This window comes from Eubacterium sp. ER2 (genome assembly GCF_000765215.1).
Classification (GTDB): domain Bacteria; phylum Bacillota; class Clostridia; order Lachnospirales; family Lachnospiraceae; genus Claveliimonas; species Claveliimonas intestinigallinarum.
On sequence record NZ_JPJE01000019.1, the window covers coordinates 1 to 56898 of the forward strand.

Consider the following 56898-nt stretch of genomic DNA (forward strand, 5'->3'; position numbering starts at 1 on the left):
TTTATAAGAAAATATGGGAGTTGGCATTTTGGCAAAAAGAGTGGTGCTGGAGCTAGGGCTCCAGCACCACCTTTGTCTACAGTCTGAAAAGAGTTCCAGTGGAACTCTTTTTTTATGCTGCAGCTGCCCTGCTCAGTTCTGTCCAGATCAGAGGGGGCAATGGGGAATATAAATTGTTATAGTTGTGTCAAAGTTCGTGAAAAGAGCTAATTATTTACAGTTAATTTATTGTTAAATAATATACTTTTTGAAATAGTAGTTACAAATCAGATAAAATATGATAGAATACACTCACTGAAACGAAGAGCGAACGATAAAGGAGGGCAGTGGAAAAAAGAAGCAAAGTCATTGAAAAAACAGAGAGAGAAATATTTGTTAAAAAAATATCAAAAAGTTATTGACAAATATTTAACGAACCTGTATACTAAACCCAGGTTGAAGAAAAACAACGAAAAACTATTTACGGAGGAAACCAAAATGGCTAAAAAGAAAGAAGAAGCGGTGGTACCAACATTTATCGACAGCGTGGAAGCTCTCGAAGCAAAGATGAAAGCAATGAGAGAAGCCCAGAAGGTATTTGCCACCTACACACAGGAGCAGGTAGACAAGATTTTCTTTGAGGCAGCTATGGCGGCCAACAAGATGCGTATCCCCCTTGCAAAGATGGCAGTGGAGGAGACAGGACGTGGTCTTGTAGAGGACAAGGTCATCAAGAACCACTATGCGGCTGAGTATACATACAATGCATACAAGCACACAAAAACCTGCGGCGTGTTCGAGGAGGACAAGGCCTACGGCATCAAAAAGATCGCTGAGCCTGTGGGACTGGTAGCCGCTGTTATTCCGACTACAAACCCGACTTCTACAGCAATCTTCAAGACACTGATCTGTCTGAAGACAAGAAATGCGATCATCATCAGCCCCCATCCGGCTGCAAAGAAATGTACGATCGAGGCTGCTAAGGTTGTTCTGGATGCCGCTGTAAAGGCAGGAGCACCTGAGGGAATTATCGGATGGATCGATGCTCCGTCACTGGAGCTGACAACAACTGTTATGAAGGACTCTGACCTGATCCTTGCGACAGGCGGTCCTGGAATGGTGAAGTCAGCATACTCTTCCGGAAAACCGGCAGTGGGCGTTGGACCTGGAAATACACCGGTCATCATCGACGAGACAGCTGACATCAAGAACGCAGTAAACTCCATCATCCACTCCAAGACATTTGACAATGGTATGATCTGTGCTTCCGAGCAGTCTGTGACCGTTCTGGAGAGCATTTACGAGGAAGTAAAGAAAGAGTTCGCTTACCGCGGATGCTACTTCCTGAAGCCCGGCGATGAGCTGAACAAGGTCCGCAAGACCATCATCATCGACGGCAAGCTGAACAACAAGATCCCCGGAATGTCAGCCGTGAAGATTGCGGAGATGGCAGGGGTGAAGGTTCCGGCTAATACAAAGATCCTCATCGGCGAGGTTGAGTCCGTGGACATCTCCGAGGAGTTCGCTCACGAGAAGCTGTCTCCTGTACTTGCCATGTACAAGGCAAAGACATTTGACGAGGCTCTCGAGAAGGCAGAGAAGCTGGTAGAGGACGGCGGATACGGCCATACATCAGCGCTGTACATCGATCCCTCCGAGACAGAGAAGATCGCAAAGCACTCTGCTGCAATGAAGACCTGCCGTATTCTGATCAACACACCTTCCTCTCAGGGCGGTATCGGTGATCTGTACAACTTCAAGCTTGCGCCATCCCTTACTCTTGGATGCGGTTCCTGGGGCGGAAACTCCGTATCAGAGAACGTTGGAGTAAAACATCTCATCAATATCAAGACAGTGGCCGAGAGGAGAGAGAATATGCTGTGGTTCAGAACACCAGAAAAGATCTACTTTAAGAAAGGCTGCATGCCGGTTGCCCTGGACGAGCTGGGAACCATCATGCACAAGAAGAAAGCATTTATCGTAACAGATACTTTCCTGTATCAGAACGGCTACGTGAAACCGATCGAGGAAAAACTGGACCAGATGGGTATTCAGCATACATGCTTCTACGAGGTAGCTCCGGACCCGACACTGCAGTGCGCACAGAAGGGCGTGGAGCAGATGAAGGCCTTCGAGCCCGACACCATCATCGCTCTGGGCGGTGGATCCGCAATGGACGCCGGCAAGATCATGTGGGTAATGTACGAGCATCCGGAAGCAGACTTCGCTGACATGGCCATGGACTTCATGGATATCCGCAAGAGGGTATTCACATTCCCGAAGATGGGCGAGAAGGCTTACTTTGTAGCCATCCCCACATCCTCCGGTACAGGTTCCGAGGTGACACCTTTCGCCATCATCACAGACGCGACAACAGGCGTAAAATGGCCTATCGCTGACTACGAGCTCCTGCCTGACATGGCAATCGTGGACGTGGACAACATGATGACACAGCCCAAGGGACTGACATGTGCATCCGGTATCGATGTTATGACACATGCCATCGAGTCCTACGTATCCATCATGGCTACAGACTTTACAAAGGGTCTCTCCATGAAGGCTGTCAAGATGGTATTTGACAACCTGCCGTCCGCATACGAGAACGGTGCGAAGGATCCGAAGGCCCGCGAGGCAATGGCCAACGCTTCCTGCATGGCTGGTATGGCGTTCGCAAACGCGTTCCTTGGCCTGAACCACTCCATGGCTCACAAGCTGGGCGCTTTCCATCACCTGCCGCACGGTATCGCAAACGCTGTGATCCTGACAGAGGTTATGAAATACAACGCAGAGGAAGTTCCGACAAGAATGGGAACATTCTCACAGTATCAGTATCCACATGCACTGGCAGACTACGCAGAGCTTGGACGCTACGCAGGCTGCAAGGGCAACACAGATAAAGAGGTATTCGACGACTTCATCGCAAGACTGGAGGATCTGAAGGAGAAGATCGGCATCAAGAAGTCCATCAAGGAGTATGGCATTGACGAGAAGTACTTCCTTGACACTCTGGATGAGATGACAGAGCAGGCCTTCAACGACCAGTGTACAGGTGCAAACCCGAGATATCCGCTGATGAAGGAAATGAAAGAAATCTATCTCAAATGCTATTACGGCAAATAGTTTTTCTCATAAGTTTTTCTCACAAAGAGAAGGCGCTCCGAAAGGGGCGCCTTCTGTCTATTGACTGCTCTTTTTAGTTTGCCAGATACACCTCCGCGTAATAGACGCCGCATGCCAGTGCCGTGGAGTGGTCGTTTACAAAAATGTCGATCACATTTCCCTTGATGGCGCCGCCGGTGTCCTCAGCGGTGTACACATGTCCGTTTATAATAACCTGTGAGCCAAGAGGAATAACGCTCGGATCCACTGCAATGGTCCGTCCCGCTGTGGGAACTGTGCCGCTTGCCGTGTGGCTGCCGCCCCAGCTGCCTGTGCAGTAGAAGCAGGGGCAGTAATGGGTGATGCGGAAACGGCCAAGGCTCTGCTTGCCGTCTGTGGAAACGCTGCCGCCTCCTGTCTGGCCGCTGCCTGAGCTTCCTGACGCCGCCTGCTGTGCCTGCTGCTGGGCTGCCGCCTGTGCCGCTGCCCTCTGCTGAGCAAGCAGCGCTTCCGCCTCCTTTGCCTTCTCTATCTGACTGCTGTACTCTGAGATCTGATCGGATTTGTCGGAAATCTGCTGCTCAAGCTCTGCCTGCTTTGTGTTCAGCTCCTCCTCCATATCTGCCAGGGATGTCTGCTGCTCCTTGAGGGCATCTCCCTGCTTTTTGATCTCGTTCTGGGTATTCTCCAGCTCCTTGAGCATCTCCCGGTCGTATTCGCTTACGTTCTGAACAAAGTCTGTCTTGTTCAGGAAATCTGCCATGTCTTCCGCTGAGCAGAGAAGCTCAAGGAATGTGGTGTCCCCCGCCTCGTACATATATTTGATGCGGAGCTTCATGGCTTCGTACTGTTCCTCGCCTTTCTTCTGTGCTTCATCCATCTGTTTCTGGGTTTCTTCCATAGCAGCCTGGGTCTCTTCCATCTTGGCGGAGAGCTCCTCTATATCGCTGCTGAGACTATTCAGTTCCTCGTTCAGGCTGTCCACCTCGTCCTCGAGGGCGCCCTTTTGCTGTTCCAGTTCTTCCGTAGAAGGTTCTGCGTATACCAGAGTGCCGGTACACCCCATGGCTGCGACACATCCGGCCACAACGCCGGCCCGCAGCATGCGCTTGAATTTCGTACTCATCATATATACATTTCCTTTCTCTCGGCGAGTTCCGCACGTCCGCTTACAAATTTTTGTATATCCGAACGTCTAACTATTATACAACAAATTGCTTTATTTCGCAAATTTTGTTATGATGATTTAAGAATAATTTTATAGAATAGAACAGATCCGGGAGGGAGCGGTGTTTATGAAAAAATACGAAGAAGAAAAATACAGAATGGAAAATATAGAGGACAAGATTTATCCCTGGGTGAAGGAGGAGCTGCGTGACAGCCATGCCCTGAACGGGAAAAATATTTCCGAGAAGGACACGCCTCTGATTTCTTTTGTTGGAAATCTCACGGTGCTTCTGGTCATACAGAGGGGGGAGGACGCATATGAGATCATAAAGGACAATATGCTGCCGCCGGACTGCGATATAGAGAAGCTCTACTACAGGGCGTGTGAGAACCTGGCCCGGGACGTGGAATTTGTCTTTGGCCATACCTGGTACGGGGGATACGCCGTCCTGGCGGACGGACACCACGAGGCCAGCTCCCTGTGCCTGCGGCATATATGGGATGTGTGCGTGCAGAAGCTGGACGATGACCTGGTGATCATGGCGCCTTCAAAGGACATGGTGCTCTTTGTGCCGGCAGGGGACGAGGAGAAGCTTGCCAGGATGATCGAATTTGGCAGGGAGGCCTACGAGAGGAGCCAGGACAGGGTGAGCAGAAGCCTGATGGTCTTTACGAAAGAAGGAAAGGAATTACTGGCATATGACGAAGTGCAGCACTAAGGGATACAGGATAAAAATGGTCGGGCTGGATATGGACGGCACCCTCCTCACAACGGAGAAAGAACTGACAGAGCACACAAAGGAGGTTCTGCTGGAAGCTATTGACAGAGGGGTCACAGTGCTCCCGGCCACGGGCAGGCCGCTGACAGGCATCCCGGAGGAGGTGCTTAAGCTTCCGGGGGTGCGCTACGCGGTGGCCTCCAACGGAGCACGGATCGTGGATCTGAAGGAGGACAGGGTGATCTACGAAGGCCTTGTCTCCTACGAGACAGGGAGCAGGGTGCTGGAGATATGCAGCCGCTATGACGCTCTGATGGAGATTTACTATGACGGCGTGGGCTATGCAGATGAGGAGAAGCTGAAGCGCATCGATGAGTACGTGCCCAAAGCGCCCATGGCCCGTTATATAGCAGGTTCCAGATGCCCGGTGGAGGATGTGATGGCCCTGTTTGAGGAGCGCAAAGCATCCACCGACAAGGTCCATGCTCTGTTCCGCACAAAGGAGGAGCGTGAAAAGGCCTGGCAGGAGGTAGAAAAAGAGGTCCCGGATATTGAAATAACAGGCGCTTTGAGCAATAATATAGAAGTAAACGCAAAGGGCGTGAACAAGGGCCGAGGTCTTCTGATCCTGGGAGAGCTCCTGGGCATACGCCGGGAGGAGATCATGGCAGTGGGGGACGGCTCCAACGACATTGCCATGCTCAGAGAAGCGGGCCTTGGCGTGGCCATGGAAAACGCCACAGATGAGGTGAAGGCAGCGGCGGATGCGATCACCCTCTCCAACGACCGGGAGGGAGCCGCGGCGGCCATTGAAAAGTACGTTCTGCGGGATCTGCGGCAGAATGAGGAGCATGATAAAATTTAAAAGGAGATAGCATATGTTAGATATTATCAAAGTCATAATCCTGGGCATTGTGGAGGGAATTACCGAGTGGCTTCCGGTCAGCAGCACCGGTCATCTGATCCTTGTGGGAGATCTCCTGCAGCCGAACTTAAGCGATGCCTTTATGGAGATGTTTAACGTGGTCATCCAGCTGGGCGCCATCATGGCGGTGGTGGTGCTCTACTTCCACAAGCTGAACCCCTTCTCGCCGAAGAAGACGAAGAAGCAGAAGCTGCTGACCTGGCAGATGTGGATCAAGGTGCTGATCGCCTCTGTTCCGGCGGCAGTGGTGGGACTTCTGTTCAACGATTACCTGGACGCCATCTTCTACAAGCCGCTTCCTGTGGCGGTGATGCTGATCGTATACGGTGTCCTCTTTATCATAGTGGAAAACAGGAACAAGCATGTCCGCCCGAAGGTGACAAAGATATCGGAGCTGTCCGTCCAGATGCTGATCTGGATCGGTGTGTTCCAGATGCTGGCCCTCATTCCCGGTACGTCCAGATCCGGGGCTACCATCGTGGGCGCGCTGATGATCGGCATTTCCAGGGGCGTGGCTGCGGAGTTTACCTTCTTTCTCGCCATACCGGTCATGTTTGGAGCCAGCTTCCTGAAGCTGATCGGCTTTGGACTCTCCTTCACAGCGAAGGAGGCGGGGCTGCTGCTTCTCGGATGCGTAGTATCCTTTGGCGTGTCCATAGTGGCGATCAAGTTCCTGATGGGCTATATCAAGAAGCATGATTTCAAGGTTTTCGGCTATTACAGGATCGCTCTCGGCGCGGTCATCATTATCGCGGCTATCGTTCAGATGATCATTGCATAAAAAACTGGTGGTTTTTTCTATAGATTATATAGAAAAAGCCACTTGTTTTTTATTCTGGACATGTTAGAATATTTACTGACGTGTATCTTTATGCATTAATAATGAAAAAATATATTCTGGAGGGAAAGAATTATGAAGATGAAAAAAGTTTTAAGCATGCTGCTTGTCGCTGTGTGCACAATGGGACTGGCTGCCTGCGGAGGAAGCTCTGAGGGCGGATCAGAGGACAGCGGTGACGACACACTTGTCATGGCCACAAACGCGGAGTTCCCGCCCTACGAGTACCACGAGGGAGACGAGGTTGTGGGCATTGACGTGGACATTGCGTCAGCCATTGCCGAGGAGCTTGGCATGGAGCTGAAGGTAGAGGATATGGCATTTGACTCTATCATTCCGGCTGTCACAAGCGGAAAGGCAGACATCGGAGCTGCCGGCATGACCGTTACACCGGACCGTGAGGAGAGCGTGGCATTTACAGATACATATGCTCACGCTACACAGGTGATTATCGTAAAAGAGGACAGCGACATCACCGGACCGGACGATCTGGTTGGAAAGACCATCGGCGTACAGCTTGGAACGACAGGTGACCTCTACGCCACAGATATCGAGGATGCCACAGTAGAGCAGTACAACAAGGGATTTGAGGCTGTGCAGGCCCTGACGCAGGACAAGATTGACGCGGTTATCATCGACGGCGAGCCGGCCAAGGAGTTCGTGGCAGAGTCCGAGGGGCTGAAGATCCTGGACGAGGCATTTACCGAGGAGGACTACGCTATCGCGGTTGCCAAGGACAACACAGAGCTGGTAGACAAGATCAACGATGCGCTGGCTACTCTGAAGGAGTCCGGCAAGCTGGATGAGATCATCGCAAAATATATCTCCGCGGACAGCGAAGCTGGCGCTGAATAGGGAAGAAAAGGTGTAAGAGATGTTGCAGGATTTGCAGTCAAAATTTGTAAATAATTTTATAACGGACAATCGGTGGCAGTATCTGACAGACGGCCTGATCGTGACCTTGCAGATCACGCTGTGCGCCGTCATCCTGGGCATTGTCCTTGGATTTCTGGTGGCCATTGTGCGCTCCACCCACGACCGAACGGGAAAGCTGAAGATACTGAACGCCCTGTGCAATCTCTATCTGACCGTGATCCGGGGAACCCCGGTAGTGGTACAGCTTTTGATCATCTATTTTGTCATCTTCGGGAGTACGGATATCAGCAAGGTCATGGTCGCGGTTATGGCCTTCGGTATCAACTCCGGAGCCTACGTGGCGGAGATCTTCCGATCCGGCATCATGTCCATTGACAACGGGCAGTTTGAGGCGGGCAGGAGCCTTGGATTCAATTACCGCCAGACCATGTTCTATATAGTCATGCCCCAGGCGTTTAAGAACGTGCTGCCGGCGCTGGGAAATGAGTTTATCTCCCTTCTGAAGGAGACCTCTGTATCCGGCTATATCGCCCTGCAGGATCTCACAAAGGGAGGCGACATCATCCGGAGCAGGACCTATGACGCGTTCATGCCTCTCATCGCAGTGGCGCTGGTCTATCTCGTCATGGTGCTGATATTCAGCAGGCTGGTAAGTCTGCTTGAAAGGAGGCTGAGAAACAGTGATCACTAACGGAGAAGTGCTCATAAGAGTCGAAGATGTACATAAGGTGTTCGGAGGCGCTCTCCACGCGCTGAACGGCGTCACCACCGAGATCCGCAAGGGGGAAGTGGTGGTCATCGTGGGGCCCTCCGGCTCCGGAAAGTCCACCTTTCTGCGATCCCTGAACCTTCTGGAGGTTCCCACCAGCGGACATATCTATTTTGAAGGTGTGGATATCACGGACAAGAAGGTGGATATAGACAAGCACCGCCAGAAGATGGGCATGGTGTTCCAGCACTTTAATCTGTTCCCCCACAAGACCATTCTGGAGAACATCACGCTGGCCCCCATCAAGGTGCTGAAGAAGAGCAGGGAGGAGGCCGAGAAGCAGGCCATGGAGCTCCTGCAGCTGGTTGGCCTTGAGGAGAAGGCCCATTCCTATCCGTCCCAGCTCTCGGGAGGACAGAAGCAGAGGATCGCCATCGTGCGCTCTCTGGCTATGGAGCCGGATGTGATGCTCTTTGACGAGCCCACCTCCGCCCTGGACCCGGAGATGGTGGGAGAGGTTCTGGATCTGATGAAGCAGCTCGCGAGAGACGGCATGACCATGGTGGTGGTCACCCACGAGATGGGCTTTGCCCGGGAGGTGGGAACCAGAGTGATCTTCATGGACGCCGGACAGATCCGGGAAGAGGCAGAGCCGGAGGAGTTCTTTACAAATCCGAAAGAGCCAAGACTCCGGGAATTCCTGTCAAAGGTGCTTTAAAAGGTTTCCTGAATAGAAAAAATGCAGCGGATATACATTTTTCGGAGTGTATATCCGCTTTCTCGTAGACAAACCATTTGACATTGCGCGGGAAAACGTGGACAATAGAATAGATTTTATGGAAGGGAGGGCAGATAGTATGATAAGAGCAGTCCTGTTTGATATGGATGGCACGCTGATCGACACGGAGAAATACCTGACCCGGTTCTGGCGGCAGGCCGCCCGGGAGCACGGGGTGGAGATGACGGTGGAGGACTCCTGCATGCTGCGCAGCTTTGCCAGCCGTTATGCCAGCCGGTGGTTTGCGGAGCGCTTTGGGGAGGAGGCGGACTACTGGGGGATCAGAAAGCGGCGCAAAGAGCTGATGAGCCGGCATCTGAAGGAGCACGGGGTGGAGAAGAAGCCCTTTGTGGACGAGACCCTGAAGGCCCTGAAGGAGGCCGGATACCTGCTGGCCGTGGTGACCGCCACGGACGAGGAGAGGACCCGGCAGTATCTGATGGAGACGGGGATCATAGAGTGGTTTGACAGGCTCGTGTGCGCCACTATGGTGGAGAGGGGCAAGCCCTATCCGGACGTGTACGAGTACGCCTGCCGGCAGGTGGGCTGTAAGCCCCAGGAGTGTCTGGCCGTGGAGGACGCCCCCAACGGCCTTCGTTCAGCTCTGGGGGCCGGCTGCCATGTGGTCATGGTGCCGGACCTGACGGGAGCGGGCGAGGAGCTGGAAGAAAAGATAGACGGGGAGCTGAAGAATCTCCGGGACCTGCCCGGATTTCTTGAGAGGATGGCGTGACAGAGTATGAGATACGAGAGAATACAGGAAGGAACATTCCTTGAGCGGCCCAACCGGTTCATCGCCTATGTGGAGATAGAGGGCGTAAAAGAGACGGTTCATGTGAAGAACACAGGCAGATGCGCGGAGCTTCTTGTGCCTGGCGCCAGGGTCTGTGTGCAGAAGTCGGATAACCCTCAGAGGAAGACACAGTGGGATCTGATCGCCGTGTGGAAGGGAGAGCGGCTCATCAACATGGACTCCCAGATACCCAACGCCCTTGTGAGGGAGTGGCTGGAGGAGACAGAGGAGGGCCGCGCCTTTCTGCCCGGGATCACCTATCTGAAGCCGGAGTACACCTTTGGAAATTCCAGGATCGATCTGTACGCCGAGGCGGGAGAGCGGAAGATCCTCATCGAGGTGAAGGGAGTCACTCTGGAGGAGGACGGCGTGGTGCGCTTCCCGGACGCACCCAGCGAGCGGGCGGTGAAGCACATGGAGGAGCTGTCCGCCGCAGTCAAGGAGGGCTGGGAGGCTGTCGTCTTTTTTGTAGTGCAGATGGAGGGGGTGGACTATTTTACGCCCAACATGGACACCCACCCCGCCTTCGGGGAGGCTCTTAAGAAAGCGGCGGCAGGGGTGCGGGTGACAGCCTGGGACTGCCATGTGGAGCAAGAGAGCATCTCCATCCGGAGGGAAGTGCCTGTGGTGCTGGGGGAGAGGATCCTCTATGAAATCCGGAAGCCTCTGGTGGACTGGTACCGGAAAAATAAAAGGGAGCTCCCCTGGCGGGAGCACCCGGACGCTTATCGGGTGTGGGTGTCTGAGATCATGCTGCAGCAGACCCGGGTGGAGGCGGTGAAGCCCTACTACGAGCGGTTCCTGGCGGCACTGCCGGACGTGAAGGCGCTGGCGGAGGCGCCGGAGGACGTGCTGCTGAAGCTGTGGGAGGGCCTGGGCTACTATAACCGGGTGCGGAACATGCAGAAGGCGGCCCGTCAGATCATGGAGGAGTACGGGGGTGTGTTCCCGGACAGGTATGAGGATATCCTTTCCCTGTCGGGGATCGGGAGCTATACGGCGGGGGCTGTCAGCGCCTTTGCCTACGGGCTTCCCCGGCCTGCGGTGGACGGGAACGTGCTGCGGGTGGTCTCCCGGCTTCTGGGCAGCAGGGAGGACATCATGAAGGCCTCTGTGAAGCGGAAGACGGAGGAGGAGCTGCAGGAGGTGATCCCCGCCGACGCGGCCAGCGACTTCAACCAGGGGCTCATCGAGCTTGGGGCGCTGGTGTGTCTCCCGGGCGGAGAGCCAAAGTGCGTCCAGTGCCCCCTGGCCCACCTGTGCCGGGCAAAGAGAGAGGGGATCCAGAGTGAGCTGCCGGTGCGGACAAAGGCAAAGAAACGCCGGGTGGAGAAGAGGACTGTCTTTATCTTCCGGGACGGGGACACGGCAGCCATCCGAAAGCGCCCGTCAAAGGGACTTCTGGCAGGGCTCTATGAGCTCCCCAACGTGGAGGGGCACCTGACCATGGAGGAGGCGGTGGCCTACAGCAAGGACATCGGCCTTGTCCCTGTCCGGGTGAAGAAGCTGGGTGAAGCCCGGCATATCTTCAGCCATGTGGAGTGGGACATGGTGGGCTACCTGGTGCAGGTGGATGAGCTGGAGAAGTCCTGTCGGGAGGAGATGATCTTTATCCATCCAAGGACCGCCCAGGAGGAGTACGCCATCCCCTCCGCCTTTGAGAAGTACGCCGGGTATCTGAAGATCCGGCTGGGAAATGAGAGATACAGGGAATGAGACAGGATGATACGGGAAATATAAAAGCTTTCGCAGAGGTGTCTGCGAAAGCTTTTAGTTTAGAACAACATTTACTTGATACGATTTGACACATGGCAGGGGGCTACTGGATGTGCAGCGTGTAGCCGCCGTCCTCTGTGACCGGAGCCAGAAGGGTCTCGATCACGGTCTGGGCCTGCTTCTTGGCCTGGGCCAGGATGTCGGTCTGCGTGGCCTTGGCCTGGGCGTCCTCCATGGCATAGTCCATGGCCTTTACCGTGTCCTCCCTGTCGGTCCAGTTGAAGAGAGCAAACTGCTCATCGTAGAACTCCAGGGAGTCCGGGTCGATGGTGATGTCCTGGACGGCAGGCTCCGGGAGGGTAATGCTGATATCACGGCCGCTGATCTCCACCTGGGCGTTCTCAAGGTCGATGCCCGCACTGATCTGGGCGTCGTAGATCATGGAAAAAGCCTTTTTATTGATGAGGGGGATGTCACCCTCCTCGTATTTGACAAGCCCTCTGTATTCCAGGCGGGCGGTGGTGAGGGAGCTGCAGCGGGTCAGCCGTTCCTCGATGGAAGTAGCGCTGACAGTCACCTCCGGGCCGCTCTCCAGAAGTCGAGAGGCCAGAAAGCCCACGGCAATGAGGGCGATGGCCGCCACCAGAACAAGAAGGCCCTGTATCTTTTTCATCGGTAAGACTCCCCTTTGCGGTTTACAGGCGTTCGTTGTTCTCACGCATGAATTTGTACTCAGCTACAGAACGGTCAAATCCCTGGATGTGTACATAGAGCCACTCGATTACCTTCTCCTGCACCTTGGCAACGAAAGCCGGTGAGGGGCCTTCCTCCTCCTGCAGCATGTCCTGCAGGTCAGCGATGGTCTGCTTGAAGATGTCGTGCTGCTCCTTGTGCTTCTGGAAGCCGGGGTAATCAATTTCTCTCTGAAGCTGCTCCTCAGCGGAGAAGTGATAGTTTGTGTAGTCCTCCAGATAGTCCAGCGTCTTGACAGCAACAGCCTTGTCATTACTCTGCTCGCAGCTCTCCATCACCGCGTTGATCTTCTCGATGAGCTCCTTGTGCTGGGAGTCGATCATCTCATTTCCTGTTACAAGGTTATCTGTAAATTCTGCGTACATAATTATTCCTCCTTAAAGTAAGCATTATTATAATAAATTATAGCAAAGGCATCCCTTTACCGCAAGGGATGCCTGCGTTTATGTTGGCTGATGGGAGAGGCTTGGAGCCTTTTTCCCGGCAGGCACATACACGAAAGAGTAGATTACGCCTGCCATAACCATGGCTGCAAATACATCTGTCACAGAATGCTGCTTCAGGAACAAGGTGGACAGGATGATGAGTCCTGCCAGCACGTAAGCCGCAGGCTGTACCCACTGTTTTTTCCGAAGAGCGTGGCTGTGCCCGATGGCGAAGGCCGCGCCCAGGGAGTTGAAGACGTGGATGCTTGGCAGCACGTTGGTGGGGGTGTCTGTCTGGTACAGCCATCTCACCGCGTCCGTGAATATATTGTCCCGCGGGAAGGTCTCCGGCCGGAGAGCCAGACCGTTGGGAAAGATGGTGCAAATGATAAGAAATATGGTCATGCCTGAAAACATGAACGTACACATCCTGTAAAAACCCCGTCTGTCCGTCAGGAAAAAGTAGGCCCCTGTGACTGCGATAAACACAAACCAGAGAAAATACGGAATAATGAAATATTCCACAAAGGGTATATAGTCATCCAGCGGAGAGTGGATCAGGTAATAGCCGCGGCGCACATGCTTCTCCAGCCAGAGGAACCAGGGCATGTAGATGAAGCCGTACAGCAGTACCCAGGCATGACGGTACTTTTTAATGAAGTTTTTTGCCTTTTCAAACATATTGATACGTCCTTCCGATCTGATGCATGATCTCCATATAAAAGTTATATTTCCAGTTCAATCGGATTATAACACGAAAAAAATTATTCAACAAGGCGCTTCACTGTTTCTTAATAAAATTCAGCTTCTTTTTCAAAAATCTGCATTTCATACCCGGAAATACCTCTTCTCATGGCGTTTTCAGAGTTCAGCGTCCACACTGCGACAGGCGTCCGGAAGAGGACCCGGCACAGCCAGACGCCTGGCTCCGGCAGATCCTTCAGCTTATAGGAGATGAAGTCCGGCCTGCCCAGGAAATTGGACAGCATGTGCTTCACAAGGAACCGCAGGATGTAGGGCGCCGTGTCGTCGTCCGCCGTCAGGTTGGAGGACAGCTGGCCTCTCAGGATGTGGGGCGCGTGGAGTCGGAACCAGCGAAGCCCCAGCGTGTTGAAGGACTGGATCAGGCAGGGGCCTTTGTAGCCTTGCAGGAGCTCGCAGGTCTTCTCGCAGAGCTTCATGGATCTGCCGGGCAGCTTTAGCTCGATGAGGAGGGGAACCCGCCCGTCTACACAGGAGAGCACGTCGGCAAGAAGAGGGATCCGCTCGGCCGTGTGCTGGAGAAACAGCTGCTTTAACTCGCTGTAGGTGTGGGACTCCACGGAGCCGGGAACCCCGCAGACCCTCTCAAGCGTGTCGTCGTGGAAGACGGCCACCTGGCCGTCTTTTGTCAGGTGCACGTCCAGCTCGATGCCGTAGTGGCAGTCCAGGGCGGCTCTGAAGGCGGCCAGGGAGTTCTCCGGGATTTTCCTGGCCGCACAGTGGTAGCCCCGGTGGGCAAATTTGGTCTTCATGAACCTGCGCATCTCCTGCAGCCGGGACCGGCGGGGGGAGATGGAGAAGAGATACAGGGCCGCCCCGGCCGCCAGCAGGGCGATGAAGATTAGAAGATAGATGGACATGGTATTTCAGGCTTCCTTTCTTTTGGTGCGTTGTCTTCAGTTTCAGGAGCGGGAGGACGCTCTTCCGGGCACGATGACCCGCAGGCGCTCCGGCAGCAGGGAGATATCCATCTGCCGCTGAAGGAACACAGGCTCTCCGTCGGTGTGGACGGGGAGGGCCGTGTCGCTCTCGATGTGGATCTGCCTGCAGGAGCGGATGCAGATGCCGGAGGCTTTCGTGTGGGCGGCCTTCTGCGCCAGGAGCAAAAGGAACACCGCCTTAAGGCGGGATATGCCGGACACCGCAATGACGTCCAGCCTGTCATCGCAGGGGTTCGCGTCCGGGCAGAATTTAAAGCCTCCGCCCTCGTAGGGGTGGTTCATGGCCGCCACAAAAAGCGTGTCCGAAAAGGTGCGGGCAGACCCGTCATCCAGTGTGACAGTGACCCTGGCAGGCCGCAGGAAGTGGAGCCTGTCCAGCGCGATCAGCGCGTAGGTCAGCTTGCCCAGGTGCAGTCTGTTCAGGACCGGCTTCAGCCGGGAGATCACCGCCTGGTGGCAGACTGCCGCGTCAAAGCCGAGTCCGGCGCTGACCGCAAAGCGCTTGCTGTGCCCGCTGTATACAATATTTCCTATATTCATATCCGCGTACGCCGGGGGATCCAGTACGAGGGACAGAGCCTCCCCTGGATCGGAGGGGAAGCGGAAAAATCTGGCGAAATCATTTCCAGAGCCGACGGGGATATAGCCCAGCGTGGTGGCGGAAAGGTTCTGTATGCCGCCTATGACTTCGTTTACTGTGCCATCTCCCCCAAGGACCACGATGGTATGGATCTTCCCGTCCGCCGTGAGTTCCCGGGCCAGACGGGTAGCGTGGCGCTGACAGCGGGTCAGATACGCCCTGTAGGGAACGCCCCGCTCCCTGAGGATCGGCTCCAGGCTCTCCCAGACCTGCCGGCCCAGGCCGGAGCGGGAGGCAGGGTTTATGATGAAGGTATACATGGTTTTCTCCTTTGTGTGGGAGCATTTCTTTAAAGGGATGCTCCGCCATTCAAGATTATACCGCGAAAAATGGCAGCAGGCAAGGCGTATGGTTTCTTGACATACCTCTTCCGGGGTGCTATATTAAAGAAAATTGTATACATAATAGGAAGGGCGGCAGAGCGTGCTCTGCCAGAGGGGAAAAGGTTATGTTCAGAAAAAGGATACGTCCGGCCCAGGAGGAAATGAGAGGAACCGCTTTTACCATTATTTTCGTACTGGTCTGGTATGCGGGCCTGATGCGGGGCATCGCGGGCGGCGGATTTCAGAGCGCTTATCTTCTGTTTCTGGTGGCCGGGCTTCTTCCTGTGTTCACCGCGGTGCAGGGCGTCAGGAGGGCTCTGTTTTACCGCAGGCAGGGACGGGAGATCAGGGAGTTCGGCAATGCAGCCAGAGGCCGGATCGTGAATGTCATCATGAAGAGCGCACCCTATGAGGACAGCCATCACAGGACCAGGTACCGGAGGTACTATGTGCTGGAGGCGGAGGTGCCGGACCCGGTGACAGGGGTTGTAAACCGGATCGAGAGCCCTGCCTACAGCCGCCCCATCCACCGCTATCTGGCGTCCCCGGAGGTGACGGTATACACGGACAGAACCGGCTGGAAGCACTATATGGATGATTTCCAGTGGAAGGAGAGAAAGAGCGATCCTGGGATTTTCGAGGAAAACAGGGTGTTTGACGAGTATGGCAGGGGGGCTGTGTTCGGCAAGGCTCTTGTCATCCTGATCATGCTCCTGATGCTCTACAATATAATTTTTCACTAGAATCTGACGGAACAACAGAAACAGCAGAACAGAAGAAAGAAGAGGATTATTTTATTATGGAAAAAAGACATTTAAGGCCCTGGATGGCCGTCCTGTTTGTACTTGCATTTGCGCTGGATATCTTTGTGGTGAGCGGATTTTTGGGCCTGTGGTTCGGGGTGTGGGGCACCCTGCTCCACGAGCTTTTGCTGGCTCTTTTGGCAGTCCTTCTGGCGGCCCTGTTCCGGGCGGACCTGCGGAGAGTCTTTCCCTTTAAATGGCCCCGGGCCTCCAAGGTGGCGGGCACGCTGATCCTGTGGCTTGGCACCTTCCTCGCGGCTATGGCTGTGACCATGCTTGTGTCCTACTTCTTTCCCCAGGAGGTGCTGGGGGCCGGCCAGGGTGTGCAGGATATTGTGGTGAGCGTCCCTGTGTTGCTGGCCTTGTTCCTGGTGGCCCTGACGCCTGCCGTTTGCGAGGAGATGGCCTTTCGGGGAGGCTTTCTTGGCTGTCTGCGGGGCATGAAGAGCAAGTGGGCCGGCATCCTCATCGTGGCTGTGGTGTTCGGCGCTTTCCACGGCAGTGTGTGGAGAATGATCCCCACCGCTATCCTGGGCGTGGCCCTGGGGTATCTTCTGGTGGAGACGGACAACCTGTTTTACAGTATGCTCTTCCACTTTGTCAATAACGCGGTGCCGGTGCTGCTTCTGGGGCTTTTGTCCCTCATGCCGGTGCAGGAGAGCACAGGGGACATAGAGGCGGTGCAGACAGCTATGTCGAGCCATCTGCCCCTTTTTACCGTGGCGGTCTATATGCTGTACGCCTGCGGAGCGCCCTTCCTCATCTATATTGGCCGTTATCTGATCCACAGGGGGCAGCCCGGATATGACCGGGGACTGTTCCCCAGGGAAAAAAGAAAGACGCTGCTCGCCCTTCTGGGGATCAGCGCCTATATTCTTGTGATCGGTGTGGTCATGTTCATAGGTGGTTGCTGGTCTGTAATCAAATATGCTATGCCACTCTATTAAGACTAATATATAACAGAGATGCCTTTTGATTTAAGCAGATGTTCTGCTTTAGGATCAAAAGAAGAGTCGCAGATTAAAGTGTGGATTGGATCCCAGTCATCTACTTGAAAAACGCCGGTCATATTGAATTTTGTATGATCGGCAAGAAGGTAATTGTGTGAAGAATTCTGTAGCATAACTCTTTTTACTTCAATTCCGGTTGTGGCGGTTTCAAAGAATCCCTCGTGTGTAAAGCCGCTACATGAAATAAAAGCGGAGTCTACATAAATTTGCCGCGCTATATTTAAAGTGATTTCAGAATCAAGTGAGACACCGTCTGTTTTTGAAAGATAACCACCCAGCACAAAAAGATGTACATTAGGATAATCTTGAAGATAGTGAAAAATTGCCGAATTGGAAGTATATATCGTTAAAGTTTGAGATTTAGGAAGTAGTTTCAGGGCTTCCAAAGTCGTTGTGCTGGCATCCACAAATATGGAAGATACCGACTTCAAATAAGGCTGCGTAAGTCTGGCAATCCGATGTTTATATTCCTGATTGCGCAGAGAACGTGATTGAAAAGAAAGTTCTTCCTTGCTAAAGTCAGAAACAATTGCTTTCCCGTATTTGCGACATATCAGCCCGTTTTTTTCCAGTTTGTCCAGATATCTCCTTACAGTAGCAGGAGAAATATTAAAGTATTTAGCTATGTGGTTGACAGATACCTCTTTGTGTTTCTTAATATAGTCGTACATAAGTGATTGTCTGGTTGAAGATTTCATTGAGAGCCTGTCCTTTCGTCAAGTCTGATAAGTATAAAATTAATTATAGGGAGTTGAATCATATGTGTCAAGAACGCACATATGGTACAGAAATGGAAAATAAATACAGAAGCCAGGAGCTGATCCCAGGAAAATGACCGGGTTGCCCCTGGCTTTATCTTGATGAGAGATGAAGATATTCGTCAATGATAATATGAATTACCTCCCGGTTATGGGGAGTGAGTCTACGATATTTTTCGATTAAGGATTGCTCATCATTGTTTAGATGGCATTCTAAAGTAGGTTCTATCTTTTCAGGGATATTGGTGTAACCAATCAAATAATCTACAGATGTGTCAAAAAAATCTGCCATGGACATGAGAGTTTCAAGGTTTGGGGAAGTAATACCATTTTCGTATTTGTAAATGGATTGCTGACTTGTATGTAGAATATCGGCTAACTGCTGTTGACTGAGTTTTTTGTTCAATCTGAGCAATTTTAAATTTTTCATCATTTTTCACATCCTTTTTCTTTATTCTACCAATTTATGCCAATAAAAAATAAAGCTTTAAAAGTTTTTGAATGAAACTTTTCAAGATTTAAGCGCTATAAGAAGGGATTTGAGATTTATGGAAACATATGTGCAAAATGCACAAAAATGTTGGAGATATTAAAATAAAACTATCAAAACGAACATTTTTTGTGTGGACAATGAGCGTTTTAATAAATAAAATGGGGACAAAATTAAGAACAAAAGCAGAATAGTTGACAAAAGGGGTGAGAAGATGCAAACAAAAATGCAGGCTTTAGTAACCTATGGGGCACATGATTACCGGCTTGAAAAAGTTGATGTTCCGAGAGCGGGAAAAGGAGAAATGATTATTAAAGTCGAAGGTTGTGGAATTTGCGCAGGGGATCTGAAAGCCTATGAGGGTGGAACTGTTTTTTGGGGAGATGGAAAGAAACCTCCATATGTAGAAGTACCGGCCATAGGGGGACATGAATTTGTAGGACATATCGTAGAGATAGGACCGGGTATCGAAGAAAAAGAAACTTATGGTATTGCAGATAAGGATTTTAAGATCGGAGATCGTGTTGCTGTAGAACAGATTGCACCTTGTGGAGAATGCAGATTTTGTAAAGAGGGAAATTATCATCTTTGCGTACCTCATAATGTATACGGATTTAAAAATTATCTAAATGGAGGATTTGCCGAGTATGCAAAACTGACCAAAGAGTCTCTTGTCTACAAGATACCGGAAGATATGCCATTAAAAAAGGCTCTTCTGATAGAACCATACGCCTGCTCTATGCATGCGATTGACCGTGCAAAAATCGGTAAAGATGATGTTGTCGTAATATCCGGTGCAGGATGTTTGGGACTTGGAATGATTACAACAGCAAGGAAGTATGATCCAAAAGCATTGATAGCATTGGATTTGAATGAGGAGCGTTTGGAGACAGCGCTAAAGTTTGGTTGTGATCTCACTATCAACCCGGCAAAAGGAAATCTTGAAACTATCATAAATGAATTATCAGGTGGTTATGGCTGTGATGTATACATTGAGGCGACAGGACATCCATCTAGTGTAAAGCAGGGACTGGAAATCATACGAAAAGGAGGACGTTTTATAGAATTCAGCGTGTTTCTTGATCCTGTAACGTGCGACTGGAGTGTGATAGGTGATGGAAAAGAACTGGATATGTATGGAGTAAGCCTGAGTAAAGGATGCTTTCCCAAGGCAATAGAAGGACTCTATTCGGGGGAATTAATGTCTGATAACGTGGTTTCACATATCTTTAAACTGGAGGACTTTAAAGAAGCGTTTAAACAAAGCGGAAGTGGAAAAGGCTCCATCAAGGTGGCATTTACATTTGAATAATCCGTGGGATAATCCTGTTTTGGAGGTGACGGCAGATTTATATAGAGGGCCCTGTCTGCGATGACCGTCCGAAAACGGCTTATTATAAAAAGATAGGAGGTAGAATTTATGAAAAAAAGAATTTTGGCAGCATTTCTTGTGACGTCGATGTGCATGGGACTCGTGGCATGTTCCGGATCATCTTCGGATAGTAGCGGTGGAAGCTCATCCGATGGGGAGATCACAGTCTCTATCGCAGCTTTGAATAATCCTATTATATCCAATTTAGTAGAACTTTCTCAGGAGTATTATGAGGCAGAAGGTGTAAAACTGGATTTTGCTGTGTTACCGGAAAATGATCTGCGTGAAAAGGCGACATTGGAGGCATCTACTGGAGGAACTACTTACGACATTTATTTTACAGGTCCATATGAGGCGAATTTCTGGATCCAGTATGGGTGGGCAGAAAATCTGCAGCCGTATATTGATAACATGACAGATGAACAGAAAGAGTCATTAGATTTGGATGATATTTTCCCCGCTATGCTGGAGTCTGTATCTGATCCTGAGACAGGAGATCTTTACGCTCTTCCGTTTTTTGGTGAGGCAAGTTTCTTCATGTACAATAAGGAATTACTTGCAAATGCAGGTGTAGAAATGCCGGAAAATCCCACGTGGGAAGATATCTATAATATTGCGGTGGCAGTTAATGATGATGAAGCAGGGATCGTTGGCATGACAATGAGAGGAGCTCCTGGTTGGGGAATGAGTGGCGCACCGTTTGTTACGATCGTGAATGCCATGGGAGGAAAATTCTATGACATGGATTGGAATGCTACTGTAGAGACCGATGAGCAGAGAGCAGCATGGGAGATGTACAAAAATATTCTTCGGGATGCAGGACAGGATGACATTATCACGTATACCTATAATGAATGTATCAGTTTGATGAATACGGGAAAATGTGGTATCTGGTATGATGCTACATCCAATGCACCTAATCTGGAAGCAGAAGACTCACCGATTAAGGGAAAAGTAGGATATGCGCAGTCACCTGCCGGATGGCTCTGGAACTGGGGCATGAACATCAATCCTAATTCTTCTGACGAGAAAAAACAGGCAGCTTTTGATTTTATGGTATGGGCCTGCTCTAAAGATTATGTAGATTTGTCCCTGAAGGAAGATCCTAGTGGTGCTTCTACACCATCTGGCATCAGAGCTTCTACGTATGAGCTGGACGCATATAAAGATCTTCCGTACGCAGAACCCACTTTGGAAGCGCTGTCCAATCTGGACTTTAATCATCCATGTAAAGATGAAGTACCCTATGTTGGATTACAGTATATTGCTATTCCTGAATTCCAGGAGGCGGGAGATACGATGACAGAGGAACTTGCAGCCTATGTTACAGATGAGATTTCTCTGGACGAAGCACTGGCCGCTACGCAGGCGGCTTTCGAGGAAGCCGCAGAAGAGGGCGGATATAAAGAATAAAGAGTGAGTAATGGAAGGGGCAGAAGTCTTACGTGGTATGGCGGAGGCATCTGCCCCTATTAAGAACAGGATTGGGATGAGGCTATGAAAAGAACGGAACTCAATATAAAAAAAAGATATCCTATAGAACGCACATTTGTGGCGCCTGCCTGTATCATCGTTGCTATTGCTACCCAGGTGCCATTTGTTCTGACAATCATTTTTTCGCTGTTAAGATGGAATATCGTGCGTCCGGATCAGGGGATAACATTTGCCGGATTAAATAATTTTATATACTACCTGAAAGACAAAGAGTTTTACACGATCTGTCTCCAAACCGTAGGAATGATCGGGGCAGCGCTCATTTTATGTATGGTATTGGGGTATTTGATCGCTCTGATGCTCGACTCAGATATACCAGGGAAAACACTCTCACGGACATTGATTTTGAGCCCATTTTTTATTATGACTACAACAACTGGCGTACTTTGGAAAACAACTATATTAAACACAAATTTTGGATGGGTAGGTACGATAGCAAATATGCTGGGAATGAAAGCGGTTGATTTCGTCAGCTATTATGCCAGACCTCTGCTGGTTTTCCTGTTTGTATGGCAATGGATGCCGTTTTTTGTACTTGTACTTCTGGGAGGACTTCAGGGAATTCCTACAGAGGTATTGGAACGAGCAAATCTGGATGGGTGCAGCAAGTTTGAGATGGTGTTCAAAATTAAACTGCCAATGATCTTTAATCATATGCAGGTGGCCCTAATGCTGGGACTGATTTTTCTGGTGAAAGAGTTTGGATTAATCCTGACGACTACCTCAGGAGGACCAGGACAACAGACGTATACATTGACATTTTATATTTACAGAACTTTGTTTAGTGGTTCAAATGTAGGAAGAGCGGCAGCGTTGTCAGTGATCACAGTAGTTGTAACTTTAACAATAATCAACCTAATATTCCGGGCAATTAAAAAACGCCGGGCAGTGTATGAGTAGAGAGGGGAGATATTGTGAAAAAAGCAGTAATTCACAGAGATGCCAGAAGTAAAAAAACTGCAGCAAAAAAAGAAATAAAGAGATGGATCATAGGTATTGTTGTGCTTTTGTTTGCACTGCTATATTTTTTCCCAATTTTATATATGATTCTGAGCGGTTTTAAAACAGAGGTGGAGGCTGCTGTTCCGGCAATCTTTTTTCATCCAACACTGCAGACATGGCAAAAAGTGTTGTCAGATGCCTCTATGATAAATTATCTGAAAAATACAGTGTATCATGTTGTACTCGGAACAGGCATCTGCCTCATTTTAGGAATACCAGCTACATACGCTATCGTATTTGCTAAATTTAAGAAGGAGGGGCGGTCGGAAAGTTTGTATAACTGGTTCGTGACTACAATCCTGCTTCCTCCGGTAGCTGTTCTGATACCGTTATATATTGTCTTTAAAGAGCTGAATTTAAGCCATACAAGAGGAGGACTGCTGTTTTTATACATTGGCTTTCATCTTCCACTCTGCATATGGCTCCTGTATTCTTTTTTTAAAGATGTGCCAACAGAAGTAGTAGAAGCCGCCAAGATCGATGGATGTACAAATCGGCAGCTTATTATGGGAATCATTATGCCATTGACAAAAACAGGGATCATGACAGCAGGACTCTTAGTAGCTGTATTTATATGGAATGAATTTTTCCTTGGATATAATTTAACTACTAATGCGACTGCAACTCTTCCGGTGTATATGGCGAGATTTGGACAGCAGCAGGGGCAGTTTATTGCTCAGTTGTCAGCTTCTGCATCGATATCATGTATTCCACCTATGATCTTTGGATGGATATCACAGAAATCTCTGATCAAAGGTTTGACGGCGGGAGCAGTGAAGGGATAGGAAATCAAAACACGCAAAATATTTATGGGGGTTGAAAGGAGAAAAAATGGATAAAGAACTGATAAATCGGGTGTTAGCAGTTGCAAAGCGCCTGGATGAAAAAAATCTGGTCAATACGTTTGAGGGAAATATATCAGCTAAAAAAGACGGTCTGATTTATATTACGCCTACAACCAAAAACAAAGCCCTTTTAACGGAAGAAATGATCGCTGTTATCGACGAGGAGGGAAAGCAGATCGGAGGAAATTGCCGCCCGACATCGGAACTTCCCATGCACATTGATACATACAAGATACGGAAAGATATTGGGGGAGTAGTCCATTGTCATCCTACTTTTTTAACAGCACATGCTATCTGTAATAAGCCAGTGGAAACAAAAGGATATCCGGAAATGATGGCTAACTTTAAAGTTTTTGAAGTGGCGCCTTATGGGCGTCCGGGAACAGAGGAAATATTAAAAGGCGCTATACCTATTTTTGAGCATAGTGATGTAGTTCTTCTGGGAAATCATGGAGTATTAGCTGTAGGCCAGACAGTTGAAGACGCCATGAACAAAGTAGAGGCAGCGGAAGCGATCACAAAAGCGCTATATTACGCAAATTTAGTTGGAACTCCTATGGACTTAAGTGAAGATGAGTGTAAATACTTTTATGAGTTATATGACCAGAAATACAGAAAATAATGAAGGGGGTACGGACATGAATATTCAGGAGAAGTTCTGTCTTAAAGGAAAGAAAGCGGTCGTTACAGGAGGAGCTCAGGGAATCGGATTAAATTATGCAATGGCAGTTGCTGGAGCGGGGGCAGATGTTATACTGGCAGATTTAAATGAGGAGAAGGCCAGGGAAAGTGCTGATTTTCTGGAAAAGCAATATGGTGTAAAAGCAATGGCGATCCGGACAGATGTGACTCAGCCTGAACAGGTAGAGAATATGTGCAGCAAGATGATCAAAGAAATGGGAAGGATAGATATTGCGTTTTGTAACGCGGGAATTTCCATTAATGTGCCTGCGGAAGAAATGAGCTACGAACAGTGGAAAAAAGTAATAGATATCAATCTCACAGGGGTTTTTCTTACTGCTACTGCAGTCGGGCGTTATATGTTGCGTCAAGGAAGAGGTTCGATTATTAATACGGCCTCTATGTCCGGACATATTGTAAATATTCCGCAGCCGCAGATAGCATATAATGCATCAAAAGCGGGGGTGATCATGCTGACAAAATCTCTGGCAGTAGAGTGGGCTCAGAAAAATGTAAGGGTCAACAGCATCAGTCCTGGATATATTATGACGGATTTAATCGAGGGACATGAGCTGATTCCTGAATGGACAGGGCTTTCACCGCTGAAGAGAATGGGATGTCCGGAAGAACTGCAGGGAATAGCGCTTTATCTGGCAAGCGATGCAAGCAGCTTCACAACGGGTGCGGATTTTACGATTGATGGTGCATATACCTGTGTCTGATGTAAGGAGGACGAAAATATGGCAGATAATCGTATGATCGGCCGGGAACCGGTAGTGGGTATCAGGCCGGTAATCGATGCGAGACAAGGAAAGATAGATGTGCGGGGACAACTGGAAGAACAGACTATGGAGCTTGCCCAAAAGGCAGCGCATCTCATCCGGACAGAATTAAAATATACCAGCGGCGTACCGGTAAAAGTTCTTGTGGCGGAACGTACGATAGGAAGAGTCTCGGAAGCGGCGGCTTGTCAGGAGGAATTTCACAGACAGGGAGTGGAAATTACTTTAACAGTGAGTCCCTGTTGGTGCTACGGGACAGAGACTATGGATATGGATTCTCAGACAATAAAGGGCGTGTGGGGCTTCAATGGAACGGAGCGTCCGGGAGCAGTATATTTAGCAGCGGTTATGGCGGCGCATGCCCAAAAAGGTCTTCCTGCGTTTTCTATTTATGGACAGGAGGTACAGGATGCTGATGACAGGGAAATCCCGGAAGATGTGAAAAAGAAAATACTGCGTTTTGTCAGAGCAGCTGTGGCTGTGGCATCCATGAAAGGGAAATCTTATCTCCAGATAGGCGCTTCCTGTATGGGAATCTCAGGATCACAGATAGAATATGATTTTTTTGAAAGCTATCTTGGTATGCGAGTGGAATCCGTAGACGAAGTGGAAGTCTTGCGGCGTTTGAGAGAAGGAATATATGATAAAGATGAAGTGAGTAAAGCACTTGCGTGGACGCGTGAAAACTGCAGGGAAGGATTTGATAAAAATCCTGAGATTTATCAAAGAACGCGTGAAGAAAAAGATAAAGACTGGGATTTTTCAGTGAAGACCATGTGTATCATAAAAGATCTGATGAATGGGAATTCTGACCTCCCAGATGAGTTTCCGGAAGAAAAGCTGGGGTACAATGCTATTGCAGCAGGTTTTCAGGGACAGAGGCAATGGACTGATCACTATCCAAATACTGATTTTGCGGAGGCTCTTCTGAACTCTTCTTTTGATTGGAACGGAGTGAGAGAACCTTATATACTGGCCACAGAAAACGATAGTCTTAACGGAGCTGCTATGCTGTGTAATAAACTCCTGTCAGGGAGAGCCCAGATGTTTTCGGATGTCCGTACGTACTGGAGCGCCGCGTCAGTAGAGCGGGTGACAGGATATAAACTGGAGGGATTAGCGGGAAGAGCGGGAGGAATTATCCATCTCATCAATTCGGGAGCCTCTTGTCTAGATATGTGTGGAGCTCTTAAAGATGAAAACGGAAACGCTGTGGTAAAAAGGTTCTATGAAATGCAGCAGGATGATATCCATAAATGTCTGGAAAAAACGGATTGGTGCCCTGCTGATCTGGGATATTTTCGAGGAGGAGGTTTTTCTTCCAGGTTTGTGACGGAATCGGAGATGCCTGTGACTATGACAAGGATCAATTTGATCCGGGGGCTTGGACCTGTTATGCAGATAGCAGAAGGTTATACGGTAGTTTTGCCAGAAGAGGTCTCGTGTATTCTATGGGACCGTACTGATCCGACATGGCCGTGCACCTGGTTTGTACCGAAATTGACAGGGAAGGGAGCATTTCAGACAGTCTATGACGTGATGGATAAATGGGGAGCAAACCATGGAGCAATCAGTTATGGACATATCGGAGCAGATGTGATTACGCTTTGTTCCATTTTGAGAATCCCAGTGTGTATGCATAATGTTGACGAAAAGGATATATTCCGACCGGCGTGTTGGGAAGCATTCGGTATGGATAAAGAGAGCCAGGATTACCGGGCTTGTGCAGTATATGGTCCCAGATATCGATAGAAGGAGGTGGCAGACTTGGCGGAGATAAAATTGAAGAATATATGCAAGACTTATCCTAATGGAGTGGCGGCAGTGGATCATTTTAATTTGGATATACACGATAAAGAATTCCTGATCTTTGTTGGACCTTCTGGATGTGGAAAATCTACTACATTGCGTATGATCGCGGGGCTGGAAGATATAACTTCAGGAGAGCTTGAGATAGATGGAGAAATTGTAAATGAAATGGCAGCCAGAGACAGAGATATAGCAATGGTATTCCAAAGTTATGCATTGTATCCGCATATGAACGTATATGACAATATCGCGTTTGGACTGCGAAGAAGAAAACTTTCAAAGGATGAGGTGGATAAGAAAGTCAAGGAGGCTGCAAGGATACTCGGTCTAGAGAGTCAGTTGAAAAAGAAACCCAGGGAACTTTCTGGAGGGCAAAAGCAGAGGGTGGCAATGGGAGCAGCCATTGTGCGAAACCCAAAAGTGTTCTTGATGGATGAGCCCCTTTCTAATCTAGATGCTAAACTCAGAGTCCAAATGCGGTTGGAGATTGCTCAGCTGCACGAGAGGCTGGGAGCAACAATTATTTATGTCACGCACGATCAGACAGAGGCAATGACATTGGGAACCCGTATAGTTGTGATGAAAGATGGTGTGATACAACAGGTGGACACGCCAAAGAATTTATATGAAAATCCTGCAAACATGTTTGTGGCAGGTTTTATTGGATCACCCCAGATGAATTTTATGGAAGTGACCGTAAAAGAAGAGGGAAACGAAGTATCTATACAATTAGGTAAGAAAACAATACGTTTGCCGGAAGATAAAAAGAGGTCGTTGAGAGGATATGACGGAAAAAAGGTCGTGTTTGGGATCAGACCAGAGGATATCAAAGACTCCGAGATATTTATCAATACTTTTCCTCAATGGGAAATTGATGCAAGAGTCCAGGTATATGAACTGCTGGGAGCAGAGGCGCTCTTATATTTTGAATATGAGGGCAACAAGATAACTGCGAGCGTTCATCCAAGAACACATATACGAGAAGGACAGGATGTATCATTGATATTGGATATGGAAAAGGCGTACTTTTTTGATCCTGATACAGGAAGAGCTATCATACCACAGAAGGGGGACGTGAAATGAAAGTTGTATATTTGACACAACCCGGGAAAATGCAGATTGAAGAGGAACCTATTCCAGAAGTCAGGCCGGGAAATGTGCTTGTGAAAATAGAATATAACGGTATATGTGGATCAGATGTACATTTTTTCAAAGATGGCAGAGTAGGAGACAATGTTTTAAAGGGAAAATTTGTGCTGGGGCACGAAGTTTCAGGGACTGTTGTTGAAGTAGGAGAGAATGTTTCTGGATTAAAAATCGGAGACAGAGTGGCCTTAGAGCCTGGTTATGGATGCGGAAAATGTGAGTTTTGCAAGACAGGAAGATACAATCTTTGTCCGGACATGAAATTTTTTGCCGCCCCTCCGGTACGAGGGGCGCTGCAGGAATATGTATCGCATCCTGCGGATATGTGTTTCAAACTTCCTGAAAATGTATCTACTATGGAAGGGGCTCTGGTAGAACCCCTGGCGGTAGGATTACATGCAACAGGATTGGGTGAGATAGGGCTTGGACAGACAGCAGTCATCCTGGGTGCAGGCTGTATTGGCCTGGTGACTTTACTTGCGGCAAAGGCCAGAGGTGCGTCAAAAGTGGTGGTTGTGGATCTTCATGAAAAAAGGCTTGAATTTGCACGTAATATGGGGGCAGATCATACCGTTAACGCCAGTAAAAACGATGTTTTGGGATGTGTAAAAGAACTTCTGCCAGAAGGTCCGGATGTTGTTTTTGAGACGGCAGGTTCGGCAGAGACGATCGCACAGACGCCTTTTCTGGTAAAAAGAGGTGGAATAGTCGTACTTGTAGGTATGGCTGCTCAGAGTGAGATTACATACAATTTTTTCCAGGCTATGGAAAAGGAGATCCGGATCCAGTGTGTGTTTCGATACAGAAATCTTTATCCCACAGCTATTGCTGCGATCGCAAGCGGCAGTATTGATGTAAAACAGATTGTGACGCATAAATTCAGCCTGGAAGAATCTGAAAGAGCATTTTCTACTGTGGTGGATGATGCGCAGAATGTAGTCAAGGCGATCATTGAAACGTAGAGAAGACAGGTGACGGGATGAAAGACAGATATGATATCTTCTGTGTAGGCGCATGTGTACAGGACATTCTCATAGAAGGGATCTCTCCGGAAGGATTTCAGAGGCATCTGAATGTTCTGGATAAAGTAGTGTTTACATCAGGAGGCGATGCGGTAAATGAGGCGGCAGTACTCAGCAAACTGGGAAACAGAGTGGCTCTCTTTGCTCAGGTTGATAACGGGCCGGTGGGCAAGGCAATATGCGCTGACCTTCTGAATGCGGGGGTGGACACTTCAAAGCTCGTGAAAAATGAACAGAGCAGATCAAGCACTTCTTTTGTATGTATAAATGAATCGGGAGAACATACCTTTTTTCTGGACAAAGGGATAAATGAGGGGATCGGACTCGAGCAGATAGACCTTTCTCTGCTGGATCAGACTAGGGCTCTTTCCGTAGGCAGTCTTTACAGCTGTGCCAAATTAGACAAGGGAGGAGTGGCAGAATTGATGAAAGCTGCCAAAAGCAGAGGCCTTCTTACCTTTGCGGATATGGATCACGATGTAGAAGTGCTTGGACCTCACGCTATGGATATTGTTTATCCGTTTATAGATTATCTGATGCCCAGTATTGAAGAAGCAGTATATGTGACAGGAGAGACCGATGAGAAGGGGGCGGCAAGAAGGCTTTTAGAAAAAGGGGCCGGTACTGTAGTGATCAAGCTTGGTGGCCAGGGGTGCTATGTGAGAACCAGAGAAAAGGAATTTTATGAAGATCCTTTTGAAGTGGTGGTTACAGATACAACAGGATGCGGAGATAATTTTGTGGCAGGATTTATCCACTCTATTTTAAAGGGAATGAGTTTGGAGGAAGGGGCCAGGTTTGCCTGTGCGGCAGGTGCGCTAAATGCTCAAATGCTGGGTGGACATATCGGAATCGTGAGTGAGACACAGGTGGAAACCTTTATGAAGAATACAATGCAGAGAAGAGTCTGCCGTGAATGAGGCGAGAACAGTATGGGAAGAGTGATGGCAATAGATATCGGAGCAAGCAGTTACCGTGTGATCGAAGGGATTTACAGCGATGGAAATTTGAGCATGAAAACTCTGGCCAGATTTCGACATACTCCGATATGGAAAGAGGGACATTACCGATGGAATATCTATGAGATGCGGGATAATCTTGTTGAGGCGCTCCAGTCGGCAGCGAAAAGCGGGGAACCTATCAAATCAGTTGGAATAGATACTTTTGGAACAGATTTCGGGCTTTTGGATAACGAGGGCAGACTCCTGGAAGAGCCGCTGGCGTACAGGGATTCCATAAGCGATGGAATCTCTGCCAGATTTTTTACAGATACTTATGGACTGTACGGCAAGGTGGGCGGAACGTTTGAGACAACTAGCACAGCACATATTTTAAAGGGAATGAAAGAAAGTGGAATGGATGCTTTGGAAAGAGCGGACCGTCTTTTATTTATGCCAGATCTCTTCGCGTATTTATTTACAGGACAGCCAACAAATGAGTTTACTATCGCTACTACGTCCCGCCTGATTGATGCTGAAAAAAGAGAGTGGAACAGAGAGCTTATCCGAGAGCTACAGCTTCCGGAAAAGATCTTCTATCCGTTGCAGGAGGCAGGGACAGTCATCGGATATCTGAAAAAGGATATCCGTAATAACCTTACTAACCTGGAACAAACTAAAGTAGTTATGACCGCATGTCATGATACGGCTTCAGCAGTCCTGACTGTACCGGAAAAAAGCGGCTGTTCTTTTATCAGCAGTGGAACCTGGTCTGTGAAAGGAATTGTATCCCGGAAGCCATATGTATCGCGAAAGGCTTGTGATCAGCAAATGTCAAATGAAGGTCAGCCATGGGGACGATACCGTTTGATACGAAATATCACCGGTCTGTGGCTCTTGGAAGAATGTGTCAGAGATTGGAAGAAAAAAGGAAAACAAATAGAGATTCCTTTGTTGGTCGAGGAGGCCCAGAACAGTCCTCTTTTCCCTTCTATAATCTTTCCGGATGGGCGAGAATTTTCAAAGCAGGGCGAGATGGTAGAGAAAATATGCGGATACTGTTCTGCAACAGGACAGGAAGTACCTAGTACTCCTGTAGAAATTGCTCAGACGATATTGCAGGGGCTTGCCTGTGAGTACAGAAGGCACAATGAACAGCTTCGGCAAGTTACTGGTAAAGAAATCAAACAGATTTATATTGTAGGAGGGGGAAGAAATAACCGGTTTTTGAATCAATGCACGGCTGATGTAACGGGATGCCAGGTGATTGCAGGAAACCCTGAAGCAACTGCGGCAGGAAACATCCTGGTTCAGCTATGGGCGGCCGGAGAAATTGAGGATCCAGCAATATTTCCGGAAATCGCAGCTGGTGACACTAAGACAGAGATGTATGTGCCTTCGGAAACAGAGAAATGGGAAGAAAGATTTGATTTTTACTGCCAACTGGCAGAGAGGGAGAAGATGGTATGAACTATCTGGTAGTGGATGTTGGATCGAGCAGTGTGAAGATATGTCTGGCAGAATTGACAGAGGGTAGGGTCTTCCAGATGAAAGATATATATCGGTTACCTATGACGAGATCCTTCATCAATGGGCATCTTAGTACAAATGTTTTTTTGATCTATGACTGTATATGCTGGGTGCTTGGAAATCTTGTAAAAGAAAATGTGAGGATAGATTCCCTTGGAATAGATTCCTGGTGTTCAGACTTCTGTCTTATGGATCTGGATACGGGAAGTGTATTGCCTCCGGTCTTTTACAGAGATAAAAGGACAGATGGATATATGAATAAAGTGGAAGAGAAGATGAGCTACAGAGAGATATACAATCTGACTACTCAGAGAAAAATGCCGGATTCCACTCTGACGCAGCTTATGGCTTATCAGGATGAATATGCAGATGGATTGAAAGGAAATAAGAAGATATTGTTTATTGGTGACTTCCTTATGTACCTTTTTACAGGAAAAATATGTTCCGAAGCGTCTGTGGCATCCTATTCTCAGATGTACAACCTGAAAAAAAGCGCATTTGAAGACCGTATATTTGAGACATTCCGTATTCCCGGAACTATTCAGCCGCCAGTCATACCGGCAGGAACAGTTATTGGACCTATTAGGAAAGATCTGCAGGACTTTCTTGGAACAGACGAAACCGTTGTAACTGCTCCAGCTGTCCATGACACTTCTTCTGCCGCTGTGGCGGTACCGGCGGGGAAAGATGAGAAATGGGCGTTTCTTGCGACAGGTTCCTGGTTTTTGATGGGGATGGAGCTTGAAGAGACGGCGGATGTCCAAAAATCTTATGAACACCAAATGTCCAATACAGCGCTTGCCTTTGGACACGTTCTTCTCAAGAAAAACATAATGGGTATGTGGCTTTTACAGGAGTGCAAAAGGCAATGGGAAAAAGAAGGGATTAAGCTGGAATATGGGGATATAGCTGCAAAAGCCGAAGCGGCGGAACCGTTTTACGCTCTAATAGATACAGAATATCCTGACTTTTACCATCCGGACGATATGGTGAAAGAGATCCGGAAATATTTGAAAATAACGGGTCAGAGGGTTCCTGAGAAAGATGATTTGGGACAGATCACAAGGATCATATATGAGAGTATTGTATTGAGATCAGCTGAAGCATTTGACATGTTAAAGGATGTGACGGGAAAAGAGATAGAGGTCCTTTATGTGATCGGCGGTGCGAATCGTGTAGCCATGCTAAATCAGTTCCTGGCAGATATACTGGGAATTACGGTCCGGACGGGACCTTCAGAGGCATCCTCAATGGGGAATGCGCTGATCCAGGCTTATGGAATGGGAGAACTAGGGACGGAAGAAGAAATAAGAGAGGTTGTCCGCAGTTGTACTGTGTGTACAGAATTTAGTCCTGGAAGAAAGGATGCCTGGGACAGGCAAAAAGAGAAATATAAAGGATTGTGCGGCGGAAGATAGGAGAAGGAGGGAGCGCATGGAACAGAAGTTTATGCGAGGAGTTGCTGCAGTTGGAAACGGGAAAGTAGAGGTGGTGAGAGATGTTCCTGTGCCTGAAATCGGGCCGTATGAAGCCCTGGTAAAGATGAAATCATGTGGTTTTTGTAATGGAACAGACTTCCATATCATAAAAGGTGAAATGTCTGTGGAAGTAGACAGTTTTCCTACACTTTTGGGGCATGAAGGCGTGGGAGATATTGTAGAGTTGGGGAGTAAGGTGAGAAATTACAAAGTCGGCGACAGAATCATGAATCCGATCATAAAACTTATGCCAGGGACTCCATACGGATGCACGTGGGGAGCTATGTGTGATTATGCTGTTGTTCAGGATCAAAAAGCTATGATAGCAGACGGTGTTGAAGAATCTCAGTTTAATCCGAGACAATTGGAATGTGTGCAGATACCATCGGATTTTGATGTGATTGACGGAGGAGCTCTCATTACACTAAATGAATGTTTCAGTGCAGCGCGTAATTTTGATGTACAGGACAAGGATGTTCTTGTATATGGAGCCGGCCCGATGGGATTGGCAACTATGAAATATATGAGATATCTGGGAGCCAGGACGATTACGGTTATTGATGGAGTAGCGGAGAGACTAAAACTGGCAAAAAAACTGTCGGAAGTAGATGAAACGATCAACTTTAATACGCAGGATAAAGAAGAAATCCTTGCAGGAAGGCTATTTGACCGTGTTATCGATATTGTAGGATTTACGTCTATTCTTGCTGAAGGGAGTCAGAGATTACGCCCATATGGAATAGTAGGCTCTATGGGCGTGCTCAGGGATTACGACTGTACACTGGATCTTACGAGATTAAAAAATAATACATTGTTGCAAATGCTGAATTTCCCATACGGGCAATATGCTATCACGTCAGAAAATATCGAACTTATGAGGGCAGGGATTATTGATCCAAAGGATTTTTACAGCCATGTAAAAAGTGTAGAAGAGATTCAGGAAGTTATAAAGCTTGTGGAAGAGAAAAAAGCTATTAAGGTTATCCTGGATTTAGAAAAATAGAAAGGTGCTAAAATGGACGAATATAAAATAAAAGAATTGATCTGTGATATAGGGAAGAGGGTTTACAGAAATGGTTTTGTCGCTGCAAATGATGGAAATATTACAGTGAAGCTGAGTGAAGACGAATATCTCACTACTCCAACGGGAATCAGCAAAGGTTATCTGACACCTGAAATGATCGTAAAAGTAAATGAAAAAGGGAAAGTGTTGGAAGGAACATACAAACCTTCATCCGAAGTGAAAGTGCATTTGAAAGTATATGAGGAGCGTAAGGATGTAGGCGCTGTTGTCCATGCTCATCCGCCTTTTGCAACTACCCTTGCAGTGGCGCATATCCCTATGGATTTCTACATTTTGCCAGAAGCAGTCTGTGGACTTGGAGCAGTACCCCTTGTGCCGTATGCACAGCCCTCCACACAAGAGCTGGCCGATGGGCTGGTACCTTATTTACAGGATTATGATGCCTTTTTACTGGAAAATCACGGTACAGTTACGGTAGGGACCGACCTCATCAATGCATATTATAAAACGGAGACGCTGGAATACAATGCGAAGATTTACTATCTTACCAAGTTATTTGGAGTTCAGCACGAGCTACCCCTGGATGAAATCCAAAAACTGGTCAATATGGCTCGGAACGGAAATTCGGCGGGCAGAAACCCCGGATATATAAAATTTCACACAAAGGAGGAAGAAGCATGAAAAAAGAATTTGGAAGTAAGCCCGTATTAGGTATCATGGGACTGTCAGATGGAGATAAAGATGTGCATGAGCAGTTGAAAGGAATTGTACAGGCCCAGGTAGATGCCATCGTAAAAGCACTCCGAGATTCCGGAGAAGTCGAGGTGATAGAGGCTCAGGAGCTGGTATGCAGTGTAAAAAAAGCAAAAGAGCAGGCAGAATATTTAAAAAATCAGGGAGTGGATGGGACAATCCTTTCATACGGAGTGTTTGCTTTTCCTAATTTTTCGGCAATAGCGGCTCAAAACGGGAAAGGACCTTTTCTCCTTGCAGCCAATTTAAATCCTGATTGGCCAGGCATGGTGGCTATGCTGGCAGCCGGAGGAGCCCTAAATCATCTTGGAATTCGTCATTTCCGTGCAAGTGGTGATGTCTTTCAGAAGAATGTATTGGAAAAATATATTCGTTTTGCAAAATGCGCAAAAGTGGTAAGTAGGCTAAATGGACAGAAATATGGATTGATCGGCGGCCGCAGTTTGGGAATGTACAGTGCAACTGTAAGTATGCAGGACTGGCAAAAGAAGTTTGGAGTAGATGTAGATCATATGGATCAGAGTGAACTTGTCAGACGTGCGGAAGAAGTCCCGGACGAAAAGGTGGAGAAAGCATTCCAGTGGCTGACAGAGAATGTGGGAGAAATCAAATATAACGGGACAACGTTTACTCCCGAAAAGCTTAAAACGCAGATTCGACACTATGAAGCACTGAAAACCATCATAAAAGAAAATGAGTACGATTTTGTGGGAGTGAAATGTCATTATGAGATGAGCCGCCACTATTGTACAGAATGTATTTGTGCTGCATTTTGTAATGATCCGTACGACTGGGATGGGAAAAAGGAACCGGTTGTCTATGCATGTGAAGCAGATTCCGATGCGGCACTCACAATGCAGATCCTGAAGATGCTGACAGATGAGCCAGTAATCTTTATGGATGTGAGGCATTATGACAGCGAATATAACGTGATGGTATTCTGTAACTGTGGATCACAGTCAACCTATTATGCTACAGGTACAGACGATTACAAGAGAAACCTTGCCAAGACTACATTATATCCAGCACTTGAAATGTATGCTGGAGGAGGGTGTCATGTGAACCTTATGACGGCACCAGGACATGCAACGATTGCTAGGTTGAACCGTAAAGAAGGAAAATACAGGATGACGATTATACCGGCAGATTTTGTGGAACTGCCGAGAGAGAAGATGGCGGAGACGACTGAAGAATGGCCGCATGTGTTTGCTAGGCTTCCCTTTGATCACCAGATATTCCTGGATAAGTTTGATGCAAATCATTGCCATGCCGTATATGGGGATAAAGTAGAAGAACTGAAAATGATTTGTGAAATGCTGGAAATAGATGTGGAAATCCTGGGAGAGTAAGGAGAGATATATATGCAGAGAATTTTAAATGATCCGGACAATATTGTGGACGAAATGCTGGAAGGATTTTTAGACGCGCATGTGGATATTGTTGAGCGGACTGGAAATCCTCGCGTGGTGAAAGCGAAAAATATCCCCAAGGGAAAGACGGGCGTCATCACAGGCGGAGGATCCGGACATAAGCCTGCTTTTATCGGTTATGTTGGGAAAAATATGTGCGATGCGGCAGCCGTTGGGGAAATTTATTCGTCTCCTACTGCGGCAGCATTTCTGGATGCGTGCAGAGAAGCTGACCAGGGCAAGGGAGTTGCCTGCCTTTACGGGAATTATTCGGGGGACAACATGAATGTAAAAATGGCAGTTAAGATGGCAGCCAAAGAAGGGATCACCGTGAAGACGGTGGTGGCGAATGATGATGTGGCGTCGGCGCCTAAGGATCAGAAAGAGAAAAGGCGCGGCGTTGCCGGGGAGATTTTAATGTGGAAAGCCGGAGGTGCAATGGCAGCAAAAGGAGGCAATCTTGACGATGTGGTGCGGGCGGCACAGAAGGCAATAGATCAGACCAGAAGTGTTGGGATTGGTCTTACCCCCTGTACACTGCCTGCGGTGGGACATCCGAACTTTGAGATCAAAGAAGGGACAATGGAAGTAGGAATAGGCCATCACGGAGAGCCGGGGATAGAAGTGTGTCCTTTAGAGAGTGCGAAAGATATGGCAAAGCGTATGGTGGATATTGTCGTTCCGGATTATCCTTTTGTCGAAGGGGACGAGACGATCGTGCTCGTATCAGGATTGGGAGCAACCCCTGTTATGGAGTTGTATGTGCTCTACAAAGAGATTGCAGGTATTTTGCGTGAAAAGGGAATCAAGATATATAAATCCTATGTGGGAAATTATTTTACTTCTCTGGATATGATGGGAGCTACATTGACAATAATGAAGCTAGACGAAGAGCTGAAGGAGCTGATCGATATGCCTGTTTACACTATGGGGCTCAAACAGATGTAGGAGGGTAAAAAATGGATGGATTCAAAAATACGGATGGGAAGTCTGTCCTCCTTAAAATGGTAACGGCAATCCAGGATAATAAAGATTATCTTGGTGAGGTGGATGGCCTGATCGGTGATGGCGACCATGGTATGAATATGAACAAAGGTTTTAGCCTTTTTGGAGAAAGGATTAAAGATAAGGACGTTGGCTTTTCCGAGGGGCTGAATGAACTGGGGATGGTTCTCTTTAACGAAATAGGAGGATCTATGGGACCAATTTACGGAACCATTTTTATGAGTATGGCAGATGCAGGTGAAAGTAAAGAAATAATTAATTTAGCGAATTTTACTGTAATGCTTTCGGATGGTCTGGAAGCCTTGGGTGAAATCGTAGAGGCAAGAGTGGGAGATAAAACTCTGGTAGATACACTTTTTCCAGCAGTGGCAAGTTTAAAGGTTTCTCTGGAGGAAGGAGATGAGTTTTCTGAGGCTTTAGAGAAAATGAAAGCTGCGGCAGAAGCTGGAAAGAATTCTACCAAAGATATGATCGCCAGATATGGGCGCTCCAGCAGGTTGGGCGAAAGGTCAAAAGGGGTACTGGATGCAGGGGCAGTTTCATGCAGTTTAATTCTGTGCGCAATGGCGGATGGGATTCAGGAAGTGCTGAAAGGGGGCAGATAAAATATGATAAAGACAAATTTTGTGCCAATGGAGGAGGTCCTAAAGATAGCGGAAGACAGAGGCATCGCTATCGGAGCTTTTGAATTCTGGTCATATGAGGTGGCGCGTGCAATTATAGAATGTGCGCAGGAACTGGATGTGCCGGTCATATTACAATGTGGGCGTTTGGAAATCAACAGGATGGGAGGAATGGAAGAGACTGTAATGACGGCCTATATGGCTTGTAAAAATGCAACGGTTCCTATAGCTTTGCATTTGGATCATGCTACGACATTTGAGGATTGCAATGAAGCAGTCAATGCAGGATTTTCTTCTGTTATGATTGATGCGTCTGCGTTACCATATGAACAAAATGTGGAACTGACTCGAAAGGTGGCCAGAAGAGCACAGCCATTTGGAGTAACTGTAGAGGGAGAGTTGGGACGGCTAGTCGGTGAAGAAGGGGATATTGCAGTAAAAGGACCGGAATCAGCGCAGACAGATCCGGAGGAGGCTTTGCGGTATGCAGAAGAAACGAAGGTGGATGCGCTGGCTGTTTCCATTGGGACGGCACATGGGCAATATACCTTTAAGCCTAAACTGAACATTCCCCGTTTGGATAAAATTAAAGAAAAAGTCAATCTTCCTATTGTCCTCCACGGGGGATCCGGTACGCCGGAGGATCAGGTAAGAGAAGCGATACGCCATGGGATCAGAAAAGTGAATATCTGCACGGATATTCAGGTGGCTATGGGGAAAACATATATTGAGACACAAAAAAAACAAGGATTTAAGTATTCGTGCCAGAATTTATGGGGGCCATCGGTTGAGGCTGCTAAGAATGTCATTCGGGAGAAAATGAAAATGTTTGCGCTGATGTAGCGTCAGGACAAAATATGCCAGTCTGTTCAAAATGTTGAAGAAACAGACTGGCATATTTTTTTACGGCTTCTTTGGTTGACAACGCTAATTTAAACAAGGGGAGCCAGGCTCCGCTCCAGTATCCCGTTCATGTGGGCGATGGCGATGCCGTAGTTGGTCATGGGGACGCCGGTGTCCTTTGCGCAGGCCATCCGGAATTTCATTTCCCGCTCGTTCAGCATGCAGCCGCCGCAGTGGATGATTACCCGATAGCCGGACAGATCCTCCGGGAACTCCGTCCCGCTTGTGAAGGAGAAGGACAGATCCTCCGTACCTGTGAGGCCGGTGTGCCGCCGGATGAGGGCGGGCAGCTTGACCGTGCCGATGTCCCCGCACTGCCTGTGGTGGGTGCAGCCCTCGCAGATCAGCACATGGTCTCCTTTTTTCAGTGTATCCAGAGCCCTGGCGCCTTCTGCCAGGGCTTTTAGATTGCCCTTGTACCGGGCAAAGAGGATGGAGAAGGAGGTGAGGGGGATCTCCGGGGGCACCACCGAGGAGACGTAGGCGAAGGCCTGGCTGTCGGTGATGACGAGGCTGGGCGTCAGGCCCGGCTTTCCGTCCTTTCCCTCCAGCGCCGCCTTAAGCTCCGTGTCCCGCACCGCCAGGGCAAGAGCTCCTGTGTCCAGGATGTCCCGTATGGTCTGCTGCTGGGGCAGGATGAGCCGGCCCTTGGGGGCAGCCTTGTCGATGGGGATGACGAGACAGACAAGATCCATGGGGGAGAGAAGGTCTCCCACGATGCGCCGGCTCTCATCTTCCTTTGGCGCCAGGGCAGCGATCCGCTCCTTCAGCTCCTGTATCCCCTGGCCGGTCTTCGCGCTGACAGGCAGCGCAGAGACAGCGGTTCCTGACGGGGCTTCTGCCTGACTGGCTATGTTGTTTTTGAGGGCAGCAGAAGCTTCGGCTGTCTCCGGGAGGAGATCCGCTTTGTTCACGGCGACCAGGCAGGGAATGTGTTTCTCCTGGATCCGGGCAAGGATCTGCCGGTCCTCCTCTGTCAGTCCGGCGGGGCCGTCCACCACCAGGACAGCGATGTCGGTCTTGTTCAGCATCTGGTAGGCCTTCTGGATGCGCAATTTCCCCAGTTCTCCCGTGTCGTCCAGGCCCGGCGTGTCGATGAGCACCACAGGCCCTAAGGGCAGCAGCTCCATGGCCTTTGTCACCGGGTCGGTGGTGGTGCCCTTGATGTCCGATACAATGGCCAGGCTCTGGGAGGTGAGGGCGTTGATGAGGCTGGATTTGCCGGCATTGCGCCGGCCGAAGATGCCGATGTGTGTCCGCTCGGCGGAAGGGGTGTTGTTTAAGCTCATATTTCTCCTCCTGTAAGGTTCTTCTGTCAGTGTTTCCAGTTGCTGAGGGAACCGGTCAGAAGCGGAAATCCCGCCGGTTGTTCTCGCGGATGAGGCGGAGATTTTCCTCCACCACGGCCCGGGCCTTGGGGTTTGGCACGTTCTGGATCTCCCGGTCAATGAGCCGGTCGCCGATAGCCTTTGTCTCCGGGGAGGCGTAATCCATCAGGTACTCCTCCAGTGTCATGAGGGCGTTGGGATGGCAGCAGTTCTGGATCTGTCCGCTCTTGCACAGGGACATGAAGCGGTCGCCGGTGCGGCCCTCCCGGTAACAGGCTGTGCAGAAGCTGGGGATGTAGTCCATCTCCATGAGCCAGCGAACCACCTCGTCCAGGGTGCGGCTGTCGATCACGTCGAACTGCTCGGACCGTGCGTCCTCCGGCTCCGGCTCGCAGTAGCCGCCTACGCTGGTGCGGGAGCCGCCGCTGATCTGGGAGATGCCCAGGTGGAGAACCCTCTCCCTGCACTTTTTGCTCTCCCGGGTGGAAATGATCATGCCGGTATAGGGAACGGCAATGCGGATGCAGGCTACTATCTTGGCAAAGGTCTCGTCGTCAATGCCGTTTTTGAAGGAGCTGGCATCGATGTCGTCCGCATCCCGCAGGCGGGGCACGCTGATGGTGTGGGGGCCTACGCCGAAGGCAGCCTCCAGGTGCTCCGCGTGCATGAGAAGGCCGGTGAACTCATACCGGTATTTATCCAGACCGAAGAGGACGCCGATGCCCACGTCATCGATCCCGCCCTCCATGGCCCGGTCCATGGCTGTGGTGTGGTAGTCATAGTCGTGCTTGGGGCCTGTGGGGTGGAGCTCAAGGTAGCTTTCCTTGTGGTAGGTCTCCTGGAAGAGGATGTAGGTGCCGATGCCGGCCTCCTTGAGGAGACGGTAGTTGTCCACTGTGGTGGCGGCAATGTTGATGTTGACTCTGCGGATAGCGCCGTTTTTGTGTTTGATGCTGTAGACAGTGTTGATGCTGTCCAGGTAGTAGTCCATCGTGTTGCGTACCGGATCCTCGCCAGCCTCAAGGGCCAGGCGCTTGTGTCCCATATCCTGGAGGGCAATGACCTCCCGCCGGATATCCTCCTGTGAGAGCTGCTTGCGGGGGATGTGCTTGTTCTTCAGGTGGTAGGGGCAGTAGGTGCATCCATTGATGCAGTAGTTGGACAGATAGAGGGGGGCAAACATGACGATGCGGTTGCCGTAGAAATCCTTCTTGATCTGCTCTGCCAGCCGATAGATCTCCTGGTTCTTCTCCTCAATGTCGCAGTCCAGCAGAACGGCGGCATCCCTGTGGGAGAGGCCCTTTCTCTTTTTGGCTTTCTCCAGGATTTCGTCTATGAGGGCCTCATTGTGTTTATTCTCCTCCGCAAAGGCCAGCGTCTCCAAAATCTCCTGGTGGTTGATAAAGTCGTCCGGATGTGTGGAATTTACATCATACATTTTTAAAATCCTCCTTGCTGTAAATCCTCCCCTGTGGGGCGGGTTTTATTTACTCCTGATCAGGGCAGGGACGCCAGTCTCCCCGGCAGACCGCCACGTGGCAGCCGGTCTGTTCCACGCGCCGGGACAGGTCCGCCAGTCCCTCTGCCGACTCGGCGCCGGTGTTCAGCTTGTTGTCGTAGAGGGAGTAGTCCTTCCTGTGATCCCTGGGGGACAGGTTGGGCATGACCACGTTGGCCCCTGCCAGAATGCCCAGCTCCCGCCCTCCGTCTCGGATGGAGCCGAGGGCGGTGGTGGCGGGGAGAAGGACATCCGGCAGCATGAGACGCAGAAGGCCCAGCATGTACAGAGTCAGCTCCAGTGAGCCCGCCCTTTCCCTGGCAAAGGGAGTGTCCCTGTGGGGGATGAAGGGGCCGATGCCCACCATGTGGGGCCCAAGCTCCTTCAAAAAGAGCATGTCCTGCGCCAGGTGACGGGTCTCCTGAAAGGGAGAGCCCACCATAAAGCCGGCTCCCACCTGATAGCCGATGGACTTCAGATCCAGGAGGCAGGACTTCCGGTGAGCGGCGCTCAAGGCCGGCGGATGGAGCTTTGCGTAGTGTTCGCTGCAGCTGGTCTCGTGGCGCAACAGGTAGCGGTCCGCCCCGGCGTCAAAAAAGGCCTGGTAGGAGTCGTGCTCCCGCTCCCCGATGGAGAGGGTCAGCGCACAGTCCGGAAATTCGGCCTTGATCCGCTGAATCAGACAGACTATCCGCTTGTCTGTGAACCAGCTGTCCTCACCGCCCTGGAGCACAAAGGTGCGAAATCCCAGCTCGTAGCCCCGACGGCAGCAGTCCAGGATCTGATCCAGGGTAAGCCGGTAGCGGCGGACGTGCGGATTGCTCCTTCGGATGCCGCAGTAGTAGCAGTCGTTCCGGCAGTAGTTGGTGAACTCAATGAGCCCCCGGATATAGACATCCCTTCCGTAGACAGCCTGCCGCACCTCCCGGGCCAGGCCAAAGAGATACTCCGCTGTCTCCGGGGTGCGCCCGTCAATGATCCGGACCCACTCCTCCCCGGAGAGGGCACGCTCCCTGTGCAGTTTGTCGATCAGTCTTTCTGTGTCCATAGTCCTCCTGTCCGGCATTTGCGGCATAAAAATAGTCCGCGCCCTGAGGCGCAGACTAAAAAAGTATAAAATACTCCCGCTTGTCCATTTGTAAATGCGCCTTTTTGCTCAGGTGTCACCCTTTACAATCAGTACGTAAATTTGATTCATTATACCATACCTGTAAAAAAATAGAAACACTTTACAGGAACTTAACTTTTTTCTGTTTGCAAATTGACAAACCGGGGGTATACTTGTATAGATGTAATTTTATGAGAACAGGGCGGCATGGACCGCGCTGTGCAAAAGGAGAGAACGGAAAATGAAGAAATATACATCCCTGGAAAAGGCGTGGATCCTGTACGACGTGGGCAACTCTGCCTTCACCCTGCTTGTGTCCACCATCATTCCCATCTATTTTAACTACCTGGCAGAGGAGGCGGGGCTGTCCTCTGTTACATATCTGGCCTACTGGGGGTACGCAGCCTCCGTGGCCACCCTGGCGGTGGCTTTTATCGGGCCTGTGTTCGGCGCTGTGGCGGACACGAAGAACTACAAGAAGCCGGTCTTTCTGGCTACCCTTCTGGTGGGAGTGATCGGGTGCGTGGCCATGGGCATCACCGCCACCTGGCTGAGCTTCCTGGTCATCTTTGTGATCGCCAAGATCGGATATTCCTCCAGCCTTGTGTTCTACGACTCCATGCTCCACGACGTGACAGAGAAGGACAGGCTGGACGATGTCTCCTCCCAGGGCTATGCCTGGGGCTATATCGGAAGCTGCATCCCCTTTATCGTCAGCCTGGGGATCGTGCTGGGGGCGGGAAGTCTTGGGATTTCCATGCGGACAGCCATGGGGATCTCCTTCCTCATCGTGGCGGTCTGGTGGTTCCTGGCCACCACACCGCTCCTGCGGAAATACCGCCAGATCCACTATGTGGAGAAGGAGCCGGGCATGGTCAGCGAGAGCTTTGGCCGGCTGTGGCGCACCCTGAAGGAGCTGGCAAAGGACAGGAAGATCCTCATTTTCCTGGTGGCTTACTTTTTCTACATTGATGGAGTCTACACCATCATCGACATGGCCACGGCATACGGGACGGCTCTCGGACTTGACACCACCGGGCTCCTCCTGGCTCTCCTGGTGACCCAGATCGTGGCCTTCCCATCGGCTATTGCCTTTGGAAAGCTGACAAAGAAGTATCCTTCTGCAAACCTGATCACAGTCTGTATCCTGGCCTACACAGGCATCGCCATCTTTGCCCTGTTCATGGAGAGCCAGTTCCAGTTCTGGATCCTGGCGGTCTGCGTGGGACTCTTCCAGGGCGGCATCCAGGCTCTGTCCAGATCCCATTTTGCCAAGCTGATCCCACCGGAAAAGTCCGGTGAGTACTTCGGCCTTCTGGACATCTGCGGCAAGGGGGCGTCCTTTATCGGCACCACCCTTGTGGGCGTGGTGTCCCAGATCACGGGCAGCACCAACCTGGGCGTGTCCGTGCTGGCGGTTGTGTTTGTGGCGGGACTTTTCCTGTTCCGGATGTCTGTGCGGAGGATGAGGGTGTAAATTATCCCCGCAGCCGGCTGACGAACTTCTCCAGCCGTCCGAGGGCTTCCTTTAAATCCGCCAGAGAGTAGGCGTAGGAGATACGGAGGAACCCTTCTCCGCAGTCGCCGAAGGCAGTCCCCGGCACGACGGCCACCTTTTCCTCCTGGAGTAGGCGGGTGGCAAATTCCTCGGAGGTCATGCCGAACTCCCGGATGGAGGGGAAGGCGTAGAAGGCGCCATAGGGCTCAAAGCACTCCATCCCCATCTTCCGGAACTCGTTCATAAGGAAGCGGCGTCTCTGGTTGTAGGACTCCCGCATCTGCTCCACGTCCTTGCCGCAGTTTCGCAGAGCCTCCACAGCTGCGTACTGGCTGGTAGTGGGAGCGCACATGATGGCATACTGGTGGATCTTGGTCATCTGCTCTACGATGGGAGCGGGTCCGCAGACATAGCCCAGACGCCAGCCGGTCATGGCAAAGCCTTTGGAGAAGCCGTTGATGACCAGGGTTCGGTCCCGCATGCCCGGCAGAGATGCGATGGAGCAGTGCGCTCCGTTGTAGGTCAGTTCAGAGTAGATCTCATCGGAGACTACATAGAGGTCGTGCTCGATGACAGCCTGCGCGATGGGCTCCAGATCCTCCCGGGTCATGACCGAGCCGGTAGGGTTGTTGGGGAAGGGGAGGACCAGGATCTTCGTCCTGGGTGTGATGGCTGTCTCCAGTTCCTCCCGTGTCAGCTTGAAGGCGTTTTTGTGCTGTAGGGGGATGGTTACAGGAACTCCGTCTGCCAGCACGGCGCAGGGCAGGTAGGACACATAGCTTGGCTGGGGGATGAGCACCTCGTCCCCGGGATCCAGCATAGCCCGAAAGGCCAGGTCAATGGCCTCGCTTCCCCCCACGGTCACCAGCACCTCACTGTTGTAATCGTAGTTTACATGGATGGTCCGCTCCAGGTACCGGCTGATCTCCACCTTCAGCTCTTTGAGCCCCGCGTTGGATGTATAGAAGGTGCGCCCTCTCTCCAGAGAGTAGATACCCTCCTCCCGGACTCGCCAGGGGGTGTCAAAATCAGGCTCCCCTACGCCCAGGGAGATGGCGTCCTCCATCTCGCTCACAATATCGAAAAACTTCCGGATGCCGGAGGGAGCCAGGGCAGTGGCTTTTTTAGATAATGGGTTTCTTGTCATGGTGTGATCAGCATCCTTTCTCCTTTAGATGGTTTTGCCAGGACGGTTCCGTGGTCTTTGTATTTTTTCAGAATAAAATAGGTAGCAGTGCTGATGACCTCGTCGATAGGGGACAGCTTGCCGGAGACAAAATGTGAGATCTCCTGCAGGGTGCGGCCCTCGATGGTCACAAGCAGGTCGTAGCCGCCGGATATGAGGTACACGGCGGAGACCTCCGGGTAGTTGTAAATGCGCTCCGCTACCTTGTCAAAGCCCTGATCCCTCTGGGGGGTGACGCGCACCTCGATGAGGGCGTTGACGAGGGATTCGCCCGCTCTGTCCCAGTCGATCAGTGTGTGATAGCCGCAGATGATATGTTCCTTTTCCATGGCCGCCACCTCGTTTGCGATGGTCACCTCATCGGTGCCCAGAAGCACGGCCAGCTCGCTTAGGTCGATCCTGCTGTTTGTCTCAAGTGTGAGAAGGATCTGTTTTCTGATTTTGTCCATGTAGTCTCCTCCTTCAGTCATTTCATGATATACGCTCCATTATAAGCCTCATTCCGGTTTTTGTCATTCCTCATTTGAAAAAAATATGCTATAGTAGTGCATAAATATGAGGAGGAGGCGACAGGTCATGGTCATTTGCGGCATACAGAAGCTGACCCTTCTGGACTATCCGGGCAAGGTGGCGTGCACGATTTTTACCGGGGGATGCAATTTCCGGTGCCCCTTCTGCCACAACAGGGATCTGGTGACAGGAGAGGCGGAGAAGACTGTAGCCGGGGAAGAGATTTTCCGGTTCCTGAAAAAACGGCAGGGCATACTGGAGGGAGTGTGCATAAGCGGGGGAGAACCCCTCCTGCAGCCGGATCTGGAGGAATTTATCCGGGAGGTGCGCTCTCTCGGATACTGCGTCAAGCTGGACACCAACGGGAGCCTGCCGGACCGACTGGAGTACCTGGCGGGGCAGGGACTTCTGGACTATGTGGCCATGGACCTGAAGAACTCGCCGGAGCACTACGGAAGGACTGCGGGGGCGCCCCTGTGTGATGTGGAGCGGATTGACAGGAGCATCCGCCTCCTCATGGGCGGCGACATTCCCTATGAGTTCCGCACCACAGTAGTGCGTGAGTTCCACCAGAGAGCGGACTTTGAGGCCATGGGAAAATGGATCGAGGGGGCAGACCAGTATTTCCTCCAGCAGTTCGTGGACTCCGGGCATGTACTCGCTCCCGGCCTCCACGCCTACGACAAAAAAATCCTCCTCCAGGCGCTGGAGATCGTCAAAAAGTACGTGAAAACCGCGCAGCTCCGGGGAGTGTGACTATTACGTAAAGAATACATAACAACAATATATTGTGCGTGACAGGGAAAATACAACACAATATATTGTTGTTTTTGTTGACTGCGCTGGACTGTGATGCTATGATAAAGAGGTCGGAACGAAAAAATTGAGCGAAGCCAAACAGATAAAAAGGGGAGGTTGTCACATGTACCAGGTTGTAAAGAGAGACGGCCAGATCGCGGACTTTGACATAGCCAAGATCAGCGCGGCCATCACAAAGGCCTTTGAGGCACAAAAGAAGCAGTATCATCCCACCATCATTGACATGATGGCGCTGAAGGTGACGGCGGATTTTGAGCCGAAGATCAGAGAGGACCTTGTCCAGGTGGAGGAGATCCAGGACAGTGTGGAGCGGGTGCTGGTCCAGGCGGGCTACGCGGATGTGGCCAAGGCCTACATTCTCTACCGGAAGAACAGGGAGAAGATCCGCAATCTGAATTCCACCATGCTGAATTACAAAGAGATCGTGGATAACTATGTCAATATCAACGACTGGAGGGTGAAGGAGAACTCCACGGTCACCTACTCTGTGGGGGGACTCATCCTCAGCAATTCAGGAGCTATCACAGCCAACTACTGGCTTTCGGAAATCTACGACGAGGAAATCGGACAGGCCCACAGGAACGCGGACATCCATATCCACGACCTGTCCATGCTGACCGGCTACTGCGCGGGCTGGTCCCTGAAACAGCTGATCCAGGAGGGGCTGGGAGGAATTCCGGGAAAAATCTCCTCCTCCCCGGCAAAGCACTTAAGCGTGCTGTGCAACCAGATGGTGAATTTCCTCGGCATCATGCAGAACGAGTGGGCCGGAGCCCAGGCATTTTCCTCCTTTGACACCTACCTTGCGCCCTTTGTAAAGACGGATCACCTGGACTACGAGGGTGTGAAAAAGTGCATAGAGTCCTTTATTTACGGTGTCAATACGCCCTCTCGCTGGGGAACCCAGGCGCCTTTTTCCAACATCACCCTGGACTGGACGGTGCCGGACGACCTGGCGAACCTGCCGGCCATCGTGGGCGGAAAGGAGATGGATTTCACCTACGGGGACTGCAAAAAGGAGATGGACATGATTAACAAGGCGTTCATTGAGATCATGATCGAGGGGGACGCCCACGGGAGGGGCTTCCAGTATCCCATCCCCACCTACTCCATCACCAGCGACTTTGACTGGTCTGACACGGAGAACAACCGGCTTCTCTTTGAGATGACGTCCAAGTACGGCACACCCTATTTCTCCAACTACATCAACAGCGACATGGAGCCAAGCGACGTGCGCAGCATGTGCTGCCGTCTCCGCCTGGATCTGCGGGAGCTGCGCAAGAAATCCGGCGGCTTCTTCGGCAGCGGGGAGAGCACAGGCTCTGTGGGCGTGGTCACCATCAACATGCCACGGCTTGCCTACCAGTCGGAGAATGAGGAGGAGTTCATGGAGAGGCTGGACCACCTGATGGATATCTCCGCCAGATCCCTCCACGTGAAGAGAACGGTTATCACAAAGCTCCTGGAGGGAGGGCTCTACCCCTACACAAAGCGGTATCTGGGCACCTTTGAGAACCATTTTTCCACCATTGGCCTTGTGGGCATGAACGAAGCGGGGCTGAACGCAAGGTGGATCAGAAAGGACATGACCCACCCGGAGACCCAGGAATTTTCCAAGCGGGTACTGAACCACATGCGGGAGCGCCTGTCAAGCTACCAGGAGGAGTACGGCGACCTCTACAACCTGGAGGCCACCCCGGCGGAGTCCACGGCCTACCGGTTTGCCAAGCATGATGTGGAGCAGTTCCCGGACATCATCACAGCGGCGGAGGGGAACGGGACACCCTACTACACCAACAGCACCCATCTACCGGTGGGGTACACAGAGGACATTTTCGATGCCCTGGACATCCAGGATGAGCTGCAGACGCTGTACACCTCGGGAACCGTCTTCCACGCCTTCCTGGGAGAGAAGCTTCCCTCCTGGAAGTCGGCGGCGGCCCTGGTGCGAAAGATTGCGGAGAACTATAAGCTCCCCTACTATACACTGTCCCCCACCTACTCCATCTGTAAGGATCACGGCTACATTGCGGGCGAGCACTACACCTGCCCGGAGTGCGGACAGAAGACGGAGGTCTACAGCCGCATCACCGGCTACTACCGCCCGGTGCAGAATTGGAACGACGGAAAAGCCCAGGAGTTCAGGGACAGAAAGGTCTACGACCTGAGCCACTCTCATTTCCACGCCCATGACCAGGGGGATGAGATGCAGGGAGAGATGGAAGAAAAAACGACAGCGGGAGAGAATTACGAAGCTTTGGCGGCCCCTGTGAAGCTGCTCTTCACTACCAGGACCTGCCCCAACTGCGCCATCGCGAAGCAGGCGCTGGAGGAGGCCCACATCGAGTACAGGGTGGTGGATGCCCAGGAGCACAAAGACCTGGCAAAGAAGTACCGGATCATGTCCGCGCCGACTCTGGTGGTGATCGGAGAGAACGGGGTGGAGAAGCTGACCAATGCGTCCAGCATCAGGAAGTACGCGGAAGGATAAACAGGACGGGTAAAGATGAAGGGGATCTTTTTACGGAAAGATCCCCTTCATCTTTTCTGCTGTGACCAGCTTCCGCAGGGCCACGATGTAGGCCGCCATGCGGAGCGTGCAGTGACACTCATCCACAACGTCCAGAAGGCTCTGGAAGGATCGGGTCATGAGCTTTTCCAGCATTTCGTTTACCTGGTCACGGTCCCAGGTCAGCTCCTGGATGTTCTGCACCCACTCAAAGTAGGAGACGATGACGCCGCCGCTGTTGGCGAAGATATCCGGTATGAGGGTGATGCCCCGCTTTTCCAGGATGGCGTCCGCCTCCTCGGTGGTAGGGCCGTTGGCGGCCTCCACGATGAAGGAGCAGTTCAGTTTGCCGGCATTTTCCGCTGTGATCTGATTTTCCAGGGCGGCGGGAACGAGCACATCGCACTTGCAGGTCAGGATCTCCTCGTTGGAGATATGCCGGATGCCCGGCGCGCTGTAATCCTTCAGAAGAGCGCCCTCCTGATCCAGAAAGACAGAGATGGTGTCGATATCCAGTCCATCCTCGCAGTAGAGACCGCCGGAGATGTCGCTGATGGCGATCACTTTCACGCCCCTGTGGTAGAAGATGCGGGCCGCATTGGCGCCCACATTTCCCATCCCCTGGATGGCGACGGTGGTACCGGCAAGTCCGCGTCCCTGCTGTGCCAGGAGGAGCTTGGTGCTGATGACCACGCCCCGGCCGGTGGCGGAATTCCTTCCCTTTGAGCCGCCCAGTTCCACAGGCTTGCCGGTCACCACGCCGGGACAGGGATGCCCTTTCAGCTGACTGTAGGTGTCCAGCAGCCAGGCCATGGTCTGGGGATTGGTGTTCACGTCGGGAGCGGGGATGTCTGTGTCGGACCCGATGATGGGGGCGATGGCAAAGGTGTACCGCCGGGTCAGGTTTCTCAGCTCTCTTCTGGAGAGGGTGTGGGGATCCACCTGGATGCCGCCCTTGGCGCCGCCGTAGGGAATGTCGGCGACCGCGCACTTCAGGGTCATCCATGTTGCCAGGGCCTTCACCTCATTTAAATCGCAGTTCTGGTGATAGCGGATGCCGCCCTTAAAGGGGCCGCGGATATTGGAGTGCTGTACCCGGTATCCCTCGAAGACCCGGACCGTGCCGTCGTCCATTTCTACAGGTAGATATACCTTGATTTCCCGCTGGGGATTTTTCAGGATCTCAAACATGGACTGGTCGATGTGTCCCAGCTCCATTGCCTTGGTCATGGTGTCGATTACATTGGTATAGGGATCGTATGTATGTGACATGTTTTTTCTCCTTCACTGCTTTTTGCTGCTGCGCATCAACTGAAAAAAATGGTAAGACTTTGAAAATCAGGAGTCAATGGGGGGAGAAAACAACGAGAAAGATTTACTTTTTTTACTGAAAATGTTTTACTTTGAAACAATCTGACGCTTGATACTTAAAAAAATTAAACCTGAAAGGTGGAGCTTAAAATCAAAGCCCGATTGACAGGAGAGCGCGCCGGTGCTATGCTTGGCGTATAAAAATATAAAATCTGACAGCAACATGAATTTGAGACGCAAGGGTGTGTCCGCGGGGGAAGTGCGGATACGCCTTTTTTATTTTGCGGGGAAGATCCCGGCTGTATGCTGACGGCAGGACAGAGAACAGGAGGAGAGCGCATGAAAAATGACAAGCTGGACGCAATAGACAAGGTGATTTTGGACATTCTGCAGGAGAACGCGAAGACGCCCCTGAAGGAGATAGCCAATAAGGTCTACCTCTCCACGCCGGCCGTGTCCGCCAGAATAGAGAAGATGGAGGAAAAAGGATTTATCACTGGCTACCACGCCCAGATCGACCCGGTCGCTCTGGGGTATCACATCAAGGCGCTGATCAATCTGGAGGTGGTGCCTGAGGACAAAAAGGAATTTTATCCCTTTGCGAAGGCCTGTCCCAATGTGATCGAGTGCAACTGCGTCACCGGGGACTATTCCATGGTGTTGGAGGTGCTCTTCCCCAGCACAGTGGAGCTGGATCAGTTTATCGGGGAGCTGCAGCGCTTTGGGCGGACCAAGACGCTGATCGTGTTCTCCACCTCTGTGGAGCACAGGGGGATCACAGCGGAGGTGCGGGAGGATCAGGAGTCCGGCTCCTCCACCCTCCTGTGAAAATCCTCGATCATGGACTCCAGGGTGATTCCCTTCATTGTCTTTTTTATAGCTTCCTCAATCTCCTGGTAGGGACCCTGCAGAACCAGGTGGATGTTCTGGGCGACCGGACATTTCCGGTCCGCGCAGGGATGGATCCCGATGAGGGAGGAGAGGCCGTCCGGCTCAAGAGCCTGGTAGATCATGTATAGTGTGATGTCGGCGGGGGACATGCAAAGCTCGGCGCCTCCGGCACCCCGGGCGACGGTGATGATCCCGGCTTTCTTCAGGGCGCTGAACACATTGCGGATCACCACCGGGTTGCAGCCTGTGCTCTGGGAGAGCAGAGTGCTTGTCACCCTGGCCTTTCCCTTCGCTTCATATATAAAAATCAGGCAGTGTACTGCCACGGAGCATTTCATGCTGATCTGCATCTTTCCATCCTCTCTCCATAATTAAAACGGTGTTGTTCATTGGCATTCATATAGCTTCCTGTAACAGGGACAGGGGGGATGTAAATGTTGATTTTACATCTGGCCTGTGCTATACTGTACAAAGATGTAAATGTTCAATTTACATTATCCTATTTTATACATTTTGAAGCGGATTTGCAAGTGTAAGAGATTGACAGGAGGAGATGTGAGATGAAACTTTATGAGATTTGCTTCAGCCCCACAGGAGGAACGAAGAAGGCAGCGGATATTCTGGCGGGAGAGCTGGCCAAAGAGACAGAGAGCGTGGATCTGACAGACAGCAGGGCAGATTTCTCCGGCATTTCTCTGGAGGAAGAGGATGTGGCGGTGATCGCAGTTCCGTCCTACGGCGGACGTGTGCCGGGGACAGCGGCCGGGAGACTTGGGGCCATCAGAGGGAATGGCGCAAGAGCGGTTCTTGTCTGCGTGTACGGCAACCGGGCTTACGAGGATACCCTGGTTGAACTGCAGGATATCGCAAAGCAGGCGGGCTTTCGCGTGACAGCCGCGGTGGCCGCTGTGGCGGAGCACTCCATTGCCCGGCAGTTCGCGGCGGGCCGTCCGGATGCACAGGACAAGGAGCAGCTGCAGGGCTTTGGAGGGAAGATCCGGGAGAAGCTGGACGCAGGAGACGCCTCAGAGCCGGCGGTTCCGGGCAATCGCCCCTACAAGAAGGAGGGCGGAGCCGGCATGACGCCGAAGCCCACAAAGGACTGCGTGAAATGCGGCCTGTGCGCTGCGAAATGTCCGGTGCAGGCCATTGATAAGAATGACCCCAAAAACGTGGACAGCAAGGCCTGTATTTCCTGCATGCGCTGCGTATCCGTCTGTCCTCACTCCGCCCGGAAGGTGAGCGGCGTCATGCTGGCCGCGGTGGGCGCTATGCTGAAAAAAACGTGCTCTGAGAGGAAGGAGTGCGAGCTGTACATTTAATATGTGGCAGATCTGCCGGAAGGGACAGAAAGGAGCAGGCGTCCTCCCCCAAAGAGGGCGCCTGCTCCTGTGTTACTAAAAGTCCTTGCACATCTGATAGTAGGGGAGTTCCCCGTATCCCAGCCTCTCGTACAGGGAGATAGCCCGGGTGTTCTCCTTTGTGACCTCCAGACGGATACGCTTTACATCCGGATAGTGCTCCTCGATCCACCGGAAGACCTTTGTGCCGCAGCCCTTTCCCCTGGCCTCGGCTTTCAGATACAGCTCGTCAAACCAGATCTGCTCTCCGCCGGCCTCGTTGTTCCAGGAAACGGTGAAATGGGCATAGCCCAGGGTGACAGCTTCCGCCTGTGGGTCATTGGCTTCCTGTTCCTCCAGGATCAGGACTCTGACGCAGGGGTTTCCTGCCACGGCCTCTGCCAGTGTACGCCGGAAGTTCTCTTCCGGGACTGTGTGAAGGCAGGCGGGACTGTTGTAAAAGTCCTTCATCATTTCCAGGATGACTGCCTCGTCTTTTTTCTCCATTGTTCTGATGATCAGCATAATCGATAACTCCTTTGCCCGGCACTTTTCGTGTTCTGTGCCGGCGTCTGCCCCCATCATATCACGGGGATCAGGGGAAAGCAAGAGCCCCGGCTGCCATGAGGAGCCGGGGCCGGATTATGTACTATGCATTTCAGAAAAGTCCATCCAGGTAGGTGGTGAGAAGACGGCGCATATTGCCCTCAAAGTCAGATTTCCCTATCTTCAGGCACCAGTCGAACACCACGCCGATGACAATGGTGCGGATGTCGCTTGTGACTGCCTCGAGAGGATACTTCAGCTGGATCGCGCCGGCCTCCAGGGCCCGCTGCAGATAATTCTGAACCGTGACGATGGGGTAGGGGCGCTCGGTCCGGATGTCCGGGTTCAGGGACTGGTTTTTTGGCGTGTAGTAGTTGGACACAAAGTCCAGGCCCAGCTCCCGGCAGTATTTCACGTAATTCAGATAGACGTGTATGATGGCTGTCTTGGCCTCCTCCGCGTTGGCGGGCAGATCCAGGCAGTCCGCGTCCACGCTGGGCTGCTCCTCGATGTAGTAGGACAGAAGGTCGTCCTTTGTCTTGAAGTGGTGGTAGAAGCTGCCATTGGACACGCCGGCCTCCTCGCATATATTTTTGATGGACAGCCCCTCGTAGCCCTTCTTGCGAAGGATGGTCTTTGCGGCCTGGAAGATCCGGTCCTTTGTCTCCTTTGACTTCTGCTGCTGTCTGGATAATTCCTGTGTTTCTCCCATATTAATAAATCCCCTTTGTGTGATACTGTTTCTTTTTTGTATCATAGCATATTTCCGGGGCAGTTTCAAGAAAACAGAGTGAACTCGGTATTTTGTCTCTCGTTGCGCGTCTGTCCTGTTTCCGGTATAATACATATTATACATGCCTGACGGGCCGGTTCCCCTGGGGCTGGCGCCGGGCAGCTTTGACTGATATATGATAGGAAATGAGGAATAGCAGGAGAATGGACATTAATCAGAAGATCACAGAGGAACTGGGAGTGAAGAGATGGCAGGTGGATGCCGCTGTAAAGCTGATCGATGAGGGGAACACCATCCCTTTTATCGCGCGTTACAGAAAGGAGGCCACCGGCACCCTGGACGACACCCAGCTTAGGACTCTCCACGAGAGGCTCCAGTATCTGCGGGGGCTGGAGGAGAAAAAGCAGCAGGTCCTGTCCACCATCGAGGAGCAGGGCAAGCTGACGGAGGAGCTGAAAAAGCAGATCCTCTCCGCGCAGACCATGGTGGAGGTGGAGGATCTGTACCGCCCCTACCGGCCAAAGAGAAGGACCAGGGCCATCATCGCCAAGGAGAGAGGGCTTGAGCCCCTGGCGGCCTTCATCAGTCTGCAGAGCGCAAAGGAGCCTCTGGAGAGGGAGGCGCAAAAGTATGTGGATCCGGAAAAGGAGGTGGCTTCCCCGGAGGAGGCCATCGCCGGGGCCAGGGACATCATCGCAGAAAATATTTCTGACGACGCGGACTACAGAAGCCATATCCGGAAGCTGACAAGGCAGAAGGGCAGGCTGGTGTCAAAGGCGAAGGACGAGGAGGCGGAGTCTGTGTACGAGATGTACTATGACTTCGAGGAGCCGGTGACAAAGCTGGCGGGGCACCGGATCCTGGCCATCAACAGGGGGGAGAAGGAAAAATTCCTCACCGTGAAGATCGAGGCGCCCCAGGAGGACATCCTCCGGTATCTGGAGAAGAAGACCATACACAGGGACAACCCCTACACCTCCCCGGTGCTTAGGGAAGCGGTGGAGGACAGCTATAAGAGGCTCATCGCCCCTGCTATCGAGAGGGAGATACGAAGCGAGCTGACAGAGAGCGCGGAGGACGGGGCCATCCGGGTGTTCGGGAAGAACCTGGAACAGCTCCTCATGCAGCCGCCTATCGCAGGACGTACGGTGCTTGGCTGGGATCCGGCCTTTCGGACGGGCTGCAAGCTGGCGGTGGTGGATCCGACAGGCAAGGTTATCGGCACTACGGTGATCTATCCCACGGCGCCTACCACGCCCCAGAAGATAAAGGCTTCCAAGGATCTGCTGAAAAAGATCATCCCCAAGTACAATATCTCCCTGATCTCCCTGGGGAACGGCACCGCCTCCAGGGAGTCGGAGCAGTTTATCGTGGAGCTTCTGAAGGAAATCCCCCAGAAGGTGGAGTACGTCATTGTCAGCGAGGCTGGCGCCTCTGTGTACTCGGCCAGCAAGCTGGCCTCCGAGGAGTTCCCCAGGTTCGATGTGGGGCAGAGGAGCGCCGCCTCCATCGCCAGGAGACTCCAGGATCCGCTGGCGGAGCTGGTGAAGATCGATCCCAGGTCTATCGGCGTGGGCCAGTACCAGCACGACATGAACCAGAAGAAGCTGAGCGACGCCCTCTCCGGTGTGGTAGAGGACTGCGTGAACAGAGTGGGCGTGGATCTGAACACGGCCTCTGCGCCGCTTCTTGCCTATATATCAGGCATCAGCGGCGCTATCGCGAAGAATATTGTGGCCTACCGGGAGGAAAACGGCCGGTTTACGGACAGAAGGCAGCTTTTGAAGGTGCCGAAGCTGGGGCCAAAGGCCTTTGAGCAGAGCGCCGGATTTATGCGTATTACAGGAGGGGACAATCCCCTGGACGCAACGGCGGTCCACCCCGAGACCTATCAGGCGGCCGGGGAGCTGCTGAGCCGGCAGGGCTTCACACCGGAGGATGTGGCCGGGGGAAGGCTGACCGGTCTGTCCCTCACCATCCGGGACTACGGGAAGCTGGCCGGGGAGCTTGGCATCGGCGAGCCTACCCTGCGGGACATCGTGAAGGAGCTGGAGAAGCCGGGACGGGATCCCAGGGACGAGATGCCAAAGCCCATCCTGCGCACGGATGTGCTGGAGATGAAGGATCTGAAGGAGGGCATGGTCCTGAAGGGGACTGTCAGGAACGTCATTGACTTCGGTGTGTTCGTGGACATTGGCGTGCACCAGGACGGGCTGGTCCATATTTCCCAGATCACGGACAAGAAGTTTATCAAGCATCCCCTGGAGGTGGTCAGCGTAGGGGATATTGTGGATGTGAAGGTCATGGGTGTGGACCTGAAGAAAAAGCGGATCCAGCTGACCATGAAGGGAATTTCGTAAGAGGGAAGAGAAATGAGCGAGAAGACCATAGGGACGCTGTCAAAATTTACCGGCATCCCCGCCCACACAATTAAATATTATGAGAAGATCGGACTTCTCTCCTCCAACCGGAAGGAGAGCTCCAACTACCGGTCCTACGACATGCGGATCTGTACGGACATCTACGAGTGTGTGAAATACAGAAATATGGGCTTTCCCCTGAAGGAGACAAAGGAGCTGGTCAAGGAGGCCGGCGACCGGCGGCTGGATGAGCTTCTGGATGAGCGGGAGAGCCAGATCGAGGAGGAGATCCGTGCCCTTACAGAGCAGAAGAGAAGGCTGGAGATTTTCCGCAGGGAGATCCGGGAGCTGGAAGGACGCCTGGGAAAATGGTATATAGAGGAGTGTGGAGATTTCTATTTCCGCTCCCAGACAAAGGAGCTGGACTATGACGGCGGAGACTATCTGGAGGCGGACGGGCTCAACCTGTCCACCCTTCTGCCTGTGAGCAAGACCACTGTGCACATGGAGAGGGAGTACCTGCGGGGGGAAAAGAGAGGCTACTCCTGGGGCATGGGCATCTTTCCCGGGGAGGACCGGGAGTGGATCCGGGAGAAGAAGGGCTACCGCTATGTCCCGGCAGGCAGAGCCTTTGTGATCTATCTGAAGATCACCGGCCCCTATGTGTCGGACGGGACCATGGCGGAGGAGATCGGCCGCTATTACAGACTGCTTTGGCCCGGCACGCCATCGGAGGCCTTTGGGATCCGGCTGAAGATCACCTTTGACGAGAACGGGAACGACTGGAATTATTTCAAGATCTTTATTCCTCTTGAAGAGAAATAGGGACTCCTTTTCCGGTCAGAGCGGACAGGACACAACCTGGAAGTTACTTCCAGGTTGTGTTTTTTTGTGAATAAAACAAGACGCAGGGAGGGGAAGAAATTGTGAAATTATAGAAA

At 51.1% G+C, this 56898-nt stretch carries 53 protein-coding genes and 1 pseudogene; 37 read left to right on the forward strand and 17 right to left on the reverse strand.

What is annotated here, in order from left to right; genetic code table 11:
* The first annotated feature begins 477 nt into the window (after nucleotides 1-477).
* Entirely contained in the window at nucleotides 478-3099 is a 2622-nt protein-coding gene (gene adhE, locus NI21_RS0107330; protein WP_033125599.1) for a bifunctional acetaldehyde-CoA/alcohol dehydrogenase, read from the forward strand.
* Nucleotides 3100-3172: 73 nt separating this feature from the next.
* On the opposite strand, the gene NI21_RS0107335 is transcribed toward adhE, so the two are convergent.
* Nucleotides 3173-4207 carry a 3D domain-containing protein gene (locus NI21_RS0107335; protein WP_052084002.1) on the reverse strand — a complete coding sequence of 345 codons (1035 nt, stop codon included), beginning with the start codon at nucleotides 4205-4207 and terminating at the stop codon, nucleotides 3173-3175.
* A 166-nt stretch (nucleotides 4208-4373) separates the two neighbouring features.
* On the opposite strand from NI21_RS0107335, the gene NI21_RS0107340 reads away from it, so the two are divergent.
* From NI21_RS0107340 to mutY, 9 genes and pseudogenes are all read left to right on the forward strand, one after another.
* A complete protein-coding gene (locus tag NI21_RS0107340) occupies nucleotides 4374-4964 on the forward strand; it encodes a hypothetical protein (protein WP_033125600.1) in 591 nt (196 codons plus the stop codon).
* The gene (locus NI21_RS0107345) at nucleotides 4945-5829 is read left to right on the forward strand and encodes a Cof-type HAD-IIB family hydrolase (protein ID WP_033125601.1); all 885 of its coding nucleotides are present in this window, start codon (nucleotides 4945-4947) and stop codon (nucleotides 5827-5829) included. Before NI21_RS0107340 ends, NI21_RS0107345 begins: the two co-directional genes overlap by 20 nt.
* A 13-nt stretch (nucleotides 5830-5842) precedes the next feature.
* The gene (locus tag NI21_RS0107350; protein ID WP_033125602.1) at nucleotides 5843-6670 is read left to right on the forward strand and encodes an undecaprenyl-diphosphate phosphatase; all 828 of its coding nucleotides are present in this window, start codon (nucleotides 5843-5845) and stop codon (nucleotides 6668-6670) included.
* Nucleotides 6671-6808: 138 nt separating this feature from the next.
* Complete coding sequence (locus NI21_RS0107355) at nucleotides 6809-7582, forward strand: basic amino acid ABC transporter substrate-binding protein (RefSeq protein ID WP_347562469.1); 774 nt, start codon at nucleotides 6809-6811, stop codon at nucleotides 7580-7582.
* Between the two features lie 19 nt (nucleotides 7583-7601).
* On the forward strand, nucleotides 7602-8294 hold the full coding sequence (locus NI21_RS0107360) for an amino acid ABC transporter permease (RefSeq protein ID WP_033125604.1): 693 nt from the start codon (nucleotides 7602-7604) through the stop codon (nucleotides 8292-8294).
* Nucleotides 8284-9030, forward strand: a complete 747-nt coding sequence (locus tag NI21_RS0107365) for an amino acid ABC transporter ATP-binding protein (RefSeq protein ID WP_033125605.1) — start codon at nucleotides 8284-8286, stop codon at nucleotides 9028-9030. The genes NI21_RS0107360 and NI21_RS0107365 overlap by 11 nt, the downstream gene beginning before the upstream one ends.
* A gap of 139 nt (nucleotides 9031-9169) precedes the next feature.
* Entirely contained in the window at nucleotides 9170-9823 is a 654-nt protein-coding gene (locus NI21_RS0107370; RefSeq protein ID WP_033125606.1) for an HAD family phosphatase, read from the forward strand.
* Nucleotides 9824-9829: 6 nt separating this feature from the next.
* A pseudogene (gene sfsA / locus NI21_RS17250) lies at nucleotides 9830-10522 on the forward strand (DNA/RNA nuclease SfsA); the annotation flags it as partial.
* The gene (mutY, locus tag NI21_RS17255) at nucleotides 10511-11599 is read left to right on the forward strand and encodes an A/G-specific adenine glycosylase (protein WP_347562470.1); all 1089 of its coding nucleotides are present in this window, start codon (nucleotides 10511-10513) and stop codon (nucleotides 11597-11599) included. The pseudogene sfsA and the gene mutY, both read left to right, overlap by 12 nt.
* A 103-nt stretch (nucleotides 11600-11702) precedes the next feature.
* Here mutY and NI21_RS0107380 read toward each other — a convergent pair whose 3' ends face one another.
* The 5 genes from NI21_RS0107380 to NI21_RS0107400 all read right to left on the reverse strand — a co-directional run bounded on the left by NI21_RS0107380 (nucleotide 11703) and on the right by NI21_RS0107400 (nucleotide 15380).
* Nucleotides 11703-12272 carry a DUF4230 domain-containing protein gene (locus NI21_RS0107380; protein WP_033125608.1) on the reverse strand — a complete coding sequence of 190 codons (570 nt, stop codon included), beginning with the start codon at nucleotides 12270-12272 and terminating at the stop codon, nucleotides 11703-11705.
* A 22-nt stretch (nucleotides 12273-12294) separates the two neighbouring features.
* Nucleotides 12295-12717: a bacteriohemerythrin gene (locus NI21_RS0107385; RefSeq protein WP_033125609.1), complete on the reverse strand. Its 423-nt coding sequence runs from the start codon at nucleotides 12715-12717 to the stop codon at nucleotides 12295-12297.
* Nucleotides 12718-12795: 78 nt separating this feature from the next.
* On the reverse strand, nucleotides 12796-13458 hold the full coding sequence (locus NI21_RS0107390) for a phosphatase PAP2 family protein (protein ID WP_033125610.1): 663 nt from the start codon (nucleotides 13456-13458) through the stop codon (nucleotides 12796-12798).
* Nucleotides 13459-13568: 110 nt separating this feature from the next.
* On the reverse strand, nucleotides 13569-14399 hold the full coding sequence (locus NI21_RS0107395; RefSeq protein ID WP_033125611.1) for a glycerophosphodiester phosphodiesterase: 831 nt from the start codon (nucleotides 14397-14399) through the stop codon (nucleotides 13569-13571).
* Nucleotides 14400-14441: 42 nt separating this feature from the next.
* Nucleotides 14442-15380 carry a diacylglycerol kinase family protein gene (locus NI21_RS0107400; protein WP_033125612.1) on the reverse strand — a complete coding sequence of 313 codons (939 nt, stop codon included), beginning with the start codon at nucleotides 15378-15380 and terminating at the stop codon, nucleotides 14442-14444.
* 188 nt (nucleotides 15381-15568) lie between these two features.
* Here NI21_RS0107400 and NI21_RS0107405 point away from each other — a divergent pair, with 188 nt between their 5' ends.
* Together NI21_RS0107405 and NI21_RS0107410 are read left to right on the forward strand one after the other, a co-directional pair.
* Nucleotides 15569-16186 carry a hypothetical protein gene (locus NI21_RS0107405; protein WP_033125613.1) on the forward strand — a complete coding sequence of 206 codons (618 nt, stop codon included), beginning with the start codon at nucleotides 15569-15571 and terminating at the stop codon, nucleotides 16184-16186.
* Nucleotides 16187-16242: 56 nt separating this feature from the next.
* Nucleotides 16243-17193 carry a type II CAAX endopeptidase family protein gene (locus NI21_RS0107410; protein WP_033125614.1) on the forward strand — a complete coding sequence of 317 codons (951 nt, stop codon included), beginning with the start codon at nucleotides 16243-16245 and terminating at the stop codon, nucleotides 17191-17193.
* Nucleotides 17194-17195: 2 nt separating this feature from the next.
* Here NI21_RS0107410 and NI21_RS0107415 read toward each other — a convergent pair whose 3' ends face one another.
* Both NI21_RS0107415 and NI21_RS0107420 read right to left on the reverse strand, forming a co-directional pair.
* The gene (locus NI21_RS0107415; protein ID WP_033125615.1) at nucleotides 17196-17954 is read right to left on the reverse strand and encodes a DeoR/GlpR family DNA-binding transcription regulator; all 759 of its coding nucleotides are present in this window, start codon (nucleotides 17952-17954) and stop codon (nucleotides 17196-17198) included.
* Nucleotides 17955-18108: 154 nt separating this feature from the next.
* The gene (locus tag NI21_RS0107420; protein WP_242842826.1) at nucleotides 18109-18447 is read right to left on the reverse strand and encodes a helix-turn-helix domain-containing protein; all 339 of its coding nucleotides are present in this window, start codon (nucleotides 18445-18447) and stop codon (nucleotides 18109-18111) included.
* A 271-nt stretch (nucleotides 18448-18718) separates the two neighbouring features.
* Between NI21_RS0107420 and NI21_RS0107425 the strand changes: the two genes are divergently transcribed.
* From NI21_RS0107425 to NI21_RS0107510, 18 genes are all read left to right on the forward strand, one after another.
* Nucleotides 18719-19816 carry an alcohol dehydrogenase catalytic domain-containing protein gene (locus NI21_RS0107425; protein ID WP_033125616.1) on the forward strand — a complete coding sequence of 366 codons (1098 nt, stop codon included), beginning with the start codon at nucleotides 18719-18721 and terminating at the stop codon, nucleotides 19814-19816.
* Between the two features lie 108 nt (nucleotides 19817-19924).
* Nucleotides 19925-21289, forward strand: a complete 1365-nt coding sequence (locus NI21_RS0107430) for an ABC transporter substrate-binding protein (RefSeq protein WP_033125617.1) — start codon at nucleotides 19925-19927, stop codon at nucleotides 21287-21289.
* Between the two features lie 84 nt (nucleotides 21290-21373).
* Nucleotides 21374-22270 carry a carbohydrate ABC transporter permease gene (locus tag NI21_RS0107435; RefSeq protein ID WP_033125618.1) on the forward strand — a complete coding sequence of 299 codons (897 nt, stop codon included), beginning with the start codon at nucleotides 21374-21376 and terminating at the stop codon, nucleotides 22268-22270.
* 14 nt (nucleotides 22271-22284) lie between these two features.
* A complete protein-coding gene (locus NI21_RS0107440; protein ID WP_052084004.1) occupies nucleotides 22285-23157 on the forward strand; it encodes a carbohydrate ABC transporter permease in 873 nt (290 codons plus the stop codon).
* Between the two features lie 46 nt (nucleotides 23158-23203).
* Nucleotides 23204-23839 carry a class II aldolase/adducin family protein gene (locus NI21_RS0107445; protein ID WP_033125619.1) on the forward strand — a complete coding sequence of 212 codons (636 nt, stop codon included), beginning with the start codon at nucleotides 23204-23206 and terminating at the stop codon, nucleotides 23837-23839.
* Nucleotides 23840-23855: 16 nt separating this feature from the next.
* Nucleotides 23856-24620, forward strand: a complete 765-nt coding sequence (locus NI21_RS0107450; protein WP_033125620.1) for an SDR family oxidoreductase — start codon at nucleotides 23856-23858, stop codon at nucleotides 24618-24620.
* An 18-nt stretch (nucleotides 24621-24638) separates the two neighbouring features.
* A complete protein-coding gene (locus NI21_RS0107455) occupies nucleotides 24639-26432 on the forward strand; it encodes an L-fucose isomerase (RefSeq protein ID WP_033125621.1) in 1794 nt (597 codons plus the stop codon).
* A 15-nt stretch (nucleotides 26433-26447) separates the two neighbouring features.
* Nucleotides 26448-27572: an ABC transporter ATP-binding protein gene (locus tag NI21_RS0107460; protein ID WP_033125622.1), complete on the forward strand. Its 1125-nt coding sequence runs from the start codon at nucleotides 26448-26450 to the stop codon at nucleotides 27570-27572.
* Nucleotides 27569-28597 carry an NAD(P)-dependent alcohol dehydrogenase gene (locus NI21_RS0107465; protein WP_033125623.1) on the forward strand — a complete coding sequence of 343 codons (1029 nt, stop codon included), beginning with the start codon at nucleotides 27569-27571 and terminating at the stop codon, nucleotides 28595-28597. The genes NI21_RS0107460 and NI21_RS0107465 overlap by 4 nt, the downstream gene beginning before the upstream one ends.
* A gap of 17 nt (nucleotides 28598-28614) precedes the next feature.
* Nucleotides 28615-29577, forward strand: coding sequence for a carbohydrate kinase family protein (locus NI21_RS0107470; protein WP_033125624.1), 963 nt, complete (start codon nucleotides 28615-28617; stop codon nucleotides 29575-29577).
* A gap of 12 nt (nucleotides 29578-29589) precedes the next feature.
* On the forward strand, nucleotides 29590-31065 hold the full coding sequence (locus NI21_RS0107475) for a rhamnulokinase family protein (protein WP_052084005.1): 1476 nt from the start codon (nucleotides 29590-29592) through the stop codon (nucleotides 31063-31065).
* Entirely contained in the window at nucleotides 31062-32543 is a 1482-nt protein-coding gene (locus NI21_RS0107480; protein ID WP_033125625.1) for a rhamnulokinase family protein, read from the forward strand. Before NI21_RS0107475 ends, NI21_RS0107480 begins: the two co-directional genes overlap by 4 nt.
* A gap of 16 nt (nucleotides 32544-32559) precedes the next feature.
* Nucleotides 32560-33606 carry a zinc-binding dehydrogenase gene (locus NI21_RS0107485; RefSeq protein WP_033125626.1) on the forward strand — a complete coding sequence of 349 codons (1047 nt, stop codon included), beginning with the start codon at nucleotides 32560-32562 and terminating at the stop codon, nucleotides 33604-33606.
* Nucleotides 33607-33618: 12 nt separating this feature from the next.
* Nucleotides 33619-34308, forward strand: a complete 690-nt coding sequence (locus NI21_RS0107490) for a class II aldolase/adducin family protein (protein WP_033125627.1) — start codon at nucleotides 33619-33621, stop codon at nucleotides 34306-34308.
* Nucleotides 34305-35729, forward strand: coding sequence for an L-fucose/L-arabinose isomerase family protein (locus NI21_RS0107495; protein WP_033125628.1), 1425 nt, complete (start codon nucleotides 34305-34307; stop codon nucleotides 35727-35729). The genes NI21_RS0107490 and NI21_RS0107495 overlap by 4 nt, the downstream gene beginning before the upstream one ends.
* Nucleotides 35730-35741: 12 nt before the next feature.
* Nucleotides 35742-36737, forward strand: coding sequence for a dihydroxyacetone kinase subunit DhaK (locus tag NI21_RS0107500; RefSeq protein WP_033125629.1), 996 nt, complete (start codon nucleotides 35742-35744; stop codon nucleotides 36735-36737).
* Nucleotides 36738-36748: 11 nt separating this feature from the next.
* Nucleotides 36749-37399, forward strand: a complete 651-nt coding sequence (gene dhaL, locus NI21_RS0107505; protein WP_033125630.1) for a dihydroxyacetone kinase subunit DhaL — start codon at nucleotides 36749-36751, stop codon at nucleotides 37397-37399.
* 3 nt (nucleotides 37400-37402) lie between these two features.
* Nucleotides 37403-38260, forward strand: a complete 858-nt coding sequence (locus NI21_RS0107510; RefSeq protein WP_033125631.1) for a class II fructose-bisphosphate aldolase — start codon at nucleotides 37403-37405, stop codon at nucleotides 38258-38260.
* 89 nt (nucleotides 38261-38349) lie between these two features.
* Here the strand turns inward: NI21_RS0107510 and hydF are convergent, their stop codons facing one another.
* The 3 genes from hydF to hydE are packed head-to-tail and all read right to left on the reverse strand — an operon-like array spanning nucleotide 38350 to nucleotide 42194.
* On the reverse strand, nucleotides 38350-39609 hold the full coding sequence (gene hydF, locus NI21_RS0107515) for a [FeFe] hydrogenase H-cluster maturation GTPase HydF (protein WP_033125632.1): 1260 nt from the start codon (nucleotides 39607-39609) through the stop codon (nucleotides 38350-38352).
* A 55-nt stretch (nucleotides 39610-39664) separates the two neighbouring features.
* The gene (gene hydG / locus NI21_RS0107520; RefSeq protein WP_033125633.1) at nucleotides 39665-41086 is read right to left on the reverse strand and encodes a [FeFe] hydrogenase H-cluster radical SAM maturase HydG; all 1422 of its coding nucleotides are present in this window, start codon (nucleotides 41084-41086) and stop codon (nucleotides 39665-39667) included.
* Between the two features lie 49 nt (nucleotides 41087-41135).
* Nucleotides 41136-42194 carry a [FeFe] hydrogenase H-cluster radical SAM maturase HydE gene (hydE, locus tag NI21_RS0107525; protein ID WP_033125634.1) on the reverse strand — a complete coding sequence of 353 codons (1059 nt, stop codon included), beginning with the start codon at nucleotides 42192-42194 and terminating at the stop codon, nucleotides 41136-41138.
* A 301-nt stretch (nucleotides 42195-42495) separates the two neighbouring features.
* Here hydE and NI21_RS0107530 point away from each other — a divergent pair, with 301 nt between their 5' ends.
* On the forward strand, nucleotides 42496-43731 hold the full coding sequence (locus tag NI21_RS0107530; RefSeq protein ID WP_033125635.1) for an MFS transporter: 1236 nt from the start codon (nucleotides 42496-42498) through the stop codon (nucleotides 43729-43731).
* Between the two features lies 1 nt (nucleotide 43732).
* On the opposite strand, the gene NI21_RS0107535 is transcribed toward NI21_RS0107530, so the two are convergent.
* The gene (locus NI21_RS0107535; RefSeq protein ID WP_033125636.1) at nucleotides 43733-44899 is read right to left on the reverse strand and encodes an aminotransferase class I/II-fold pyridoxal phosphate-dependent enzyme; all 1167 of its coding nucleotides are present in this window, start codon (nucleotides 44897-44899) and stop codon (nucleotides 43733-43735) included.
* A complete protein-coding gene (locus NI21_RS0107540; RefSeq protein ID WP_033125637.1) occupies nucleotides 44896-45387 on the reverse strand; it encodes an Lrp/AsnC family transcriptional regulator in 492 nt (163 codons plus the stop codon). The genes NI21_RS0107535 and NI21_RS0107540 overlap by 4 nt, the downstream gene beginning before the upstream one ends.
* Before the next feature lie 127 nt (nucleotides 45388-45514).
* Between NI21_RS0107540 and NI21_RS0107545 the strand changes: the two genes are divergently transcribed.
* Complete coding sequence (locus NI21_RS0107545) at nucleotides 45515-46204, forward strand: anaerobic ribonucleoside-triphosphate reductase activating protein (RefSeq protein ID WP_033125638.1); 690 nt, start codon at nucleotides 45515-45517, stop codon at nucleotides 46202-46204.
* A 166-nt stretch (nucleotides 46205-46370) separates the two neighbouring features.
* Nucleotides 46371-48758, forward strand: a complete 2388-nt coding sequence (locus NI21_RS0107550; protein WP_033125639.1) for a ribonucleoside triphosphate reductase — start codon at nucleotides 46371-46373, stop codon at nucleotides 48756-48758.
* Between the two features lie 30 nt (nucleotides 48759-48788).
* On the opposite strand, the gene NI21_RS0107555 is transcribed toward NI21_RS0107550, so the two are convergent.
* Complete coding sequence (locus tag NI21_RS0107555) at nucleotides 48789-50048, reverse strand: Glu/Leu/Phe/Val dehydrogenase (RefSeq protein ID WP_033125640.1); 1260 nt, start codon at nucleotides 50046-50048, stop codon at nucleotides 48789-48791.
* Nucleotides 50049-50441: 393 nt separating this feature from the next.
* Here NI21_RS0107555 and NI21_RS0107560 point away from each other — a divergent pair, with 393 nt between their 5' ends.
* Nucleotides 50442-50915, forward strand: coding sequence for an Lrp/AsnC family transcriptional regulator (locus NI21_RS0107560; protein ID WP_033125715.1), 474 nt, complete (start codon nucleotides 50442-50444; stop codon nucleotides 50913-50915).
* On the opposite strand, the gene NI21_RS0107565 is transcribed toward NI21_RS0107560, so the two are convergent.
* Nucleotides 50885-51328 (reverse strand): Rrf2 family transcriptional regulator, encoded by a 444-nt coding sequence (locus NI21_RS0107565; protein WP_033125641.1) that lies wholly within the window; start codon nucleotides 51326-51328, stop codon nucleotides 50885-50887. The two genes, NI21_RS0107560 and NI21_RS0107565, sit on opposite strands and share 31 nt — an antisense overlap.
* Nucleotides 51329-51538: 210 nt before the next feature.
* On the opposite strand from NI21_RS0107565, the gene NI21_RS0107570 reads away from it, so the two are divergent.
* Entirely contained in the window at nucleotides 51539-52300 is a 762-nt protein-coding gene (locus NI21_RS0107570; RefSeq protein WP_033125642.1) for a 4Fe-4S binding protein, read from the forward strand.
* A 75-nt stretch (nucleotides 52301-52375) separates the two neighbouring features.
* Here the strand turns inward: NI21_RS0107570 and NI21_RS0107575 are convergent, their stop codons facing one another.
* A complete protein-coding gene (locus NI21_RS0107575; protein WP_033125643.1) occupies nucleotides 52376-52843 on the reverse strand; it encodes a GNAT family N-acetyltransferase in 468 nt (155 codons plus the stop codon).
* A gap of 133 nt (nucleotides 52844-52976) precedes the next feature.
* Nucleotides 52977-53576, reverse strand: coding sequence for a TetR/AcrR family transcriptional regulator (locus NI21_RS0107580; RefSeq protein WP_033125644.1), 600 nt, complete (start codon nucleotides 53574-53576; stop codon nucleotides 52977-52979).
* Nucleotides 53577-53800: 224 nt separating this feature from the next.
* Here NI21_RS0107580 and NI21_RS0107585 point away from each other — a divergent pair, with 224 nt between their 5' ends.
* Nucleotides 53801-55957: a Tex family protein gene (locus NI21_RS0107585; protein WP_033125645.1), complete on the forward strand. Its 2157-nt coding sequence runs from the start codon at nucleotides 53801-53803 to the stop codon at nucleotides 55955-55957.
* 12 nt (nucleotides 55958-55969) lie between these two features.
* Complete coding sequence (locus tag NI21_RS0107590; protein ID WP_033125646.1) at nucleotides 55970-56782, forward strand: MerR family transcriptional regulator; 813 nt, start codon at nucleotides 55970-55972, stop codon at nucleotides 56780-56782.
* Nucleotides 56783-56898 lie beyond the last annotated feature (116 nt).

What these genes read in the sequence shown, in the direction of transcription:
- adhE (WP_033125599.1), top strand. Translation starts at nt 478, where the DNA reads ATGGCTAAAAAGAAAGAAGAAGCGGTGGTACCAACATTTATCGACAGC.
- NI21_RS0107335 (WP_052084002.1), bottom strand. Translation starts at nt 4,207, where the DNA reads ATGATGAGTACGAAATTCAAGCGCATGCTGCGGGCCGGCGTTGTGGCC.
- NI21_RS0107340 (WP_033125600.1), top strand. Translation starts at nt 4,374, where the DNA reads ATGAAAAAATACGAAGAAGAAAAATACAGAATGGAAAATATAGAGGAC.
- NI21_RS0107345 (WP_033125601.1), top strand. Translation starts at nt 4,945, where the DNA reads ATGACGAAGTGCAGCACTAAGGGATACAGGATAAAAATGGTCGGGCTG.
- NI21_RS0107350 (WP_033125602.1), top strand. Translation starts at nt 5,843, where the DNA reads ATGTTAGATATTATCAAAGTCATAATCCTGGGCATTGTGGAGGGAATT.
- NI21_RS0107355 (WP_347562469.1), top strand. Translation starts at nt 6,809, where the DNA reads ATGAAAAAAGTTTTAAGCATGCTGCTTGTCGCTGTGTGCACAATGGGA.
- NI21_RS0107360 (WP_033125604.1), top strand. Translation starts at nt 7,602, where the DNA reads ATGTTGCAGGATTTGCAGTCAAAATTTGTAAATAATTTTATAACGGAC.
- NI21_RS0107370 (WP_033125606.1), top strand. Translation starts at nt 9,170, where the DNA reads ATGATAAGAGCAGTCCTGTTTGATATGGATGGCACGCTGATCGACACG.
- NI21_RS0107380 (WP_033125608.1), bottom strand. Translation starts at nt 12,272, where the DNA reads ATGAAAAAGATACAGGGCCTTCTTGTTCTGGTGGCGGCCATCGCCCTC.
- NI21_RS0107385 (WP_033125609.1), bottom strand. Translation starts at nt 12,717, where the DNA reads ATGTACGCAGAATTTACAGATAACCTTGTAACAGGAAATGAGATGATC.
- NI21_RS0107390 (WP_033125610.1), bottom strand. Translation starts at nt 13,458, where the DNA reads ATGTTTGAAAAGGCAAAAAACTTCATTAAAAAGTACCGTCATGCCTGG.
- NI21_RS0107395 (WP_033125611.1), bottom strand. Translation starts at nt 14,399, where the DNA reads ATGTCCATCTATCTTCTAATCTTCATCGCCCTGCTGGCGGCCGGGGCG.
- NI21_RS0107400 (WP_033125612.1), bottom strand. Translation starts at nt 15,380, where the DNA reads ATGTATACCTTCATCATAAACCCTGCCTCCCGCTCCGGCCTGGGCCGG.
- NI21_RS0107405 (WP_033125613.1), top strand. Translation starts at nt 15,569, where the DNA reads ATGTTCAGAAAAAGGATACGTCCGGCCCAGGAGGAAATGAGAGGAACC.
- NI21_RS0107410 (WP_033125614.1), top strand. Translation starts at nt 16,243, where the DNA reads ATGGAAAAAAGACATTTAAGGCCCTGGATGGCCGTCCTGTTTGTACTT.
- NI21_RS0107415 (WP_033125615.1), bottom strand. Translation starts at nt 17,954, where the DNA reads ATGAAATCTTCAACCAGACAATCACTTATGTACGACTATATTAAGAAA.
- NI21_RS0107420 (WP_242842826.1), bottom strand. Translation starts at nt 18,447, where the DNA reads ATGATGAAAAATTTAAAATTGCTCAGATTGAACAAAAAACTCAGTCAA.
- NI21_RS0107425 (WP_033125616.1), top strand. Translation starts at nt 18,719, where the DNA reads ATGCAAACAAAAATGCAGGCTTTAGTAACCTATGGGGCACATGATTAC.
- NI21_RS0107430 (WP_033125617.1), top strand. Translation starts at nt 19,925, where the DNA reads ATGAAAAAAAGAATTTTGGCAGCATTTCTTGTGACGTCGATGTGCATG.
- NI21_RS0107435 (WP_033125618.1), top strand. Translation starts at nt 21,374, where the DNA reads ATGAAAAGAACGGAACTCAATATAAAAAAAAGATATCCTATAGAACGC.
- NI21_RS0107445 (WP_033125619.1), top strand. Translation starts at nt 23,204, where the DNA reads ATGGATAAAGAACTGATAAATCGGGTGTTAGCAGTTGCAAAGCGCCTG.
- NI21_RS0107450 (WP_033125620.1), top strand. Translation starts at nt 23,856, where the DNA reads ATGAATATTCAGGAGAAGTTCTGTCTTAAAGGAAAGAAAGCGGTCGTT.
- NI21_RS0107455 (WP_033125621.1), top strand. Translation starts at nt 24,639, where the DNA reads ATGGCAGATAATCGTATGATCGGCCGGGAACCGGTAGTGGGTATCAGG.
- NI21_RS0107465 (WP_033125623.1), top strand. Translation starts at nt 27,569, where the DNA reads ATGAAAGTTGTATATTTGACACAACCCGGGAAAATGCAGATTGAAGAG.
- NI21_RS0107470 (WP_033125624.1), top strand. Translation starts at nt 28,615, where the DNA reads ATGAAAGACAGATATGATATCTTCTGTGTAGGCGCATGTGTACAGGAC.
- NI21_RS0107475 (WP_052084005.1), top strand. Translation starts at nt 29,590, where the DNA reads ATGGGAAGAGTGATGGCAATAGATATCGGAGCAAGCAGTTACCGTGTG.
- NI21_RS0107480 (WP_033125625.1), top strand. Translation starts at nt 31,062, where the DNA reads ATGAACTATCTGGTAGTGGATGTTGGATCGAGCAGTGTGAAGATATGT.
- NI21_RS0107485 (WP_033125626.1), top strand. Translation starts at nt 32,560, where the DNA reads ATGGAACAGAAGTTTATGCGAGGAGTTGCTGCAGTTGGAAACGGGAAA.
- NI21_RS0107490 (WP_033125627.1), top strand. Translation starts at nt 33,619, where the DNA reads ATGGACGAATATAAAATAAAAGAATTGATCTGTGATATAGGGAAGAGG.
- NI21_RS0107495 (WP_033125628.1), top strand. Translation starts at nt 34,305, where the DNA reads ATGAAAAAAGAATTTGGAAGTAAGCCCGTATTAGGTATCATGGGACTG.
- NI21_RS0107500 (WP_033125629.1), top strand. Translation starts at nt 35,742, where the DNA reads ATGCAGAGAATTTTAAATGATCCGGACAATATTGTGGACGAAATGCTG.
- dhaL (WP_033125630.1), top strand. Translation starts at nt 36,749, where the DNA reads ATGGATGGATTCAAAAATACGGATGGGAAGTCTGTCCTCCTTAAAATG.
- NI21_RS0107510 (WP_033125631.1), top strand. Translation starts at nt 37,403, where the DNA reads ATGATAAAGACAAATTTTGTGCCAATGGAGGAGGTCCTAAAGATAGCG.
- hydF (WP_033125632.1), bottom strand. Translation starts at nt 39,609, where the DNA reads ATGAGCTTAAACAACACCCCTTCCGCCGAGCGGACACACATCGGCATC.
- hydG (WP_033125633.1), bottom strand. Translation starts at nt 41,086, where the DNA reads ATGTATGATGTAAATTCCACACATCCGGACGACTTTATCAACCACCAG.
- hydE (WP_033125634.1), bottom strand. Translation starts at nt 42,194, where the DNA reads ATGGACACAGAAAGACTGATCGACAAACTGCACAGGGAGCGTGCCCTC.
- NI21_RS0107530 (WP_033125635.1), top strand. Translation starts at nt 42,496, where the DNA reads ATGAAGAAATATACATCCCTGGAAAAGGCGTGGATCCTGTACGACGTG.
- NI21_RS0107535 (WP_033125636.1), bottom strand. Translation starts at nt 44,899, where the DNA reads ATGACAAGAAACCCATTATCTAAAAAAGCCACTGCCCTGGCTCCCTCC.
- NI21_RS0107540 (WP_033125637.1), bottom strand. Translation starts at nt 45,387, where the DNA reads ATGGACAAAATCAGAAAACAGATCCTTCTCACACTTGAGACAAACAGC.
- NI21_RS0107545 (WP_033125638.1), top strand. Translation starts at nt 45,515, where the DNA reads ATGGTCATTTGCGGCATACAGAAGCTGACCCTTCTGGACTATCCGGGC.
- NI21_RS0107550 (WP_033125639.1), top strand. Translation starts at nt 46,371, where the DNA reads ATGTACCAGGTTGTAAAGAGAGACGGCCAGATCGCGGACTTTGACATA.
- NI21_RS0107555 (WP_033125640.1), bottom strand. Translation starts at nt 50,048, where the DNA reads ATGTCACATACATACGATCCCTATACCAATGTAATCGACACCATGACC.
- NI21_RS0107565 (WP_033125641.1), bottom strand. Translation starts at nt 51,328, where the DNA reads ATGCAGATCAGCATGAAATGCTCCGTGGCAGTACACTGCCTGATTTTT.
- NI21_RS0107570 (WP_033125642.1), top strand. Translation starts at nt 51,539, where the DNA reads ATGAAACTTTATGAGATTTGCTTCAGCCCCACAGGAGGAACGAAGAAG.
- NI21_RS0107575 (WP_033125643.1), bottom strand. Translation starts at nt 52,843, where the DNA reads ATGCTGATCATCAGAACAATGGAGAAAAAAGACGAGGCAGTCATCCTG.
- NI21_RS0107580 (WP_033125644.1), bottom strand. Translation starts at nt 53,576, where the DNA reads ATGGGAGAAACACAGGAATTATCCAGACAGCAGCAGAAGTCAAAGGAG.
- NI21_RS0107585 (WP_033125645.1), top strand. Translation starts at nt 53,801, where the DNA reads ATGGACATTAATCAGAAGATCACAGAGGAACTGGGAGTGAAGAGATGG.
- NI21_RS0107590 (WP_033125646.1), top strand. Translation starts at nt 55,970, where the DNA reads ATGAGCGAGAAGACCATAGGGACGCTGTCAAAATTTACCGGCATCCCC.